We start from the raw sequence: 57,671 nt of genomic DNA, 5'->3' as shown, positions 1-57,671 counted from the left end.
CGCTCTAAATCGTGAAATTCAAAAACTTCCTCATGATTTTTATCGGAATTACATTCAACAAATAAATGCTGTACAACCTGAAGATATTCTTCGAGTAGCTCAAAAATATTTTTTAGCAGATAATTGTTTAATTGTTATTGTAGGCAATGGAAATGAAATAAAACAGGAGCTTTTTAACACCCAATACAAAGTAAAAGAATTTGATAGTAATTGCAATCTATTAAGTTCTGATTATTCCTAAAACCTAAATTTCGCGTGAGATTCGAAGTGAACATCTGATCAGTAAGTCTATTTATCATCTAAATGATCGTAAAAATAGTATTTACTTTTCCATTTCAAATAGATTGTTGGTCTTTCCTTAAGTAAACACAACGAATTCGAGTCTCATTGAATACAAAAGCAGGTTTTGGATCTTAAATGATCATTTTTCAATTTGTTATAGAAAAAGTAACTTTGCTTGATTAAAAAAATTAAAAATTATGATTCTTACTGATACCCATACCCATTTATATTCATCTCAATTTGCCGACGATCGTTCTGAAAGCATTCAAAGAGCAATAGCCCTCGGAGTTAATCGTTTTTTTATTCCTGCCATTGATTCTAGCTATTTACAAAAAATGTATGATCTAGAAAAAGAATATCCTGAAAATGTTTTTCTAATGATGGGACTGCATCCTTGTTATGTAAAACCCGAAAGCTATGAACAAGAATTAGCCCTAGTAGAAGAAGAGTTAACCAAAAGAAAATTTTATGCAATTGGTGAAATTGGCATTGATTTATACTGGGACAAATCAACTTTAGAAATTCAAAAGAAAGTCTTTAGACACCAAATACAATTAGCAAAGAAACACAAGCTTCCTATTAACATTCATTGTCGTGATGCGTTTGATGAAATATTTGAAGTATTAGAATTAGAAAAAGGAAGCGAACTTTTTGGCATTTTTCATTGTTTTACAGGAACTTATGAACAAGCATTAAAAGCTATCAACTATGGTTTAAAATTAGGTATTGGGGGAGTAGTTACTTTTAAAAACGGACAAATTGATCAGTTTTTAAATCAAATTGATCTTCAACATATAGTATTAGAAACGGACGCTCCTTATCTAGCTCCTACACCTCATAGAGGAAAAAGAAATGAAAGCGGATATATTACATTAGTTGCACAAAAATTAGCTGCAATTTATAATTGTACTCTTGAAGAAATAGCCTCTATAACAACTCAAAATTCTAAGGAAATATTTGGTATTTAACATTTTAAGATACAAAAGAAAATATAAAATAGGATAACTATTCGGTTTTTAGTATTTCTTTATTCAAATTTGTTTATTTTTTTGTTCATTTGTATTAGAAAATTGAATTTGCAATGCCAAAATTTGATGCTATAAGACCGTATTATGATGCTGAAGTAAATCAGGCATTACGAAACGCGGCAAATCATCCTATTATAAAAGAAATCATGAATTTTGCTTTTCCAAATGTAGAAGACAACATTTGGAAAGAGCAGTTGTTACGAACACATTCAATTCGTGATTTCCAATGTAATTTTTTATACCAAGCTATAAAAAAAATAGTTGAAAAGAGTTCAGATGGGCTGAGTACTTCTGGATTTGAAAAATTAGAACCTAATACTTCTTATCTTTTCATATCTAACCATCGTGATATCATACTTGATACTTCTTTACTTAATCTTTCCTTATTTGACCATGGTCTTGTCATGACGGCATCGGCAATAGGCGACAATTTAGTTAAAAAAGATTTTTTACGCTCATTATCACGTTTAAATCGCAATTTTATTGTTCAAAGAGGATTGCCTCCTAGAGAGCTTCTACAAAGCTCACAATTAATGTCTGAATATATAAGACATTTGTTATTACGCGAAAACCGGTCCGTTTGGATAGCACAAAGAGAAGGGAGAACTAAAGACGGACATGATGCCACCCAAACAGGCGTATTAAAAATGTTAGCCATGGCTGCTGGCGAACAAAACGTTTTAGAATATTTTAAACAAATTAAAATCGTTCCCGTTTCTATTTCTTACGAATACGACCCAACCGATGCTCTAAAGATGCCACAACTAATGGCAGAGGCTAATAACGAAATATATCAAAAAAGTTCTAATGAGGACTTTAATAACATTCTAAGGGGTATCATAGGTCAAAAAAAACACATTCATATTCATATAGGCAACATACTCGATTCTGAACTAGATCGTATTCAATCTGAAAATTCAAATAGCAATAAACAAATTCAAGAAGTTGTTAAAACCATAGATGCCTCTATCCTTCAATCGTATCATTTGTGGCCTACGAACTATATTGCTTATGATTTACTTTTTAAATCCAAACAATTTGAATCAAAATATAGCCCACAAGAGAAATCTCTTTTTGAAAGACGTTTAGAAATGCGTATTGATAGTAAGAATCAAAAAATGATGGAAAACTTCTTGGCTATGTATGCTAATCCAGTGGTTAATAAATTAAAGTATGAGCAGAATCTCTAAACCCAGCATATTACTAATTTATACTGGAGGTACTATTGGCATGGTAAAAGATGCCGAAACAGGCGCATTAAAAGCCTTTAACTTTAATAAATTACTAAAAAACATACCTGAATTAAAACTATTAGATTGTAATATAGCCACCATTTCCTTTGAAAACCCTATAGATTCTTCAAATATGAATGTAGAAGGATGGGTAAAAATAGCTCAAATTATAGAAACCCATTATAATCAGTATGAGGGTTTTGTGGTTTTGCATGGCTCAGATACTATGTCCTATTCTGCTTCTGCTCTTAGCTTCATGTTAGAAAACTTAGGGAAACCTGTAATTTTTACAGGCTCACAATTACCTATAGGCGATTTAAGAACCGATGCAAAGGAAAATTTAATAACCGCCATCCAAATTGCTTCTTTGCAAGAAAAGGAAAAACCTATTATATCAGAAGTCTGCTTGTATTTTGAATACAAACTCTATAGAGGTAATCGTACTACAAAAATAAGCGCAGAGCACTTTAATGCCTTTATCTCACCAAACTTCCCTTTTTTGGCTGAGTCTGGAGTTCACTTAAAAGTTAATGAAGAATACCTTCTAAAAAAAAATCCAAACAACAAACTACAGGTTAACACTCAATTTGACACCCATGTTGCCATCGTAAAGATGTTTCCTGGTATATCAGAATCCGTTATTAATGCTATTCTATCAATCCCTCACCTCAAAGGCATTGTATTGGAAACCTACGGATCAGGCAACGCACCTACTTTGGATTGGTTTATTAATTTATTGGATCAAGCTATACAAAAAGGAATTCACATTGTTAATGTAACCCAATGTTCAGGTGGTAGTGTTAGTATGGGACATTATGAAGTAAGTTCACAACTAAAACAAATAGGCGTAATTTCGGGAAAAGATATAACTACAGAAGCTGCCATAACAAAATTAATGTTTTTATTAGGTCAAAATATTGGATTTTCCATTTTTAAAACTATCTTTGAGTCGCCTATTCGAGGTGAAATGGAATAGCAAAACTAGAGAGGTGTCCGAGTGGTTGAAGGAGCAAGCCTGGAAAGTTTGTATGTGGGTAACTGCATCGAGGGTTCGAATCCCTTCCTCTCTGCTAGAAAGTTAAAAACCCCTTATTTTACTAGGCTTTAGAAGAGAAAACAATAAAGCCTTGTGTCAAATTTGAGTCAACAATTTTACGGTGTTAAAAAATCATTTTTAGTGCTGTAAAAAAACGAAAAAAATTGAAAACTCGATAAATCAAGTAAAGGTTACGGCTTTTATAGACTACAAACCTGCCGAACTAAAAGTAAACAAAGAATGGATTATCGTTTATTATTCTAAAAATCCCACTCATAAGAAACTTGAACGTCAAAGAGTAAAGTACCTATTTTAAAAGACAAAACCGAACGCTTACGTCATGCTAAAAAAATAGTACTCGAAATAAATAAAAAACTAGTGAATGGATGGTCTCCTTACCTCTCTGCTAATTAATTTTTAACATTTTAATTGGTTTAATAAAATTGTATTACCATTTGTAGCGAATCCCTAAAACAAAGTATTTTTAAATTAATCTTTTTACCACTTACTAGGAAAAACTCTAAAAGTATTAAATAATCCAAAAACAAAAAACCAAGAAAGACTTAACACAAGAGATTGTTTTTACTAACACAAAAGTTTTAGGCATCCTCGCAAACTATAAACGCTATAATCAGCAACAAGAAAACTTATAAATATTAAAAAGGTAAATATTCCTTATTCCTCTCTTTTTAGGTTGTATTTAACTAAAACAACAAACAAATTCTATCATGATCTAAATTTTAAGAATTTGTACCCTTTTTTTATTTTCATACATTTTGTTGGCTCACATAAAAAATATGGGGAGTAATTGTAAATTGCGACAAAAAAAGTAAATGGATTTTTCGATACTTTCTGCTTTTCTACCCGAAGAATTATTATGTCATTTTGATATTGTTGATTTTATAGAATTAGGAGATATTCAAACAAAAAAGGATTGCTTTTATATCTATCTTGATGAAAAGAACATTATTCCCGAAGGTTTCATTTCAGAGGAATATGAGTCAAAAGGCTTTTGTGAGCGTACTTTGATACAAGATTTTCCAATACGAGGAAAGGCTGTTTATTTAGGTATCAGAAGACGTAGGTGGCGAAATACAGTAGATAAGTCAGAAATTAAAAGCGATTATTCTTTTATTGCAGAAGGTTCCAAATTAACTGTTGAACTTTCGGATTTTTTAAAAGGTACAGGTAGAGACCCGAGAAGATACGATAAGTAACATTGCCAGTTATTATGGCATTAAAGCTGATTTACTGCGAAGACATTACAAAAAAAGAATCAGTGGTTTTACAAGTTGGAAACAGTTAGAACATGCCGAAAATTATCTGATTTACCCCGAAAATATTGGGGAGAATTTAAGTATTGATGAAGTAAGTTTGTCAAAAGGTGAACTTTATACTTTTGTAACCAATAAACAAGGAAGAGGCAAAAAGAAATCCTTAGTGGCGGTTATAAAAGGCACCAAAAGTCAGGACATTATTGATGTGGTTACTAAAATTCCACTTTCGCATAGAAAACAAGTAAAATCGATAACACTTGATATGGCAAACAATATGCAATCAGCATCAAGAATGTGTTTTCCTGAAAGTTACCTTGTCACAGACCGTTTCCATGTGGTAAAGTTGGTAATGGAAGCTCTCCAGCATTTAAGGATAAAATATCGCTGGGAGGAGATTGAAAAAGAGAATCAAGCTATCAAAAAAGCAAAGGAGCAAGCAATAAAATACATTCCAATAACTTTTGAAAACCAAGACACACCCAAACAACTATTGGCTCGATGTCGTTATATCATTGCCAAGAAACCCAACCAATGGACAGAAACCCAAAAAGTGCGAGCCCAAATATTGTTCCAACATTATCCTCTAATACATCAGGCATATAAACACACCCAAGAGTTTAGAAATATTTATGAATACACCTCAAAAGAAGAGGCTAAACAAAAAATATTGAATTGGATATCCAAAACCAAAGAATTAAAAATGACTGTCTTTAATACCGTTGCCAATAGTTTAAATTATCATTTGGAAACAATTGCAAACTTCTTCGTAAAAAGACATACAAACGCAAATGCTGAATCCTTTAACTCAAAAATAAAACTCTTTAGAGCTAATCAAAGAGGTGTGGTGGATACTAAATTCTTCCTCTTTAGAATGGAGAAACTTTTTGCTTAATCCCCAAAAAATTAATCTGAGCCATTTTGTTTCTGGATACATTCAATAAAAACGAACAAGGTTATCCTAAAAAGGACAACCTTGTTGTATTACTCTAAATTTTCATTTAGAATAAGAAAAAAAAAAATTAACTAGAATCTAAATAAATCAATTATTCTCCTAAGTAAAATCTTACTATTAAGGTGTTCCCAATTTAAATTGATAAATACCTCATTTTAGAGTAAAATCTGCACAAAAATATTATATGCAGATTTTAAAAAATTAACTATTTAAAATTCTTTATATTAGTTTATAACACTATTTCCTTTACCAGTAATCGTGAAATTAACATACGGTGCAGCTTTTGATTCAATAGTTCCTCTAATTCGAATATTATCTTGTATTTTTTCTATAGAAGGTCTCGTGCTATTGTAATTTAACTCTGTTTCTGTTATTTCTCTAAAATTAACTAAAACATTATTCGTTCTACCTGATTCAACGGGCGCATAGGTACCGAAACTTATTGTTTTATTATCAAATAAATATGAAATTTGGTTATATGTACCTTTTGAAGTACCATATTGATTAACAGCTAATAAATATCCATATCTTCCTGCTGGAATAGAAGTAGGTGGTAAGTTTGAAAAAGTACTACCAGACCAAGGAGTATAATTTTTTAATAGAATTTCTCTATCTGTGTTATTAAATATAATAATCTTAGCACAACTATTATAACCATATTCCGTTTTTAAGTCTTCAACTCTTTTTTTAGCTTCATCAAGCGTTTTTGCTGTATATACAGTTTCTTCACATTCTGAATAATTTGATATTCCATTAACGTTAATAGTCGCATCAAGGTTTGATTCAATATTTACAGCTGTGTATTCTATTGGGTATCCTGGATTATCTTTAGAAACATCTGCTCCATTCACCACAAAATCTCTTACTTTTTCAAAATTTCCTGCAAATGCTGAAAATGCTGCATCTAATCCACCAGAAGCACTACCTCCTAACTGTTTTGCATATACTTTTGTATTTTGTAATGTAGTAGAATATTTTAATTTTTGATCAACTGTTATACTTGCAGCTGGATTTTTATAAGCAAAATTTAAAGCTTGTTCCATATCAAAAGAACTTTCATCGGATTCGTAAACTAAAGTATATAATCTACCATAGGTTACAGATGATATATAGGCAGCTGGATTTCTTTCTCCTATATATTTATCAAATTCAGATCTCGGATACTCTTTTTTTATCCAACCAAAATCCCCTTGAAGTCCTGGTTTTGCAGATACTGATACGTTAAAGAATTTTTGTTTAAGCGTAACGGCATAATAAGTCTTGTTCTTTTTAAAGCTTAGCCCCAAACTCGCTGACAAACCTACAGCAGGCCCTGTATAACCAACACCTAAAGCTACTTGTAATTGTTTACTATCATACGTTCTTTGAATTTCAACAGCATAATTAGCAGGAAACTTAGTTCCTGATGTATAATATGAGTTTAATATTTTTTCTAAAGCATCTTGTACTTTACCTGCTGTTGGATTTTCTACCTCCTTACTTGATGATTTTGATTCACTAGATGAAAAAGCATCTACCTTCACCTCAATAGTATTTCTTCCTTTTGGATCAATAGGAATAGATGCTAAGTTTCCTGAAACAATAGTCCCACCTTGCACAATATTTCCTGGCCACAATAAATGAGTCGCTGCTCCTAATTTTGAAAAATTATCAAATGTTTTATTATAAGTTTCTTCAATCGTTTTACAACTCGCAGATCCTACTTGATCTGGTGGTGACGAAAGAATTCTTCTACTAATCTGTAATTCTGATTTAGGACCATCATGAATGCTTTCTTGTTTTAGATTTTTTCCATCCTTATCTGATTCATTCGCTGCAACATCTTCTTTATTACAACTTAGAACCGACAATTGCATTAATGCAAGCAATGTCCACTTGGCATTTAGTTTTAAAAAATTCATATATTTATTTATTTGTAATTATTCTACCTTATTTTCGTTACGTTTTATTTTTTTACAAAGATAATATTTTTTAATATAAAACATGTTTTTATAACATAATTAAGCTTTTTTTAACAATCGTCTTCTTTTAACAATAACAAATAGTTTAAAAAATATAAAATGCCATTTGTAAACAAAAAACATAATAAAACTATTTGTTATAAATAAAACCTTTTGTTTATATAATTGCAATATTACAACTTGCAATTACATTATTTAACCATGCATGATATAAAAAACAAATTATTGAATAATTAAAAACAATCATTTAAAGAGGTAGAAATTCAAAAACATTTATTACACCATTTAAATTTTAAAAATACTGTAAAAAGCTTTTATATAAAACTCATAGCCTGTTATTGATTTAATTAATTCATTCTCAGCTGTTTTGATCAATTCTTCCATTTTTTGATTTAATTCGGCTAGAGTATTATAAATTTTCATTGCAATTTTATCTTTCATCCATTGCCAGATTTTTTCAGCAGGGTTGAGTTCTGGACAATATGGAGGAATTGGTAACAGAAATATGTTCTGAGGAATTATTACATCTTTTGTGGAATGAAATGCTGCATTATCAATTATTATAATCTTTAATTCTGTTGGTTTGTGATTACTAAAATCTTCCAAATATTTTATAAATAATTCTTTACAAACACTCTGTGTTGTCATACAAAAACTCTCACCTGTTATGGGGGAAAAACTTCCCCAAAGCCAATTATAAAGATAACTGTGCTTATAGGTACCAATGGCTTTTATTCCTTTTGCCGTAATAACTCTTTTTTGTTTTGTGATCAACCCCAAGCGACTTTCATCTTGAAAATATAAGTTTACAGATTTAAAATTATTTTTATTAAGAATAATTCTACATTCTTCAAGCTTATTTACAAGGTTTTTTAAAAAACGCTTCCGCGTTTTCATCCTTTTTGTAATGGGATTTTCTTGCTATTTTTAACTTTGATTGATGTTTTCGTCTACAATGAGCGTATAAAGCTCCATAGTTAACCGTTTCGTTCAGTTCTGCTTCAAGTAATTTTAATAATTCTATATAAGATGTAATTGTTGTTTTTGGATCAGTCAATTTCTGCTCAATAGACTTAGCCATTTTATCTGATATTTGCTTAGTATTGTTTCCTCCACTTCTAACACATAACATTTCAGAAATACCTTTTTTTAAATAGTCTTGAACCCAAACTCTTACTGTCTTTTCCGTTCTCCCGAGCTTCTTAGCGATATCACTATAATAAACATATTTCCCTTTCTTAATTAGAATCAAAGTCTTTACTCGGTCTTTCTTCAAAGAGCCTGATGTCTTTACTAGTAATTTTTCTAAAAAATCAAGATCTTCATTTATTATTATTTGAATTTTCTTTGGCATACCTGAAATTATAAATTATTCTAGTAAAATTAAAATGATATAAACCTCAGTTTTATCAGTACAAAAAATTCAGAAAACGAATAGAAACTTTATTCTCTCAATTATGCGACCAATTCATGATAAGAAGAAATTACGCTAAGTCTTTCCAAGGATTTAAAACAAGAATTCTTTCGAAAATAACAACACTAACAACTATACAATATTTAAACAGATTCGTATTCAATAGAAATATCAATAATTTAAAAATTAATCTAATTCAATAATGCACTACGGATTAAATTATAATTTGTAGCACTATTTTATCTAAAGTCTATACAATGGGTATATAGTCATTTTAAATTTATAAAGAATAAAGAAAACCAATCTTTTCCCTAAAATTTCTTTACTTTATAACATTTAGCTAACAGTAAAACCAGAAACCGTTTGATACATTTATATTATAAGACATAAAAGAAGTATAATTAAGAGATTTCAATATGTAAACTATTTTCCCGAAATTATATAGTATGTCTTTAAAACTATAAATCTTTAATTCTAAAAAACAACTTGAATCAATCAAAAAAGTTCGAATCATTTTCAAATGCAGTACCTATTACAACCATATCTGCACCCGCTTGATACACTTCTTTAATTGCTTCTTTTGATCGAATTCCTCCTCCAACAATGATTGGTATTCTAAGACTTTTTGAGATTTTACGAATCATTTCTAATGGTACTTTTTCTAACGCTCCACTTCCTGCTTCTAGATACATAAGTTTGTTTCCTAAATACTCGCCTGCTTTAGCTGTTTTATAAGCTAAATTAATATCGTTTCTCTCTATAGGTTTTGTTTTACTTACTCGTTCAACGGCTGTTTCTTTCCCCCCATTTACTAAAATGTAACCTGTAGGAATAATTTCTAAATTCGAGTTTTCGAGCAAATCTATGGCATTAACATGATGTTCTATTAAATACTCGGGGTTACGTCCTGAAAGCAAGCTTAAAAACAATACACCGTCTGCTTCATGTGAAATTTGCGAAGGGTGTCCTGGAAAAATCAATATAGGTAAGTTACATTCTTTTTTTAATTCTATGATTAATTCATCTATAATCCAGTTTTTAACAATACTTCCTCCTATAAAAATATGAGTAGCTGGAGATTCATTAATTTTTTTTACTAGTCTATTAATATTGGACAGTTCTATTTTATCTGGATCGATTAAAATAGCTAATAACTTGTGTTTTCTCTTTTTTGCATTAAAAATAGACTCATAAACCGTAATTGACATCATTAATTAATTTAACTCTGTAAATTTAATCTTTTTTATTAAAACTAATATTTTACGAATATTACCATTATAATTCTATAGAAGAAGTCACAAAAAACAAGCAATATCTTTCATTAATTTCATTCTCAGGATCTATAAGCACAAACTAACATATAATCCTCTATAGAACAAAAATCAATATCAAAATCTTCAATTAAATTTTTAAAACGCAATTGCGCTTTACAATGATTGTCATGTAAGTTAAACACTTCTTCAAAAATATGATCAGGAAAACTAATGCCTACTTCATTTTTTATTTTAAATATAGATTCTTTTATTCCCCAAATAACAATCGCTTTTTGCATTTGTTCCTTTACTGAAAGATTTTCGATATGCTTCATATTCATATAACGAGGAGCTATACGAAGAACTTTTTCTTTTATCTTCTCTAAATCTATCCCTACGGGTTCATTGCTTAATGCCAGTGCTGAAAATTCTCCAGAATGAGAAATACTTACTTCTACTGCTGACTTATTCTTTTCTGATTTAAGTATAGGTTTACCACTAACATCATAATATAAATCATGATCTGTATAACCACAATATTGCAATAGCATTCGAACGCCTAAAAAACTTTTTCGGTGATTTTCAGAACTCATTTTTTCAAGTCGAGCAAGGGACTGATCTTTTAGCAATACGTTTTCAAATAATTGATTGTAAGTTTCTGTGGTTTTCCAAAGATATATGGTAGTGTCTTTTGAAAAATGTATTTCTTTATAAAAAGGCATCTTGAATCTTATTAATTCCTAAAATTTGTTTAATTCATTTGAAAATAGATAATACAACTTCAAATTTTACTTTTAACAGTAGCACAAACAATAGAAAATGGATTTAAAAACATAAAATGTATTGATAATTAAATAGTTACAGTAAAAAAACAATTATTAATTTATACAAATCTGTTGGCAAATCAAAAACTAATCCGTAATTTTGCATCCGATTTATAAAATTTAATATTTAAAAACAAATATACTAAATAGATGAGTACTACAACAATTCCGTATGTACCTTATAAAGTTAAAGACATTTCTTTAGCAGAATGGGGAAGAAAAGAGATTCAATTAGCAGAAGCTGAAATGCCTGGTCTAATGGCTATCCGTGCTGAATATGGGCCGAGTCAACCCTTGAAAGGTGCTCGTATTGCAGGCTGTCTACACATGACTATTCAAACAGCTGTATTAATTGAAACTTTAGTAGCTCTAGGTGCTGAAGTAACTTGGTCTTCTTGTAACATTTTCTCTACACAAGATCATGCAGCAGCAGCAATTGCAGCAGCAGGTATTCCAGTATATGCTTGGAAAGGTATGAATGCAGAAGAATTTGACTGGTGTATTGAACAAACTTTATTCTTTGGTGAAGAAAGACAACCATTAAATATGATTCTTGATGATGGTGGTGACTTGACAAACATGGTATTTGATAAATATACTGAATTAGTTGAAGGAATCAAAGGTTTATCAGAAGAAACAACAACAGGTGTTCATCGTTTATACGAAAGAATGAAAAACGGTACGTTATACATGCCTGCTATCAACGTAAATGACTCTGTTACAAAATCTAAATTTGATAACAAATACGGTTGTAAAGAAAGTGCAGTAGACGCTGTTCGTCGTGCAACAGATGTAATGTTAGCAGGTAAGAGAGTAGTTGTTTGCGGTTATGGAGACGTAGGTAAAGGTACAGCAGCTTCTTTCCGTGGTGCTGGTTCTATCGTTACCGTTACCGAAATTGACCCTATTTGTGCTTTACAAGCAGCTATGGATGGTTATGAAGTTAAAAAGTTAGACACTGTTATAGGTAATGCAGATATCGTGATTACTACAACTGGCAATAAAGACATTGTAGTAAGTCGTCATTTTGAAGCTATGAAAGACAAAACTATCGTTTGTAACATTGGTCACTTTGACAATGAAATAGACATGGCATGGTTAAACGCTAACCACGGTGCTACAAAACAAGAAGTAAAACCTCAAGTAGATATTTACAACGTAAACGGTAAAGAAATTATCATCTTAGCTGAAGGTCGTTTAGTAAACTTAGGTTGTGCTACAGGTCACCCATCATTTGTAATGAGTAACTCGTTCTCTAACCAAACGTTAGCACAAATTGAGTTATGGACTAACAGTACAGCTTACAAAAATGAAGTATATATGTTACCAAAACATTTAGATGAAAAAGTGGCTGCTTTACATTTAACGAAATTAGGTGTTGAATTAGAAACTTTATCTGAAGAACAAGCTGCTTATATTGGTGTAGAAGTTAAAGGTCCTTTTAAACCTGAATACTATCGTTACTAATTAATTGATAAGATGATACTATCGACTTATATTAAAGTCTATTTTATTAGCTTATTAAAAAATATAAGATAAACTGTATAAGTATAAAGAGGCTGTCCAAAAAGTAATAAATTAACATTATGTGATTTCTCCCTTTGGTCGAAATGACAAGATTGCGAACTTTTTGGACAGTCTCTTTTTTAGAATATCTTCTATATTTTTACAATTTCTCAACTTTTAGTACCCTCAGTCATAATTTTTATTTTGAGTTTTTGTTCATAATAAAATTCCTTAACCTTCTGGTTTTCATAAATTCTATTTTTTATCAAAAAATACTCCTTTCTTTTCGAATATCAGGCATACATTCCTTCTTTTCGGATATAAACCCCATAAACTATACCGCTTCCTATACCAGAATTCAAATTTTACAGCTGTATTATACCCCATGTTTTCTACCAATACAGAAAAAGAAATGATAAACGATTTTATTCAATTATTGTATTTCTTAAAAAACAGTATTTTTCAAAAATATAACACAATATTCTTTCCTTTTTCTAATCCATTTTTCATTAGTTTTGCTAGAGAAGAATTTATATTTTACGGATTAATTAAGTCTAATCGACATTTTTCAAATTGTTTTTTAAAAAAACAAAAAAGCTTATAAAAAATATGATTAATGAAATACTTGCACAATACCAAAACATTCCAAACTGGCAAATTGCACTAGAAACTATTGCTTTTATTTTCGGAATTTTAAGTGTATGGTTTGCTAAAAAGGAAAATTACTTGGTTTATCCTACTGGAATTATTGCAACTACTATAACCGTTTATATTATGTATAAAGCCAAGTATATGGCCGACATGAGTATTAATATTTATTACACCTTCATCAGTATTTACGGTTGGCACAAATGGGTTCAGCCCAACCTGAATAAAAACAATACATCAAAAATCACAAGAACTAATAAAAAAGAAAAACTAATTGGATTTATAATGTTCTTATTAACAGGTATTATTTGTATTGGTATTTATACTATTTTTAAAGTCAAAATATATACAAATAATTGGATTGATATTTTCACTACTTGTATTTTTTTTACAGCTATGTGGTTTATGGCATTAAAAAAAATTGAAAGTTGGAGTTTATGGATTCTTGGAGATTTTCTTATCATCCCCATCCTTTGGTCCCGAGAACTTTATATCTTTGCCCTCCAATATATTATTTTCACAATTTTAGCTATATTCGCCTATTTAGAATGGAAGAAAATCTTAAACAAAGAAAAAGCAACATCCTCAGAATAACCACTTACGGACCCGAGAGCACTGGAAAAACCACATTAGCACGTGATTTAGCTAGATATTTTAACACCACTTGGATAGTAGAATATGCAAGAGATTTTCTTTTAGAAATTCTTGGTAAAGAAGGGCGTACTTGTGAAGAAAAGGATTTATTACCTATTGCTATTGGTCAAATTGCTATTGAAAATGAAGCTCTAAAAAAAGCTCATAGATTTTTATTCTGTGATACAAATGCACTCGTTACTAAAGTCTACTCAGACATTTATTACAATCAATGCTCTCCAGAATTAGAAGAAGCTGCTAATTTACACCACTACGACCTCTATTTCTTAACAGATAAGGACATACCATGGGAACCCGATGATTTGAGAGATAGTGCTGAATACCGAGATTCTTCCTTTGAGATATTTAAAAAAAATTTAATTCAATACAACAAACCCTTTGTTTTAATCAGTGGTAATAAGGAAGAACGCTTAAAAAAGGCAACCCAAATTGTAACCGATCTAGAAAAAGCCTTAAATGCAGGACTTACAAACCATGAATTTGTAGAACTCTACAACCAAAACAAAAACATTGATTTAATCATCAAACAAATTCATTCCTTAAAAAAAGGAATTGTTAAAACAACATTAGAAGCTCCCGCTACAATTGGAAATGGGATTATAAAACTAGACACACAAGAGCTAAATTATTATATCAATTATTTTGATGTCAATAAAACCGATAAAACATTAGAAAAATTCATTCCTGCTTCAGGTGCCGCAACTAGAATGTTTAAATTTTTAAATGATTTTATACTCGATTTTAACCCTGAGGAGGAAACCATAAACGGTTATATTAATAGAACGAACAATACTGCTTTAGAAACATTTATTGCAGGTATTGAAAAATTTCCTTTTTATCACCAAGTTGTTTCCAAACTAGTTCTACAAAATAATCAATACAAAAAGTTATCTACTTCTAGTAAAAATTATTTATTTATTAAAACAATACTGGAGGATCCTGATTTTAATTTTCTGAACAAACCAAAAGCAGTATTACCTTTTCATAAATACGAAGAGAAGATTATCACACCTATTGAAGAACATTTCAAAGAATCGAATCAATACGCTTCCTGTAGTAACGGAAATATCCACTTCACCATCTCAATTGAACATGAAACACTATTTTCTGAATTAATTAAACAGTTACCTAATGAATTAAAAGAAAATTTACGCATAAGTTTTTCTTATCAAGATCCTTCTACTGATTCTATTGCACTAACAAAAAATAATAAAATATTAAAAAATGCAAAAGGAAATTTTATATTTCGTCCAGGAGGACATGGTGCTCTACTCTACAATTTAAATCAAAGAGAAGCTGATATCCTTTTCATTAAAAACATTGATAATGTATCTCGAAATCATTCAGAAATTATAACAAAATACAAAAAAGCTTTAGCTGGCATTCTACTAGAAATCCGCAGTGAAAGTCACAACTACTTAAAAGAACTTAATAAAAATAAATACAACAATATTTTAATACAAGAAATTAAAAACTTTATTCAAGAGAAACTTTCTATCATTATTAATCCCGATTTTGATGAATACAAAGAAGAAAGTCAAATCAAAATTTTAAAACATTTCTTAAACAGACCTATACGCGTATGTGGAATGGTTAAAAATGAAAATGAACCAGGAGGCGGCCCTTTTTGGATAAAAGACAAAAAAGGAAACTCAACGCTACAAATCGTTGAATCTGCCCAAATTGATTTAGAAAATGACGAACAAAAATCTATTTTTAAATCCGCCACTCATTTTAATCCTGTGGATATTGTTTGCTCTATAAAAGACTATCAAGGCAATAAGTTCAATCTATTAGACTTTACAGATCCTAACACGGGGTTTGTAGTCAAAAAAAACAAAGACGGAATTCAATACAAATCATACGAATTACCTGGATTATGGAATGGCAGTATGGCCAATTGGATTACCCTTTTTGTAGAAGTTCCTCTTGATACTTTTACTCCTGTAAAAACGATTAATGACCTTTTAAAACCTGCACATCAACCAGAAAATTTATAATGGTTAAAAAACTTACTACAGCCCACATCCCGTGGGCTTTTTGCTTTATAATTCTATCCTCTTTTAAATTGTATGACAAACTCTAATCTTAAAAAAAACATTCCCATTCTTCTAATCTTCGTTTTTTTTCTAGGAACAGAGTTTCTAAATTAATATCCTCTTTTTGTCCCAGATTATGCGTTAGACTTTATAATGAAGATCAAAAGACAAAGAAGATAAAAAAGTCATTATTTATACTATGTAATACATTTCTAATCCCTAATCCAAGCTTAAACAATCTATATTTACAATAACCGTATTATAGTATAACAAACGTGATTCGTTTCCTTTATTTCTTAAAAGCGTTCAAAGCATTTTTTGTAAAATCAGATAAAACTAATTTTCCAGAAACAGCTGCACGATCATACAATAATTCATCCCAGTGACTTGTCCCTTCCCATAAGACTTTCTTAAATTCCAGCAAAGCTTCTGGATTATAGCCCGCTAATTGTTTTACAAATTCACCCAATGCCTGATCCATAGTTTCTACATCTTCAAACAACTTAGAATACAATTTATGTTGAAATCCCCACTCTGCACTTTTCCATTCTGTAGGTGAAAGCGTCATTTCGGCCATAGCTGATTTGCCTATTTTTCTTGAAACAGCTGGTTCTATTACAAAAGGGCCTATACCTATAGCTATTTCCGATAATTTTATAGCTGCATTATGGGTAGCAAAAGTATAATCGCAAGCAGACACAAGACCTACTCCTCCTCCAACTGTTTTACCTTGAACTCTTCCTATAATTATTTTTTCGCATTTTCTCATAGCATTGATAACATTTGCAAATCCACTAAAAAAAGTTTTCCCTGTTTCTAAATCATTTACTTCTAGTAATTCATCAAAAGAAGCTCCTGCACAAAAAGCCCCTATTCCTTCGCTTTGTAAAACAACTACCGCAACTTCTTTGTTTTCGCTAATTGCATAAATTTCTTCTGCTAATGATTTTAATTGTTCGCTTGGAAATGAATTACTAGCAGGATGTGAAAAAGTAATTCTTGCAATTTTGTCTTTTATAAGGGTATTAATGGCTCCTTTCATATTTTAATTTTTTATTTATTACAATTCAAATAGTCTTTTTTAATTATTAACAAGGCACTAACAAATTCCACTTTCACAAGTAATTTACTTCTAATTTTGTTACAGAGGAAACTATCCGAAAAGGTCACAATCTTATTGATTTCGACCTAAGGAAGGTTCAAACGAAGTGAACAGGCGAAAAAACCGCACAATCTTAATCATGTGAGTTCTCCTGTCGTCAAAGCGACACAGTAAACGTTGAGTTTTGACTTTTCAGACACCCTTATTTTCTTTTAAAAAAAAATCCCGATTTTATCGGGATTTAAGAATATACATATAAAAATTATTTTCCTTTATTTACTTCGGCTACATATTTCTCAAGTGCCATCGTCATAGAAGGCACTCCTGGTGCTGGTGCCATGATATCTATACGCAAACCATGATCAATAGCTTCTTTTTGGGTTGTGCTTCCAAATACCGCTATACGTGTGTCGTTTTGTTTAAAATCAGGAAAATTTTTAAACAATGACTGAATACCTGTTGGACTAAAAAAGGCTAATACATCGTAATATACATCTTTTAGATCCGATAGATCACTCATTACTGTTCTGTAAAAGGTACCTGGAGTCCAATCTAATTTTAAATTATTTAAAGTTTGAGGCACATCTGCATTTAGTTTATCAGACGCAGGTAGCAAAAATTTTTCATCTTTATACTTTTTAAAAAAAGAAGACATATCTGCAAAATCCTTTTGCCCTACATAAATCTTTCTTTTTCTGTAAACCACATACTTCTGCAAGTAATAAGCAACTGCCTCCGACTGACAAAAATAACGTAAATCTTCAGGAACCTTATAACGCATTTCCTCTGCCACTCTAAAAAAATGATCAACAGAATTCTTACTAGTTAAGATAATCGCTGTATAATTATTCAAATCAATTTTTTGAGCGCGAACCTCTTTAGCGGGCACTCCTTCTACATGAATAAAGGGTCTAAAATCAACTTTTATTTTATGTTTATTTTGTAAATCAAAATAAGGCGAGTTCTCAACTTTTGGCTCGGGTTGCGATACTAAAATCGTTTTCACTTTCATAGTCAAAAAATGTTGTTTTTGTACAATTATGCTTTTACCTATTTGTAATGTAATAATACATAAAAAAATACGGTGCAATTTCCAGGGCGCAAATATACAAAATAAAATAAAACAACTTCCTTAAAAGTAAGTTTTGATAATTTCGCAATGACACAAGATAAGTTACTGCATTTATTATTAAAATTATAACTAAAACTCCAAGAATAACATAGTGATTCATTAAATTAGTATAATATAATACCATATCTACAGGCAGCAATAAAATCCCCAAATAAGTCCTATAACTCACTTTAAAAAGATTAAACTGCTCCACAAATAACTCTGTATCAAATGAAGTGGCTATAATTTTTTCTATTAAATATTTTGACAAAACAAAAAAAGTCAAAAAGGTAATAATTTGAATAAAGCTTATCCAATTCGTTTTTGTGGTATATCCATAATAGGATAAAACTAATTGAATAAAAAAGGAAAACGATATTAACTGAACAAAGAACAATAATATTGTAAACCAAGTCATTAGGTTACTCGGATCCTTATAAATTTTTATGTATTTGTTATTATATACTAACTTAACAAAATCAGTAAAGCGTTTTTCAAAAACGGCCTTAGTAATCGTTACCACCCCTATAGTTGCAATAAAAACTATAGTAATCCAATTTTTACTCTCTACAATTCGAGGAATTAACTCATAGTTATTCATAATACAAAATTACAAAATTTTCATTCCCTTTATCGAATTATAAATAATTTAGGAGTCACATAATTTAAAAAGATTATTTTTGCAGCACAATTTAATAAACTTATGCAGGACTCCATCGTTATCATACCTACTTACAACGAAATAGAAAATATTGATGCCATTATTAGGGCTGTTTTTGCTCTACCTAAAAAATTTGATATTTTAATTGTCGATGATAACTCACCTGATGGCACTGCAGATCGGGTAATTGAATTACAAAAAGAATACCCCGAAGCATTACACCTTGAAAAAAGGCAGGGAAAGGCAGGATTAGGAACGGCTTATGTACATGGTTTTAAATGGGCTATACAACATCATTATGACTATATTTTTGAAATGGATGCTGATTTTTCACACAACCCTAATGACCTCATAAAACTTTACGAAGCTTGTAAAACACAAAATGCGGGTATGTCTATTGGTTCTCGATATATCACGGGAGTAAATGTAGTGAATTGGCCTTTAAACCGTGTTTTACTATCGTATTTTGCTTCTGTCTACGTCCGATGGATTACTGGAATGCAGATTCAAGATGCCACCGCTGGTTTTATATGCTACCAACGTCAAGTATTAGAAAAAATAAATCTGAACCAATTAAAGTTTACGGGATATGCTTTTCAGATAGAAATGAAATACAGAACTTTTGCTAATCATTTTAAAATTATTGAAGTCCCTATTATTTTTACGGATCGCACAAAGGGCGAATCTAAGATGAGTGGTGCTATCATACGAGAAGCTATTTTTGGTGTGATCCTGTTACGAGTTCGCAGAATGTTTAATCTACTATAAAAACTCAATATATTATGAAAACTATTTTAATTAAAAACGCTCAGATAGTAAATGAAGGCCATATTTTTAAAGGAGATGTTTTAATTGAAAACGAGTTTATCATAGACATCGCTGAGCACATTACTCCCTTAGAAGAATTTCAGGTCATTGATGCTCAAAACAACTATTTAATTCCTGGAGCTATAGATGATCAAGTACATTTTCGTGAACCTGGTCTAACCCACAAAGGAACCATAGCATCTGAATCCAAGGCCGCTGTAGCAGGAGGCATAACCAGTTTTATGGAACAACCTAATACTGTACCTAATGCGGTAACACAAGAATTGTTAGAACAAAAATACGAAATAGCCTCTAAAACTTCTTACGCTAATTACTCCTTTATGATGGGAGCTACTAATGATAATTTAGAGGAAGTACTCAAAACCAATCCGCGCAATGTAGCTGCTATTAAAATCTTCTTAGGCTCTTCCACAGGCAATATGTTAGTAGATCGTGAAGAAGTACTCGAAAAAATATTTAGCCATACGAATATGGTTATTTGTGTGCATTGTGAAGACGAAACAACCATTCAGAATAATTTAGCTGATTATAAACAAAAATATGGCGATAATATCCCTATGGAGTACCACCATTTAATAAGAAGCAAAGAAGCTTGTTATATTTCTTCTTCTAAAGCTATAGAATTAGCTAAAAAAACAGGTGCCCGTTTGCATATTTTTCATCTTTCTACAGCTAAAGAAACAGATTTACTAGACAATTCCGTTCCGTTAGAAAATAAAAAAATAACAGCCGAAGTATGTGTACACCACCTATGGTTTACCAATAAAGATTACACAGATAAAGGCACACTAATTAAATGGAATCCTGCCGTAAAAACAGAAACAGACAAAAACGCATTGTGGGAAGCCTTATTAGACAACCGCATTGACGTTATTGCCACAGATCATGCGCCTCATACACAAGAAGAAAAACAAAACCCTTACACAAGCGCTCCTTCAGGTGGTCCTCTTGTACAACATGCTGTAGTAGCATTATTTGAAGCTTTTCATCAAGGTAAAATTTCTATTGAACGAATTGTTGAAAAAATGGCTCATAATCCAGCTAAATTATTTCAGATAGATCGTCGTGGTTTTATCAAAAAAGGATATTATGCTGATTTAGCCATTGTCAATACAAACTCTCCTTGGACAGTTTCTAAAGACAATATTCTATACCAATGCGGTTGGTCTCCTTTTGAAAATTACACTTTTAAATCAAAAATTACACATACTTTTGTAAATGGTAATTTGGTATACGAAAACAATCAAATTAAAAATCTTCAACAAGGGATGCGATTAGAATTTAACCGATAAATAATACTTATAATATGAACAAAATAGCTTGCTTTTTCTTAATTATCTTTTTTTTATCTTGCCAAAATGCTCCTATTAAGGAACCCAATAATCTTATAGATGAAGCAACTATGGAAAAAATACTATACGATTTGGCATTAATCCAAGCTATTAAAGGTCATGATGCCAAATTGCTACCAAAGAATCAGATTGATCCTCAAAAATATGTTTACAAAAAATACCATATAGACAGCTTACAACTTGTAAATAGCAATAAATACTATTCTTCTGATATTGTAAACTACAAAAAAATGTATGATCATGTCATAGAAAAAATCAAAACAGAAAAAATCAAAACAGAAAAACTACGACAAACCGAATTAAAAAAAGAAAAACTAAAAAAAGAAGAATCATCTAGGTAGAATTATTAAAAAAACCTATTATACTTTTTTATGTCCCTACTAAACATAGAGTTCACACGATCTGCATATAGTTGAGCAAAATTAACCCCAACCATCATAGAAAAATGTATTTTAACTAAATTTAATTAATTTATTTTTAAATAATCTTGTACGGTTATAAACTCAACATTAATTGCCTTCTTAACTTTTGAATGATCATAATAATCCATAGTTTGCAAAGTACGTATCATATCTTTAGATAAAACTCTAGTTTTACCAAATAATCCTAAGAACCAATCGAGAACATACGCTAATTTTAAAACTCCTGATTTTATCAAAATAGTTGGCTTTTTAACTCGTAATTTATCCGCTATAAGACTTGTTACTTCTTGGTACGAGATTGTTTGAGCAACCACTATAAAACGCTGACCTGAGATAGTACTTTCCATTAATTTTTTCATAATACAAACCACATCATTTACTGATACAAAACCAGTACCTCCATTTGTATAAAAAGGAATTTGAGAAGCCACTTTATTATATATATCCCCACTTCCTTCTCTCCAAAACAAAGGCCCTAAAACAACCCCTGGATTAACAATTACTACTGGTAATCCTTCTTGATAGGCACGCCATACCTCCATTTCTGCTCCATATTTAGAAATAGCGTAATCACTATGTGGTAACTCTGGATTCCATTCCGTTTCTTCTGTTATTTTATCTTCATACTCTTTTAGATCACCTAAAGCAGCAATAGAACTTACATAACATAACTTTTGAACTCCAAAATCAACAGACAAATTAACTACATTAGCAGTTCCTTCAATATTTACTCTTCTTAAATTTTCTTCTTGTTTGGGATCAAAAGATATTAAAGCGGCACAATGATAAACTTGGGTAACACCTTGAAAAGCCAATTCTAAAGAAGATAGATCTAGTATATCTCCTAGAATCCAATTTATTTTATCAAACTGATCTTTTTTATGATGGTACTCAAATACTTTTTTTACTCGCTCTTTGTTTTTTTCTGTACGAAATAAAGCCTTTACCTTCTCTCCTGAATCAATTAAGTTCAAAATTAAGTGTGAACCTACCAATCCTGTTGCTCCTGTAACTAAAATCATGGTTCAAATATAAAAAAGATTAAAATTATATCATCTAATTTAACTATAGTAAAACTCATTTATGTTAATTCATAAATAGCCATAAGTCTTTTGAACCTAGAAACTTTGTAATGAAGATAAAAAGAGCAAAGAAGAAAAAATACACATTTTTTTTTCGCAGATATAGTTTTGCTACATTAAGGACAAAAAATGAAGGATTTTTTTAGAGTCAACGTTATTTTCATCTATAATAAATTACAATGTATAATCTGAATTTAATTTGTTTTGACAACAAACACTAACGATATTAAAAAAGCAAGCAGAACAACTTTCTGAAAAAAAATTCGCACACATCTAAAAAACACCAAAAATTCATTGCCTCCCCTATAGTGTTGGAGTAAACAACCTAAACATTAACACTTCTTTTTAGAATACCCTGAGCTTATTAAAAATCTGATATAGGAGTTCTAAAATCTAAAAACTAAAAACTTATCTTTGCAAAAATTTTTTGAATAATGAAAAACATAATTGCTGAATTACAATGGCGTGGACTGGTACACGATATGATGCCAGGAACAGAAGAACAATTGTTAAAAGAAAGCACGGCAACATATATAGGGTTTGATCCAACATCTGACTCGCTGCATATAGGAAGTTTAGTTCCTATTATTTTGTTAGTTCACCTTCGAAACTTTGGACACAAACCTTTTGCTTTAGTAGGAGGTGCTACCGGAATGATTGGAGATCCTTCAGGAAAAAGCAATGAACGTAATTTATTAGATGAGGAAAGTCTTTCTAAAAATGTAGAAGGTATTAAGACTGTTTTATCAAAATTTCTTGATTTTGATGCTACCGATCATAATGCACCTGTACTAGTAAACAACTATGATTGGATGAAAACATTTTCTTTCATAGATTTTGCTCGAAATGTAGGAAAACGAATTACCGTTAACTATATGATGGCTAAAGATTCTGTAAAAAAACGCCTTTCAGGCGAAGCAGGCGATGGCATGTCGTTTACAGAATTTACCTACCAATTAATTCAAGGATACGATTTTTACCACTTACACAAAACATACGGATGTAAACTACAAATGGGGGGTAGCGACCAATGGGGGAACATTACCACTGGTACTGAGTTAGTTCGTAGAATGAATGTAGATACCGAAGAAGAAGGTGCTAAAGCGTATGCCTTAACTTGCCCTTTAATTACTAAGGCAGATGGATCAAAATTTGGTAAAACAGAAAGTGGTAACGTATGGTTAACAGCCGATAAAACCTCTGTATATAAATTTTACCAATTTTGGTTAAACACTACAGACATAGACGCGGAAAAATACATCAAAATATTTACTTTCTTAGATAAAGAGGTAATAGACACGCTAATTGAAGAACACCGTCAGGCACCTCATTTAAGAGTTTTACAACGCAAATTAGCAGAGGAAGTAACAACTTTTGTTCATAGCAAAAAAGATTTAGAAAAAGCCGTTGCCGCTTCTCATATTCTTTTTGGGAATTCTACTTCTGAGGATTTAAAAAATGTAGACTCAAAAACTTTTTTAGAAGCATTTGAGGGAGTCCCCCAAGCAACCATTTCAAGAGAAGCTATCGAGGAAGGAATCAATATTGTAGATGTACTTAACGCTAAAACAAGTTTTTTAAAATCAAATGGTGAAGCACGTAGAGCATTAACTGAAAATTCTATCTCTGTTAACAGAGAAAAAGTAAACGAAGAATTTATTCTTCAAACAAAAGATCTCATCAACAATGAATTCGTATTACTTCAAAGAGGTAAAAAAAACTATTTTGTTATAAAAATTAACTAAAAATATAATTTAACACAAAAAACCGCTTTAAACAAGCGGTTTTTTTTATTTAAAAAAAACCAGTATTTATAAGCATTTCAGCAATTAATTATACTTTACTTATTTTAAACTGTTTTTTTAATTCATTTTGTTACAAATTATTTTATTTTATTGAAAAAATATAAATATATTCGCAGCCATTATTAACACCAACCAACCAACAAAATGAAAAAGAAGCTACTTTCAATTGCCTTAATGGCAACGGGGGTCCTATTGGCTCAAGATGGCTTATGGAAACGTGCAAACGCCAATCAAAAGAATCTACTAGAAAGCAAAATTCAACTTCCTGAAAAAAATTTATTTGATTTAAATGTCGATTTAATCAAAGAGCAATTAGCAAAATCACCTAATCGATTTAGTCGTTCTACTTCAGCAACAATTATATCACTTCCTAACTCTGAAGGCAATTTAGAAAATTTTAGAGTTTATGAAAATTCTAATATGGATCCTGCTTTGCAAGCTAAATATCCTCAAATCCGATCCTATATAGGAATAGGCATTGACAATCCAACTTCAACTGCCTATTTTAGTATATCTCCTTTAGGATTTAAGTCTATGACATTAAACGCTGGAAAATCAGCCTCTTTTATTGAACCCTATTCAAAAGATCTAAAAACTTATTCTGTGTATAAAAAAGCAGATAAAAAACAAAATTTAAGTTCTTTTGAATGCAAGATACTTGACAAGATAGAGCCTAACCTAAAAACTACGGCTACAAATTTGCGTCCTAATGCGGATGATGCTACCTTAAGAACTTTTCGATTGGCACTATCCGTAACAGGAGAATATACGACTTATTTTGGAGGAACTAGAGCACAAGCATTGGCTGCTATGAATGCAACAATGACCCGTATAAATGGCGTATTTGAAAAAGATTTCAATATTCGAATGAATTTAATTGCTAACAATGATGTCCTTATCTATACCAATGCCTCTACAGATCCCTATTCAGCAGCATCCACAGGCACAAACGGTGCTTGGAATACGGAATTACAAAACAACCTAACTAATACTATTGGCAATGCTGCTTACGACGTAGGTCATCTTTTTGGAGCTTCAGGCGGTGGTGGCAATGCCGGTTGTATTGGTTGCATTTGTGTAGATGATACTTCTAGCAAAACTGATAAAAATAAAGGCTCTGGTTATACTTCCCCTTCTAACGGTATCCCTGCTGGTGATACTTTTGACATTGACTATGTTGCTCATGAGTTAGGGCATCAATTTGGTGCTAACCACACACATTCTTATAGCAGTGAAAGAACAGGAGCTAATATGGAGCCTGGTTCTGGATCTACAATTATGGGATACGCAGGTATTACTCCTCAAGATGTACAACGAAATTCAGATGCCTATTTTCATGCCTATAGCATTCAACAAGTAACAAATAACATAAAAAATAAGGCTTGTTCTGTAAATACTGCAACTGGCAACGCTATACCTACTGCAAATGCAGGTTTAGACTTTACGATTCCTAAAAGCACTCCGTTTATACTTACAGGAACAGGTACTGATGCTGATGGAGATGCTTTAACCTATATTTGGGAACAATTTGATAATGCTACTTCAACACAAACTGGAACAAGCTCTGCTGCTAGTGCTACCAAACCTTCTGGTCCTATATTTAGATCATATAACCCAACGAATTCTCCTTCGAGGTATTTTCCTCAAATGGCTTCAGTTCTAACAGGATCAACCACTACTCAAGGTATGGATATTTTAGTAGAAGCCTTACCATCTGTTGCAAGAACCATTAACTTCCGCTTTACCGTTCGCGACAATAGAGCTGGTGGTTCTGCTAATAATTCCGATGACATGATTGTTACAGTAAATGGAACCGCAGGTCCTTTTGCTATTACATCACAAGGAATTGCTACATCTTACACAGGAGGCACTTCTCAATTAATAACTTGGAATGTAGCAGGTACTACTGCAAATGGCGTTAACTGCTCTAATGTGGATATTTTATGGTCAACAAATAACGGTGCAACTTGGACAACTTTATTAGCTGGAACTCCTAATGATGGAACAGAAAGTATAACTATTCCTAATACCCCTACTCCTACAGGTAGAATTATGGTAAAAGGTTCTAATCATATCTTTTTTGATATTAATAATGCTAATATTACTGTAACTGCGGGTTCATCTGATACAATACCCCCAACAGCTCCTGCCTTAAGCGCATCTGGTACAACAACTTCTTCTACTAACTTGTCTTGGAGTGGTGCTTCTGATAATGTAGGAATTACAGGATATGACGTGTATTCAGGAACCACCTTATTAGGTTCCATCACATCCACAACTTATAATGTAACAGGCTTAACACCTTCTACAACCTATTCTTTTACAGTTAAAGCTAAAGATGCAGCTGGTAATATTTCTATTGCAAGTAATATTATTAGTGTAACAACTTTAACTCCTGTAGTTGATACAGTTGCTCCAACATCTCCAGTCTTAAGTGCATCTGGTACAACATCTAATTCAACTAACTTATCTTGGAGTGGCGCTTCTGACAATGTAGGAATTACAGGATATAATGTGTATTCAGGAACCACCTTATTAGGCTCCATCACATCCACAACTTATAATGTAACAGGCTTAGCACCTTCTACAACCTATTCTTTTACAGTTAAAGCTAAAGATGCAGCTGGTAATATTTCTATTGCAAGCAATGTTGTCAATGCAACTACACTATCTAATACACTCAATTATTGCACATCAAAAGGCAATAGTACTGCTGATGAAAAAATAGGAAAAGTTGTAATTGGAACAATCAATAATACTTCTACTAGCACTGTTGGTTATGAAAACTTTACAACGCTATCTACTTCAGCAGTAAGAGGTTCAACTCAAACGATAACAATTACCCCATCATGGAAATCGACTGCTTATCCTGAAGGTTATTCTCTTTTTATTGATTATAACCAGGATGGTGATTTTACAGATTCAGGTGAAAGTGTTTGGACTAAAGCTCCTTCTACTACAACCTCTGTTTCTGGTACATTTACAATTCCAACCACTGCAACTTTAGGAGCAACAAGAATGAGAATTTCTATGAAATACAATGGAATTCCTACTTCATGTGAAACTTTTTCTTATGGCCAAGTAGAAGACTATACAATGAATATTACTTCTACTGCAAAAGAAAATGAAAAGAATGAAAATGGTATTTCAAATTTTGAAATTACCGTATTCCCTATTCCATCTTCTGAAACACTTACAATTAAAGGTGTTTCTGAAATGGCAACTTATAAAGTATACAACTTAGTTGGACAAACCGTTTTAGAAGGAAAAATAAACAATGAACAAATCAATGTAACCAATTGTAAAGCTGGAAGCTACATATTAGAAGTTTCTGACTCACATTCAACTGTTACTAAACGCTTTATCAAAGAATAACTTTGATAATTAACCCAACCCCCAACCAAAAAGCTATCTCCTAGAGGTAGCTTTTTTTGTAAATAAAATCATTATTTTAGCAAAAAAGATCAAAAATGAAAAAACTAGCGCTATTAAGCGTAACGCTTATGAGTATTAATTCTGGAATCGCACAAAACACCATGACTCCCGATTTGTTGTGGAAATTGGGTCGTGTAACACCTCTTGGAGTATCAAAAGACGGAAAAAATATTATTTATAAAGTAGCTACCCCATCTATTGAGGAAAACAAATCTATTAGTAAATTTTATACCATTCCTATTACAGGTGGTAATGCCAATGAAATTAAAGAGTACACAGAATTGATAAAAAACAAGAACATTTCTCCTGATGGAATGTACTTACTTTCTGACAAAGAAGTTAAAATAACTCCTGTATTAGGAAAAGATTTTTACCCAGAATTATCTCTATCAGAGGCTCAAGTGTACGACGGTCTTGATTATCGTCATTGGGATACCTGGAGAGACGGCACATACAATCATGTCTTCTTTGGCGGAGTACCTGCGCCTAATGTTCGTTTGGCTCCACCTATAGACATTATGGAAGGAGAACCTTACGATGCTCCACAAAAACCATTTGGAGGGGATGAAGATTATATTTGGTCTCCTGATAGTAAAAACATCATCTATGTCTGTAAAAAAAAGACTGGAACGGCTTATGCAACTAGTACGAACACTAATTTATATCAATATAATATTGAAACTAAACAAACTGTAAATCTTACGCCTAATAATCTGGGTTATGATACACACCCTGATTTTTCGCCAAACGGTGATCTTACTTGGTTACAAATGAAACAGGATGGTTACGAGGCTGATAAAAATGATATTATTGTAAAACATAAAGGAATTGAAATAAACCTAACTGCTAACTGGGATGGAACAGTAGAGAGTTTTAAATGGAGTAAAGATGGTAAAAAAGTCTATTTTATTGCTCCTATAGATGGCACAAAACAATTGTTTGAAGTAAACTTCCCTGGATTAACCAAAATAGCTATTGGAGTTAAACAAATTACTAATGGTGATTTTGACGTAACACAAATTATAGATTCTACACCTGATCAAATTCTTTTGATGAGAAATGACATCAATCATGCGTCTGAAATTTATTCTTATCATTTAAAAAACAAATCTTGGAATCAAATAACTCATGTTAATACAGAAATCTATAATAATTTAAATTTATGTAAAACAGAGAGACGTTACGTAACCACTACAGATGGTAAAAAAATGTTGGTTTGGGTTATACTTCCACCAAACTTTGATTCTACAAAAAAATACCCTACTCTATTATACTGCCAAGGAGGACCACAAAGTGCCCTAACTCAATATTATTCTTTCCGTTGGAATTTTCAAACAATTGCATCACAAGGCTATATAGTAGTTGCTCCAAACCGTAGAGGAATGCCTGGTCATGGTGTAAAATGGAATGAACAAATTAGCAAAGATTGGGGTGGTCAAGTAATGGATGATTATTTATCAGCTATTGACGATATAGCTAAAGAATCCTATGTAGACCAAACGCGATTAGGTGCCGTAGGCGCAAGCTATGGTGGGTATTCTGTATTTTATTTAGCGGGAATTCACAACAATCGTTTTAAAACATTTATTTCACACTGTGGGATTTTTAATACCCAAAGTATGTATGGAACTACAGAAGAAGTATTCTTTACCAACTGGGATTCAGGAGGTCCTTATTGGGAAAAAAATAACATTGTTGCACAAAAAACGTATACTGATTTTAACCCTATCCATTTGATTAATAACTGGAACACTCCTATTCTTATTATACAAGGAGGGAAAGATTATAGAGTTCCACTAGGACAAGGTCAAGAAGCTTTTCAAGCAGCTCAATTAAAAGGAATAAAAAGTCGTTTTTTACATTTTCCAGAAGAAAACCACTGGGTTTTAAAACCACAAAACGCATTGGTATGGCAACGCGAATTTTTTAAATGGCTCAAAGAAACACTATAAAAATAAAAGCGGTAGCCCCTCAAACAAGGCTACCGCTTTTTAACTTTATTATACTACGTATAATTATTCTACTGTAACTGATTTAGCTAAGTTTCTTGGCTGATCTACATTACAATCTCTTAGTACTGCTATATGGTATGACAATAACTGTAAAGGAATAGTTGTTAATAATGGTGATAAAGCGTCTGAACATTCTGGAATTTCAATAACGTGATCCGCTAAAGAGCGCACTTGTTCATCTCCTTTAGTCACTACAGCAATTATTTTACCACTACGGGATTTAATTTCTTGGATATTACTTACCACTTTATCATAGTGTCCTTGTTTAGGTGCAATAACAATTACAGGCATGTGTTCATCTATCAATGCGATAGGACCATGTTTCATTTCCGCTGCTGGATAGCCCTCAGCATGTATATAAGAAATTTCTTTTAGTTTTAAAGCACCTTCTAAAGCCACTGGAAAATTGTACCCTCTACCTAAGTACAAACAATTGGTAGCTTCTTTATAAACCTCCGCTATTTCTCTTGAAACCTCATTCGTTAACAACGCTTCTTCTACTTTTTCTGGCATTGCCTCTAATTCAGATAAATAACGATGGTAATCTGATTTTGACAAACTTCCTTTTGCCTTAGCTAAGCGTAAAGCAATCATGGTTAAAACCGTAATTTGCGTAGTAAATGCTTTTGTGGAAGCTACCCCAATTTCTGGTCCTGCATGCGTATAAGCTCCAGCGTGAGATTCTCTAGAAATAGAAGATCCAACTACGTTACAAACACCAAATACAAAAGCTCCTTTTTCTTTTGCCAACTTGATAGCTGCTAAAGTATCTGCTGTTTCTCCTGATTGAGAGATTGCAATTACGACATCTTTATCACTAATGATAGGATTTCTATAACGGAACTCAGAAGCATATTCTACTTCTACTGGAATGCGAGCAAACTCTTCAAAAATATATTCTGCTACTAAGCCTGCGTGCCAAGAAGTACCACAAGCAACAATTAGAATTCTATTTGCATTCGTAAACTTTTCTAGGTTGTCTTCCACCCCAGCCATTTTAATAATTCCTTCATTAGAGTGCAAACGTCCTCTATAAGTATCTTTTATTACGCTAGGTTGTTCGTAAATTTCTTTTAACATGAAATGATCATAGCCTCCTTTTTCAATCTGTTCCAAGTTCATTTTTAATTCTTGAACATAAGGATGTACTAATGAATCATCTTTAATTTTTCTTACTTTCAATCCTTTTTTCAAACGGATAATTGCCATTTCTTCGTCTTCTAAATAGATTGCGTTAGAAGTATACTCAATAAAAGGAGAAGCATCTGAAGCTATAAAAAATTCGTTTTCAGCAACTCCAATAGCTAAAGGGCTACCCAATCTAGCCACTACTATTTCATTGGGTTTTTTCTTATCAAAAACACAAATCGCATAGGCTCCGACTACTTGATTTAAAGCAATTTGTACGGCTTTCCCTAATTTTATGTTTTCTTGTTTTTGTACTTCTTCTATCAGATTAACTAATACTTCCGTATCCGTATCTGAATGAAAAACATAGCCTCTATTAATTAATTCTTTTTTTAAAGGTTCATAATTTTCAATAATTCCATTATGAACAATAACTAAGTCTCCAGAGTTAGAAGTATGAGGATGTGAGTTTACATCATTTGGAACCCCGTGTGTAGCCCAACGTGTATGACCAATCCCGATAGTACCATTTAATGATATTTGTGTTTTAGATTTTTCTTCTAAATCAGAAACTTTTCCTTTAGTTTTAGATAGTTTTAGGTCTTCGCCATCATACAGTACCAAACCCGCACTGTCATAACCTCTATATTCTAATCTTTTTAACCCTTTTACTACAATAGGATAAGCTTCTCTATATCCTATATATCCTACGATTCCACACATATTAATTTCGTTTAGTATAGCTTATTTTAAATTGAACTCTATTCTCTCCTTGCATTCCTCCTAAAACGACTCCTAAAGGACTTATTACTGTAGTTGAAGGAATACTTTTTAAAATATTTGTTGTGTTTTTTAATGCACTTATAGCCGATAATCCTTGTGCCTCAGGAGTAATATAAATACTTTCGGCAACAGCAAGCCCCAACCTTACATTTGTATACGTACCTGTCTTATCATTTATAATCTGGTTAATATGATCTGTTAAACGAATACGGTACATGTATTTGCCATTTACTTTTTGTAATATACCCCCATGAACATATTTATCCTTTTTAGGAAAATTAGTTAATTTAGTAATATCATTTGTATAATCTAACAATGATCTTGTTTTTTCTGCATTAAACAAGTATAAACGCATTGGATTAAGGTAATAAAATGACTTATTACTACTGCTTAGCGAGTTTACAAAATTTGGATCTACAGTAAAATACAAACTAGCATCATTAACCAATGCTCCTTTATTTTTCAAATCATCAATTAAAGCTTGGTCTATTTTAATTTCTGCTATTGATCCTTGACCTCCTTTTAAGAATAAGTTATCTGTTGGTACATCTGACGAAAGAGCACTTGAGTAAGCCGCTGACTTACTATGTTTTAACACATTTAAAGTATTACCCGTCATTTTCAATACTAAGGTTTTCATTTCTTTTCCCTTATTATCAGCTTTATCTTGCTTGTAATGTATCGTTACATCTCCTTTCTTAAAATCTAATCCCATCATCACCTCTCCGTTTCCAGACGCTCTAAATGTCAATCCTCTATAATAATCCACAAAGGCACTATTACTTATTAAATGTCTTGAATCAGCCTTTATAATACTATTTTCAAAATGAGATTTATCTAAATGTAAACGCATACGGGGAGAAAGACGTTCTGCTATATTCTCTGGATTATATTTTATAGGTAATAATTTTTGTGTTAGTTCATCTACTTTTGGTTTTTCAAACTCCGCTTGGTTGGGTTTGAAATTAGTGTTTTCATTTGAATTAACAGCATTATTTAATTTTTCTCCAACTACTACGTTTAATATACTTTCTTGATCGGAATAATATTTTGCGTTTTTAGTAATATCATTCACATCATAACTATTCAAAGCAAAATTATTTCGAAAGACTTCTAAATTAAAAGTGGGTAATTTATCCGACTTAAAATCTGTATAATAATCTTTTGTATTAGTATAAATAGAATCTAATCTATAAATACCTCTACCATTAGTATTGGTACTTAATTTAGTACTAAAATAAGGCACCGAAAGTACCACACTATCCACCTCAATACCCGTTCCAAATACAGGTTCTGCGGTTTCTAATTGTAATTGCGTAACAAAAGAAGCGGTTGTTTCTCCAAAATAATCACTTTTCAACAATCCTAAATGATTTATAGGAAGATTATTAGACTGAACTGGACCTAGATCTAGATCATTAATAGTTACACTACTTGACTTATCTTCACCTCCTAAAAAAGCAAATGTTTCATCCCCTACTAAATCAGCGCCTAGCGTATTATAATCTTGATCACAAGATAAGAAAAAAACTGAAAATAAAAATATTGAAAGTTTCTCAAAAGTTTTGAATCTCATTGTATTAACTTAATATTTGAGTTTTATAAAATTCGGTATAAGCCTCAGCAAATACATCTTTAGGTGCGAAAGGTAAAAAAGGTTTTTTAGAAGCTTCTATAAATTTTGTTAAAGTTAAGGATATTTCTTCTGACCCCATTACTACACCGTCTGAATGGTTGATAGCTACCATCATTAAGTTTTCATACGTTGGATTATCCAATTCTTGAATCGCCTCTTTTGGCACCCCATCAAATTGAATTTTTTTTGAAATTTGAGCGTCTAATATCCCTTCATAGCCCTCCTGAAAAATAGATGTAACTATTTTTGTTTCTGAAAATAACGCATCATCTTTATAATAATGCTTCATATAAATAGGCAATAAAGAGGCCATCCATCCTTGAACATGGATAATATCTGGAACCCAATTTAATTTTTTTACTGTTTCAATTACTCCTTTTGCAAAAAAAATAGCGCGCTCATCATTATCTTCAAACAACACGCCTTCTTCATCCGTAAAAGTAGACTTGCGTTTAAAATATTCATCATTATCTATAAAGTATACCTGAATACGTTCTTTGGGTATAGAAGCAACTTTTATAATCAGAGGCATATCGACATCATTTACCACTAAATTCATTCCTGAAAGTCGAATTACTTCATGTAATTGATGCCTTCTTTCATTTACATTTCCATAACGTGGCATAAAAATTCTAATCTGCCCACCCTGGTCGTTAATCATTTTCGGCAAATCAAATGACATCAAAGAGACCTCATTTTCAGGCAAATAGGGCACTAATTCGGATGACACATACAATATCCTTTTATCCTCCATCTTTACTTTACTGTTTTGTTTATTGGACACAAATCCACGCAAAATTACAAATTTTTACGGAGATAACGACTAAAATAGTAATTTTGCACTTATTTTAAGAATTTTATATGCCTTTATTTACCCAAAAAAGCGAATTAAAAAGACATTTAGATACTTTTTTAGATCCAAAAAAGACAATTGGTTTTGTTCCTACTATGGGAGCTTTACACCAAGGACACTTGTCGTTAATAGAAGAAGCTTTAACAGATAACGATCTTGCAGTTGTGAGTATTTTCGTAAATCCAACCCAATTTAACAACCAGGAAGATCTTGACAAATATCCACGAACGCTAGAAGAGGACTTAAGCAAAATTAACACTGTTCATTCTAACGTTATAGTTTATGCCCCAAATATTGAGGATATATATGAAGGCAATACGGTATCAACTCATTTTGAGTATGATGGCTTAGAGTTTGAAATGGAAGGCAAGCACAGGCCTGGTCATTTTGACGGTGTTGGGACTATTGTCAAAAAATTATTTGAAATCATCAATCCTACAAATGCTTATTTTGGAGAAAAAGATTTCCAACAATTACAAATTGTTAAAAAATTAGTCAAAAACTACAACATTCCTGTCAACATTGTGGGTTGTGCTATTTATCGAGAAGCGAATGGACTGGCAATGAGTTCAAGAAATCAGCGTTTATCTCCACAACAAAAAACAGAAGCCTCCTTTATTTTTAAAACGCTAACTACTGTCAAAAACAATTTCCATAATCAATCCCCTGAAAGTTTAACAAAATGGGTTCAAGAGGAATTTTCAAAACAATCCTTATTTGATTTAGAATACTTTGAAATAGCAGAAGAAGAAACTTTAAAAACCTGCACAGAAAAATTACCGAACAAGATTTATCGCGCTTTTATAGCTGTTTTTGTAAACAATATACGTTTAATTGATAACATTTCATTAAAATAATATAATTTTGTACCATGCGAATTGAAGTTGTAAAATCAAAAATCCACCGAGTTAAAGTAACGGGTGCCGATTTGAATTATATCGGAAGTATAACTATTGACGAAGTCTTAATGGAAGCCGCAAATATTTTTGAAGGTGAAAAAGTATCTATTGTTAATGTTAACAATGGAGAACGCTTAGAAACTTATGCCATCAAAGGCCCTAAAAACAGTGGTGAAATTACATTAAATGGTCCTGCTGCACGCAAAGTACACCAAGGAGATATTATTATTATTATTTCGTATGGAAGCATAGAAATCAGTGAAGCCAAAAACTTCAAACCTTCTATTGTATTCCCTAATGAAGAAAACAATTCATTACAATAACGTGAGTAGTAAGTTACGCTCTTACGCCAGTTTGATTATTCCATTACTATTAGGTGCTGGACTGACTTACTATACGTATAATTCTTTTACAGAAAGGCAAATTGCTCAAATGAAATTGTATTTTACCACAGCCAACTATAGCTTTGTTACAATTTCTTTATTTATTGCCATTTTAGGCTGCCTATTCAGAGCTTATCGGTGGAAATATGCACTACAAGAAATAGGCGTACAACCCAATTTTAAGCTTAATTTCTTAGCTGTTTGTATAGGCTATTTTGTAAATTTAACAATACCACGATCTGGCGAATTTTCTAGAGCACTACTGCTAAAAAAATACCAAGATGTTCCTTTTGACAAAGCTTTTGGAACGATCATAGCAGAACGAATTGTTGATCTAATTTTTCTTTTATTATTTGTATTTAGTGCCTTAGTACTAGAAATAGATACGCTAAAAAGTTTTTTGCTCACCTATATTCCTATAGAAAAACTAATCCTACTTTTAATTATCGGTTTAATAGCAGGAATAAGTTTTATACTTATTTATAGCTTTTCTAATTGGAAGTATATCCTACTTTTTAAGTCAAAAATAGCAGGTTTAAAAGAAGGGATTTTCAGTTTATTATATATGCCTAATAAATGGAATTACTTGTTTTTTACATTCTTAATATGGTTTTCGTACGTATTAATGTTTTATATCACAGTATTTGCACTAGAAGCGACTAGCTCTATTAATTTTGGAACGATACTTGTGGCTTTTGTCATAGGAGGATTAACTATGTCATTTACCAACGGAGGATTTGGCTTTTTCCCCGTTTTAATAGCAAAAATTTTAGTATTGTATAAAATTCCTATAGAAGCAGGAAACGCTTTTGGGTGGATTGTTTGGACCTCTCAGCTTTTAATTACAATTCTTTTGGGTATCTTTTCATTTTCTGTTTTACCAATCGTTACTAAAAAAAAATAATTTAGTAACTTGCTTCACCAACTTAATAGATATTTACTATAAGATCTAGCCACCAATATCTATTTACATAAGTAAATAGAAAGATTTAATTAAACAAGGTTCCTATAGATGATTCTATTATAAATAAACTCACACATATATGAAAAATTTTATATGGGCACTTGCCTTCTTTTGCTCGTTATCTTTGTTTTCTCAAACAACTGTAGACCATTTTTTTTCAACAAAACTTAACACAAAAAGAGACATTATAGTTAAACTACCTGCTTCTTACGGATCTAATCCAAAACGCACTTATCCTATGATATTAGTCCTTGATGCTGAGTTTTTATTTACTTCTTTTGAAAGTACTTTACAATATGGTAATTATTGGGATGATCTACCAGAAGTAATATTAGTTGGAATTAATCAAAACAAAAACAATGAACGTTATGATGATTCACAATTTGATCCAGCAGAAGGTTTACCAACAAAGAAGGGTGCTGATTTTTTTGAATTTATAGGCACTGAACTTTTACCTCATTTAGAAAAAAAATACCGATTAGCCCCTTTTCGTATAATTGCAGGTATGGATGTTACTGCTGGTTTTTTAAATGCATTTTTATATAAAGAAAACCCTTTGTTCGACGGTTATATTTCTATAAGTCCTGAACTTGCAAACGGAATGGAAGGAATCGTAGCACAAAGACTATCAGAAACTAAAAAACCTCTTTTTTACTATCAAGCTACTTCTGATGGGGACTTGAAAAAATTTCAAAAAAACATTAAAATATTAGATCAAAACATACAAACCATCAAAAATGACTTCTTAAATTATAAGTTTGATGACTTCAAAAAATTAGCTCATTACGGAATAGCTCCTAATGCTGTCCCAAGTGCTCTTTATCAATTTTTTGAAATATACCAACCTATTACCGCTATGGAATATCAAGATAAAATCAGTCCTTTAAAAGAAGGTTTTGTAGATTATCTTAACAAAAAATATGAGGCAATAGAAAAATCATTAGGACTAAAAACGAACATACGTTTTAACGATATGAGGGCTATTGAAACCGCTATTAAGAAAAATGAAGCTTGGTATGAATACGAACTTTTGGCTCAGATTTCAGGTCAACAATATGAAAAAACTATGTTGTATGAGTACCACATGGGGATGTATTGGGAAAAAAGAGGGGAAATAAAAAAAGCCTTAAAATTTTATCAAGATTCTTTTAATAAAACAGAGATTGGAGACATTACCAAGGACTTCATGATGAATAAAGCGGAAGAACTTAAAACTAAACTTCCTAAAAAGAATAAAATGAAAGGGGGTAAAGCAAAAGATCAAAAAACAGAAGAAAACATTTTAGAAACGCCTTCTGAAACCTCAACAGAACCACTAAAAGAAGAAAATAAAAAAGAGAATTAATACCCAATGGCCAAAATAAAAACCTCTTTTTTTTGTCAAAGCTGCGGCAGTCAGTTTGCTAAATGGCAAGGACAGTGTACCTCTTGTAAAGAATGGAATACTCTAGTTGAAGAAATAGTTCAAAAAGAAGAAAAAGTGACTTGGAAAACCGAGTCTCCTACTCATAAAAGAGCTCCAAAGCCCCTTTTAGTTCATGAAATTGATTCTACGGAAGAAATCCGAATGAACACAACTGATGGAGAATTAAACCGCGTTTTAGGTGGCGGATTAGTTCCAGGTTCACTAACCTTATTAGGAGGTGAACCTGGCATTGGAAAGAGTACTTTATTGCTTCAAATATCTCTTAAGTTACCTTATAAAACGCTATATGTTTCAGGTGAAGAAAGCCAGAAACAAATAAAAATGCGAGCAGAACGAATTACTACCAAAAATGATAACTGTTATATATTAACAGAAACCAAAACTCAAAACATTTTTAGACAAATTGAAACGATTGAACCCGATGTGGTTATAATAGATTCCATACAAACTTTACAAACGGATTATATAGAATCCTCAGCAGGCAGTATTTCTCAAATTAAAGAATGTACGGCAGAGCTTATTAAATTTGCTAAAGAAACCAATACCCCTGTCATTCTAATTGGTCATATAACAAAGGATGGCACCATTGCAGGACCAAAGATCTTAGAACACATGGTAGATACCGTATTGCAGTTTGAAGGAGATCGAAATCATATTTATCGCATTTTACGATCGCTCAAAAACCGTTTTGGTTCTACATCCGAATTGGGTATTTATGAAATGCTTGGATCAGGACTTAGAGAGGTTAGTAATCCTTCTGAAATACTAATATCTCATAAGGATGAAGAATTATCAGGCACCGCTATAGCCACAACCATGGAAGGTATGCGCCCTCTAATGATTGAAATACAAGCACTCGTTTCTACAGCCGTATATGGAACACCTCAAAGAAGCACTACGGGTTATAATGCCAAAAGACTCAATATGATACTTGCTGTTTTAGAAAAAAGAGCAGGCTTCCGATTAGGGTCTAAAGACGTTTTTTTAAATATTACAGGCGGGATTACAGTAGATGATCCAGCCATTGACCTAGCAGTTGTGGCCGCCATACTTTCTTCTAACGAAGATATTCCCGTAGGAAAAGATATGTGTTTTGCAGGCGAAGTAGGATTATCAGGAGAAATACGCCCCGTTAATAGAATTGATCAACGAATACAAGAAGCGGAAAAACTTGGTTTTTCAACCATATTTGTATCTAAATATAGCAAAATATCATTGAAAAATCATCAAATAACAGTAAAACTAGTTGCCAAAATTGAAGATGTAATCAGTGAATTATTTGGATAAACAAAAAACCTATGAAATCATTGAGTGAAATCCTCCAAACTGTACAAACTTATCATGAATTAGGCGAAACTATAGCTGCTGCCGAATACGTTATTAAAACATTTGATATTATACATCCTAATTTTGGAGGATTTGAGCTCAGAGAGAAAGCAGCTCCTAAATTTATATTAATGACAACAGAAGGTGAATTTGGAAAACCTCAAAAAATACGCATTCCTGAAAATACTTTTGAATTTGAATTCAAACTTATGCTCAATCTGATAACACATGAAATGATACATGTAGGGCAAAAAGCCCCCCATAACTTAGTCTGGGATAAAAACGAAAGAGAATGGCAAGCCTATTATGAAATGATTTTTCACAAAACCTACCCCCAAATACCCAGTCCAGCAAACAACCAACAACTTTTTTTTGCCAACAAAGCAATAGAATATTATAACCGTATGGAAAAAGAAGGCTCTCTTCAAAAAAAATATGCAGCACAAAAAAAAGAAATAGAAAATTTTATAGCTTCATTACCCCAATAACTTGATTTATGAAAACAAAAAAACAATGGCTATTTTTATTTATTAAAATATTACCTGTTCTACTTATCCTGTTCATAGGAATCCTGTATTTTTTCCGTGATACCTTATTAGAACAAGCTATTCTAAAAACTCAAAACAAACTCAAAACGGATTATGAAACAACTTTTCAAATAGGTAAAGCTTCTTTTACAGGTACCTCTAGCGTTATCTTAGAAGATATTCAAATACTTCCTTTGAATAAAGACACTTTAGTATCTGTTAAAAAGATTGAAACGGAAATCAGTCTTTTTAAAATTATCACAGGAGATTTACAACTCCAAAATTTAAAAATTGAAAAAGGTTTTATTCAGTTAGTAAAAAACGAAAAAGGAACCAATTTTAGTGCCTTTCTAAAAAAAGACAAATCGGAAGAAACAAATACTGGAAAGCGAAATTATGCACAACTTGCTAATCGTATTTTAACCAAAATACTAAATCTTATCCCTACTCAAATGCGTTTACAAAATTTAGCCCTTCGCATACAAGATATGGATAAAAAGCTAACTTTTCAAATGCAGGATCTTTCTTTAGAAGGTGAAAAACTAAACACTCAAATACAAATTACAACAGATCATTTTTCTCAAAAATGGAATCTACAAGGATATGCTAATGCTCGCAAAAAACAAATGGATTTATTAATTCAATCAGCCGATACAACTCAAATAACACTTCCTTATTTACAGGAAAAGTGGGGAGTCAAAACAGGTTTTGATAAAATTCGATTAAAAGTGGATCAAATTGATATGAATTTTGGAGAATTAACCATTAATGGATTAGCCTCTATAAACAACCTAACCATTAATCATCCTAAAATAGCCTCTAAAGATGTAGTTGTTAAAGAAGCTGAGTTTGATTATCAATTTGTATTAGGAAGTAATTTTATTTCACTCAGTCAAAACTCGTTAGCCAGACTTAATAAAATAAAGGTAAAGCCTTATTTAGAGTACAATACAGCCGAAGATACACTTTATAAACTCAAATTAGATTTAGAAAAAATCAAAGCCCAAGACTTTATCACCTCACTACCTACTGGTCTATTTAGCCATTTTGAAGGAATGCAAGCCCATGGTGACTTTGATTATCATTTAAACTTTCAAGTAAATAGTAATAAACCACATCAATTAATTTTTGATAGTAAATTAAATAAAAACAACCTGCAAATTCTAAAGTATGGACAGGCTAATTTAGAAAAATTAAATTCTGAATTTGAATACAGAGCGATTGAAAATGGAGTCCCTCAACGCCCCATTTGGATAGGGAATACGAATCCTCACTACACCCCTTTTGATTCTATTCCTTCTTATCTAAAAAATGCTGTCTTAACAAGTGAAGATCCCTCTTTTTTTAGACACCGAGGATTTATTACTGAAGCTTTTAAACAATCTATTACTAAGAATATACGTACTAAACGTTTTGCAAGAGGTGCCAGTACGATAAGTATGCAATTAGTAAAAAATGTTTTTTTAACTCGCGAAAAAACATTATCTCGAAAATTAGAAGAAATATTATTAGTTTATATTTTAGAGAACAATCAAATTACTTCTAAACAAAGAATGCTAGAAGTCTATTTTAATATCATAGAATGGGGACCTAATATTTATGGAGTAAGTGAGGCAGCCGAATTTTATTTTCAGAAAAAGCCGCAACAGTTAAGCTTAAACGAGTGTTTGTTTCTAGCTTCTATAGTTCCTAAACCTAAAAAGTTTATGTATCAATTTAATGAAATGGGAAAACAAAAATCAGGTACTGAAAAACATCAAAGATTCATAAAAAATCTAATGTTAAAAAGAGGTTTAATCACTCCTGATGATACCATTGGGCAATCCGTTCCTATATATATATCAGGAAAAGCAAGAAATTTATTACGTATTAAAATACCAAAAGACACAACTCGTTTGGATAGTTTGACAATTATTGAAAAAAAGATTTTTCAATAGTTTTTTATTTAATTTTCAAGCTTTTGCACTAAATTGTACTCTTATAAAGTATAAACTTTCATATTATGCAAAAGATTCTTATAAAATTCATTTTATTGACCTCTGTTTTTGCTTGGGCACAAAATCCTATTTTTACCCAAGCAAAAACAAAAGAAGCAACGGTTTATTTCAATTCAGCTGAAATAATACAACAAGCTAATATTCCTTTAACCAATGGTACTCATGAGGTCGTGGTTAAAAACGTAGCGAATTATTTAAATGAAAATTCAATTCAAATAAGCACCCCATCTCACGTTACGATTCTATCTATACAATTTACTAATGATTATATTTCGGAGTACGATACAAACGAAAGTTCTCCTGAAATAAAAAGAGTAAAAGATAGTATCTCATTACTCAAAAAAGAGCTAAATAAAGTAACAAATATTCGAGTTTCAGAACAAAAAACAATTGAGCTTTTAGATAAAAACCAACAAGTTTTTGGTCAAAATTCAGGTTTGAGTGTTCTAGAACTTTCCAAAATGGTTGAGTATTACAAATTAAAACGAACCGAAACTAGTAACACCATTAATATTCTTGAAGAAAGAGAAAAAAAGTTACTCGAACGATTGAATCATTTGAATACTAAACTTGAAACCAACAATTTAAAAAACGAAAAAACCACAACAGGTAAATTGGTTTTACAACTTATGAATACTTCAGCGGGAAATATTCCTCTAGAAATTTCATATATAACACCCAATGCTAGTTGGATTCCTTTTTATGATCTTCGTACAGAAAATATAAAAGATAATATTAACTTGATTTACAAAGCACAAGTTTATCAAAGTACTGGACTTGATTGGAAAAAAATAAAACTCACATTATCTTCTGGAAATCCCAATCAAAATAATCAGGCTCCGATCCTAAATAGCTGGTTTCTTACCTATGGATATCCTAGTTATGGATCCCAACAAAAAAAAGGAGTCATGAATCAATTACAAAGTCGAGTAGCTGGGGGGCAAATAAATACAATAGAAGCGGAATCAGCTCTAGCCGCTCCTTCTTCTATAAGCAATTACACAAATATTGTAGAAAATCAATTACAGACTTCTTTTGAAATAGACATTCCGTATGACATTTTATCTAATGGTAAAGCTCATAGTGTTTCGCTAAAAGATTTTAAAATACCTGCTTCGTTTAAATACTATGCTGCACCAAAAATAGAAAAAGAAGCCTTTTTAATGGCTGAAATAAAAGATTATACAAAATACAACCTGTTAGCAGGCGAGGCAAATATTATTTTCGAAGGTTTATATGTCGGAAAAACTTTTATTAATCCGAATCAAACATCAGATACACTTAACCTAAGTATGGGACGAGACAAAAAGGTATCTATTAAAAGAGAAAAAGTAATGGATCTATCAGGTGTACGCTTTTTATCTTCTAAAAAAGAACAAACATTTACCTATGATATTGTCATTAAAAACAATAAAAAAGAAACTATTTACATGCTTCTAAAAGATCAATACCCTCTTTCAACTGACAAAGAAATAGAAATTGAACTTACAGAAAAAAATGGAGCAAAAGTAAATCCAGAAACAGGAATTTTAACATGGGATCTTCAATTAAAACCTAACGAAATTCAAAAAATACGAATACGTTATATTGTTAAATATCCTAAAGATAAGATAATAAGTAATTTATAATTTTGTAAAAAGGCTATCCCAAATACTATAACGCTTTTATTGAGTCAAAAAAATAGAATAAATCTTTTTTAATTGATACTTTAAATACTTTTTTGGGATAGCCTTAATGATTTATACACCCTTTTTATGGTGCTGGATTAGGATGTAATTCTTGTATTTTATTAACCTCTTTTATTACCTCATCAGTAAGTCGAACCTCAAAAGCATTGATATTCTCTTCTAATTGATCTAATGAAGTTGCTCCTATTATGGTAGAAGTTACAAAAGGTTGATGATGTACAAAGGCTATAGATAACTCTGTTAAAGTAAGTCCTAAGCTATGGGCCAATTCTTGGTATTTAGGGGTTACCTTATAACAGTTTTCGTTAGTATAACGAATAAAGTTAGGAAATTTTCCCATCCTTGAATCGGCAGGAGTCCCATCTAAATATTTACCTGTAAGGAATCCAAAGGCTAATGGTGAATAAGCTAGTAAAGCTAAATTTTCACGCATACAAATTTCTGAAAGTCCTACTTCAAAAAGCCTATTTAATAAGGAATAAGGATTTTGTATACTGGCTATTCTAGGCAAATTATGTTTTTCTGCTTCTATAAGATAACGCATAACTCCCCAAGGGTTTTCATTAGAAACACCTATGCTTCTAATTTTTCCCTCTTTTATCAAACCATCAAAAATGGTTAATATCTCAAAAATAGAGTCTTTCCATTGGTCATCAATTTCGGTCATACCTCTTTTACCAAACATATTCATAACTCTTTCTGGCCAGTGCATTTGGTAAAGGTCTATATAATCTGTTTGCAAATTTTTTAAGCTTAAATCAACTGCTTCATGCAAACTTTTTTTTGAAAAATCTAATGGTTGACGAATATAATCTAACCCTCTGTTAGGCCCTGCAATCTTAGTTGCTAAAATAACTTGATCACGCTTCCCTTTTTTTTTGAACCAACTTCCAATATAACGTTCTGTATTGCCAAATAGCTGTGCATTTCCTCCTATTGGGTACATTTCGGCAGTATCAAAAAAATTAATTCCTCTTTCAAAAGCATAATCCATTTGAATATGTGCCTCTGATTCTGAATTTTGATTCCCAAAAGTCATTGTTCCTAAACAAATATCACTCACTTCTAATTCAGTGTGAGGCAATTTGATATATTTCATCTATGAAATTTTTAATTTATTTAACCTAAAAGGTGTGTTATAAAATTTAAAAGGTTATCTTTTTAATAAAAATAACCTTTATTCAAAGTTTTAGTTACAACTCGTCTAATGCTTTTGTCAACTCATCTAACTTAGGAGTCAAGATGATTTCAATACGACGATTTTTAGCTTTACCCTCTGTCGATTCATTTGACACTAATGGACTGTATTCACTACGTCCAGCAGCTGTTAAGTTTTCTTTTTTAATCTTTGGATTAGCCGATAATAAATTTACGATAGCTGTAGCGCGTTTGGTAGATAAATCCCAGTTGTTTTCAACTCCTCCTCCTAATGTTCCTGTTATTTTATCATTATCAGTATGTCCTTCTATTAAGATTGAAATATCTGGATTATCAGCTAAAACTTTTGAGACTAAATCAACTGCTTTTTTACCGTCTGTTCCTACTGTCCAGCTTCCTGATTCAAATAATAATTTATTTTCCATAGAAACATAGACTTTTCCGTCTTTTTGATGAATCACGAGTCCTTTACCTTCAAAAGCTTTTAAAGATTTAGCTAATGTTTCTCTTAATTTTTTCATAGAAGCTTCTTTAGCTGCTACTAAATTTTCAAGTTCTGTTACACGATCTGAACGATCCTTAAATTCTTTACTTAATTTATCCAAACGGGCTTTTTCAGCAGCAAGGGCTTTTTCTTTTGCTTCTAATTGTGCTAATAATTCTCGGTTTTTGTCCATATTTGCTTTCAAAGCATCATCGCTATTTTTTTCTAAAGCATTATACGAATTTTGTAGCGTAGCCAAATTATTGGAAGTAGCACTATAATCAGCTGCTAACTTATCACGTTCTGCTTTTATTTTTTCCAGTTCAGACTTTACTTTTGCTAAATCTAGATTGGCCTGACTTTTACCAGATTTAAGTAACTCATTTTCATCGGCTAAAGCATTGCGTTCTTTTTTTAGTTCAGCAAACTTATTTTCTAAATCAGTATATATTTTCTTGGAAACACAAGAGGAAGTACTTAAGGCTAACAAAAGTAATCCTATAGAAGTTCTTTTTATCATAATTTAAAACATTTGGGGTTATTAAAATTCTACACACACGGGGCAATGATCAGAATGTTTCGCTTCTGGCAAAATATAGGCTCTTTTCATTTTATTTTGCAAGGGTTCATGCACCAAGCAATAATCAATTCGCCAGCCTTTATTATTAGCACGTGCATTGGCACGATAACTCCACCAGCTGTAATGATGCGGATCCGTATTAAAAAAACGGAAACTATCTATAAATCCTGATTTTATAAATTTATCCAACCATGCTCGTTCTTCAGGTAAAAAACCAGAAACTTTTGCATTTCTTATCGGATCATGTATGTCAATGGCTTCATGACAAATATTATAATCACCACAAATTATAAGATTGGGTACTTCTTTTTTTAGCTGATTTATATAGTTATAAAAATCATCCATATACATAAACTTGTGTTCTAATCTATCTATATTAGTGCCCGAAGGTAAATATAGGCTCATAACAGAACAATCATCAAAATCCAATCTTAGATTTCGTCCTTCCTTATCCATGTGTTCGATACCCGTTCCGTACACAACTTTTTTAGGTTCTATTTTAGAAAGAATAGCCACTCCGCTATATCCTTTTTTTTCTGCAGGAAAATAATATTGATACGGATAACCTGCTAATTCAATGTCCATCACGGGTATTTGATCTTGAGTAGCTTTTATTTCTTGCAAACAAATAACATCAGGATTTGCTGCTTGTAGCCACTCTAAAAAACCTTTTGTAATGGCGGCACGAATACCATTTACGTTGTATGATATAACTTTCATCAAAACGAATTAATAAATTAAACCTAAACGACTGATTATAAATACTATTAATGTAATTAGCTATAGTATAATTGATTTTTTCAAAAGTATAGAATATTTTAGGAGTCTCGCCTTTTTTTTTAAACAATTAACAAACATTTGAATATCAAACAAATCAGAGGATATTTAATAAAAAAATAAATGATTCATTGTTAAACCATTACATATTATATGACTTTTGCTATATTTGCAACTTGCATTAATCGTAAATATAAATGGGTTTAGTCACTGCCAAAGAAGTTGCCAAAGCAATTAAAACTGATAATTATGGTCCTATTGGGACCTTTTCGGGTTGGTTGTTAATGAAAGCACTTCAGATATCAACATTAAATAAAATTTATGACAGGAATAAACATCTATCGGATGTTGAGTTCTTGAATGCAATTTTGGATGAATTCCAAATTAAGTTTGAGATTCCTGAAGAGGATCTAAAAAGACTACCTAAAGGAGGCTCTTATATCACCATTTCTAACCACCCATTAGGCGGTATAGATGGTATATTACTTCTAAAATTAATGCTTGAACGCGAGCCTAATTTTAAAATCATCGCTAATTTCTTATTACATCGTATAGAGCCATTAAAACCGTATATCATGCCTGTGAATCCTTTTGAAAACCATAAGGATGCTAAATCAAGTGTAATTGGTTTAAAAGAAACTTTTCGTCATTTAAGCGATGGAAAACCTTTGGGTATGTTTCCTGCTGGTGAAGTTTCTACTTACAAAGATGGAAAACTCATAGTAGACAAAGAATGGGAAGAAGGAGCTATTAAAGTTATTAGAAAAGCACAAGTTCCTGTGGTACCTATTTATTTTCATGCTAAAAACAGTAAATTATTTTATTTCTTATCGAAACTAAGTAGCACTTTACGAACTGCAAAACTTCCTTCCGAACTACTTACTCAAAAAGATCGTGTAATAAAAGTTCGTATAGGAAAACCAATTTCAGTAGCAGAACAAAATGAATATACAACTTTAGAAGACTATACGGATTTTTTACGCAAAAAAACATATATGTTAGCGAATGCTTTTGCCGAAGAAAAAAAGCTTTTTGAAGCACCTATTCTAAAACCTACTTCAAAACCCGCAAAAGCAATTGTAACAGGAGCTAATCAAGAAAAAATGATTGAAGAAGTAGCCAAACTTAGAAAAAAAGAGGCTCGATTGCTCCAAAGTAAAAATTATGAAGTATTCTTAACAGAAGCTAGTGAAATCCCTAATATCTTACATGAAATAGGTCGTTTACGAGAAATTACCTTTAGAGCCGTTGGTGAAGGCACTAACGAATCCATTGACTTAGACGAGTTTGACAACTACTACCACCACATGTTTTTATGGGATGATGATACCAAACAAATTGCAGGTGCTTACCGTATGGGATTAGGATCTAGGATTTTTGCTAAATACGGAATAAACGGTTTCTATTTACAAAACCTTTTCCGTTTTGAACCCGAACTGTACGATATGATGAGCAAATCCATCGAAATGGGTCGTGCCTTTATATGTAGTGAATATCAGCAAAAACCAATGCCTTTATTCTTATTATGGAAAGGTATTGTACACACTACACTAAGACATCCTGAACATAAGTTCTTAATAGGTGGAGTAAGTATTAGTAATCAGTTTTCAGAATTTTCAAAATCATTAATGATTGAATTCATGAAATCTAATTTTTACGATCCTTATATTGCTCAATATATTCATCCTAAAAAAGAATACAAGGTAAAATTAAAAGATGCTGATAAGGATTTTGTATTTAACGAAGCAGAATCTGATTTGAATAAATTTGATAAAATCATAGACGAAGTAGAACCTGGTAATTTACGTTTACCTGTTCTAATCAAAAAATACATCAAACAAAATGCTCGAGTAGTTGCCTTTAATGTAGATCCTTTGTTCAACAATGCTATTGATGGACTAATGTACATCCGAATTGCTGACTTACCAGAAAGTACTGTAAAACCAGTAATGGAAGAATTTCAAGCAGAATTAGAAAGAAAATTGAATGATGAACTACAATCTAAATAAGATTGTAGTTCTTTTCACACAAAACACAAACACTCACTATATTTTTCTATTTATCATTTTTTATTTATATTTGTTTAAACCAAAACATTTAAAATGCACAATTTCATACAAAAATTTCACTCAGGATGGGCTTATGTAGCCTTAGCTTTATTAGTTTTTGCTATTATTAATAGTTTTTTAGGTAATTCCTCTAATAGAGAATTTACAGCTAAAGACAGAAAAATTGCTTTATTTGGTTTAATTGGTACCCATATTCAATTTTTAGTAGGAATTATTTTATACTTTGTTTCTCCAATGGGGTTATCAGGTTTTAATATGAAAGAAGCTGCTTTAAGACTTACTTCTATGGAGCATCCTTTAATAAATCTAATTGCTATAGCATGTGTAACCATTGGATGGTCAAAACATAAAAAAATGGAAACAAGTCATGATAAATTCAAAAAAATAGCTATTTTATACAGTATTGGACTTATCCTAATTCTATCTCGTATACCATGGTCATCTTGGTTATCATAAAAAAACAGTAAGCCCTTTTAATGGGCTTATTTTTTTATACTATTACACAAAATGATTAAAAGAAAAAATTATGATCAACCGTATTTTAATGGGTGTTTCTACACTACTAGCTATACTTTTAACATCAAAATTTTCATTTAAAAAATTTGATTCAAACAGTTTTGAACCTATTAAAATCATTCCTGACACGATCAAAAAAGATTCTTTATCCCCTATTTTAGACAGTTTATCCGTAGAGGAAGGGCTTTACAATTACAAGCTTTACAAAAGCAAAGGACACGCCTCTTATTATGCCAATCGTTTTAACGGGAGGAGAACCGCTAGTGGCGAGCGTTTTTACAATCACAAATTAACTGCTGCCCACCGCAAACTACCATTTGGAACAAGAGTTAGGGTAACTAATTTAAAAAATGGTCGCAAAATAATCGTAAAGATAAATGACCGTGGTCCTCATATTCGCAATCGTGAAATAGACCTATCTCACAAAGCCTTTCATCATTTAGCTAAAGGAAAAGGAGGAGGAGAAATGCCTGTAAAAATTGAAATAGCTCTAAGAAAAGAAAAAAATTAAACTTTTATATCCCATTCGTTATAAGGGTGTCTGCTTAAATAGGCATTGTAAAAACGCATATCTGAGGTAACTTCTAAACCTAGCCATGAGGGCCTATCAAAAAACTCATTTTCTGTCTGCAGCTCTATTTCTGCTAAAAAAAGGCCTTGATTTAAACCTAAAAAAACATCTACTTCAAAGAGGTGTTTTCCAAAAGGAACTTCATAACGTATTTTTTCAACAATTCCCTTTTCACAAAGAGGCAAAAGCAGTTCAGCTTCGTTCAAAGAAATTTCTTTTTCCCATTCTAGTCTAGAAGTTCCAGTGGCATTACTAGCTCCTTTTATGGTAATATATCCTTTTTCGTCTTTTATTCGTACCCTAACTGTCCGCTCAGGAACTGAACTCAAATAACCTTGTACAATTCTATTATTAGACTTGCTTTCTTCCAAAAATTGATTATTTGTAACTAAAAATTTACGTTCTATCTCAATCATAAGATTTTTTTAAATACCCTAACGAAGATACTCTAAGTTTTTTAAATCGATTAACTTTTGATAAAACATTAGTAATTTTGCAATATGGAAAGCCCTATTCGCAAAATAATTCATATAGACATGGATGCCTTTTATGCGTCTGTTGAACAAATGGATCATCCTGAACTAATAGGCCTCCCTATAGCTGTGGGAGGCAGTGAAATTAGAGGCGTTGTATCCGCTGCTAGTTATGAAGCTAGAAAATTTGGCGTACGAAGTGCTATGACTGGCATACAAGCTAAACGCTTATGTCCTGAGTTAATTTTTGTAAAACCTCGTTTTGAGCGATATAGAGAGATTTCTCTGAAAATTAGAAAAATATTTTATGAGTATACTGATCTAGTAGAACCTCTATCTTTAGATGAGGCTTATTTAGATGTAACTCAAAACAAAAAAAACAATCCTAGCGCAACTCTTATAGCTTCTGAAATCAGACAACGTATAGTAGATGAAGTTGGTTTGACCGCTTCAGCAGGGATTTCTATCAATAAATTTGTAGCTAAAATAGCATCTGATTACAACAAACCAAATGGTCAAAAAACGATTCACCCCGATGATGTAACTCTTTTTTTGGAAAGTTTAGATATTAAAAAATTTTATGGTATTGGAAAGGTAACTACCGAAAAGATGTATCAATTAGGAATTTATACGGGTCAAGATCTAAAATCTAAAACAATAGAATATCTAGAGGAACATTTTGGAAAAAGTGGTACTCATTATTATCATCTGGTTAGAGGAATTTCTAACAGTCCTGTAAAACCCAATCGAGCCTCTAAATCTGTTGCAGCAGAACACACTTTTTATACCAATTTAACCTCTGAAATTTTTATGGAGGAAAAATTAGAACGTATTGCTGATGAATTAGCTAAAAGACTCCAAAAACATAAATTATCGGGTAAAACCGTAACACTTAAAATAAAATATTCTGATTTTAGCCAGCAAACAAGAAGTAAAACGCTTCCTTATTTTGTTGCCGATAGAAATGTATTGTTAGAGGTAGCTAAAGAACTTCTTTATCAAGATCGTATGAAAGATTCTGTTCGTTTATTAGGTATTTCTCTCTCTAATTTAAATACAGAAATAAAAAAAACCGTAGTGGTTCAACTACGGTTTGAATTTTAATATTTTTTATTCCTATTCTATTTCAGAAATTCTCAATGTATTTACCATTCCTTTTGCTACAACAGGCATGGCTGCTAAGTTTACCAAAATATCTCCTGGGCTTACAAATCCTTTTTCTACAGCTATTTTATTAATATCATCTATTGTATCATCTGTACTTACAAATTTATCATACATAAAAGCACGAACTCCCCACAATAAGTTTAACTGTGTTAAGATACGAGGATTGGATGTAAACACTAAAACATGGGCATTAGGTCTCCATGCAGAAACCTGAAAGGCTGTATAACCACTATTCGTTAGTGTCGTAATAGCTTTAGCCCCTATGTCACCAGCCAAAATAGCCGCGTGATAACAAATATGTTTTGTTACAAAGCGATTGGTTTTTACTTGCGGTTGTTTTTGAGGCACATGAATTAGTGGTGAATCTTCGACAGCCTCAATAATTTGTGTCATTTTTTCAATTACTTGTATTGGATAATTCCCTACTGAGGTTTCACCTGATAGCATCACTGCATCTGCCCCATCCATTACTGAATTAGCAACATCATTTACCTCAGCACGAGTGGGTGTAAGACTGGTAATCATGGTTTCCATCATTTGAGTTGCTACAATGACAGGAATGCGAGCCAATTTGGCGCGGTTAATTAATTTTTTTTGAATTAATGGAACTTCATGTGCTGGCATTTCTACCCCTAAATCCCCACGAGCTACCATAAAACCATCACAATGAGCCACTAACTTATCTAGGTTTTCAATTGCTTCTGGTTTTTCTATCTTGGCAATAACAGGAATCTTATGATCCGAATGTTGTTCTATTAATTCCTTAAGATCTTTAAGATCTTCTGGCGTTCGTACAAAAGATAATGCAATCCAATCTACTTTACTTTCAATTGCAAATAAAGCATCGCGAATATCTTTTTCGGTAAGAGCGGGCAATGATACTTTAGTATTGGGTAAATTAACTCCTTTTTTAGATTTTAATGGTCCTCCTTGAATGACCTTACAAACAACCCTGCTCGTCTCAACATTGCTTGACACCGCTTCAAAAATCAGTTTTCCATCATCTAATAAAATACGTTCTCCTGGGTTCACATCTTTAGGAAATGATTTATAGGTCATATATATATTATCAGGAGTTCCTGGTACATCTTCTACGGTTTGAAAAGTAACTAAATCTCCTTCATTTACTACTACATCTTCCTTCATTACTCCTACACGTAATTTAGGCCCTTGTAAATCAGCTAATATGGCGGTTGTATAGCCATACTCTTCGTTTAATTCTCGAATAATACGAATACGCTCTGCAACATCTGCATAGTCCGCATGGGAAAAATTGATACGAAATACATCAGCACCAGCATCCATCATCTTTTTAATCATTTCTTTAGAACTACAGGCTGGGCCTAGAGTTGCTACTATCTTTGTTTTTTTTTGTGTACGCATTCTTAAAATATCAAATTATTTTTAGATTTAATTTCATTTGGGTTTACTTCATAAACTGTAGAAATCAAATCAATTTTATTCAACTTATAAATTATTTCTCTTAACTCTATTTGTTCATCATGTTCTATTTTTAATACAAAGTCCACTTTCTTTAAATCGGTTACCAAATTTACTTGAGTTGTAATACTATTTTCTTGAAACAATGAATTTCCGATATTTGAAGAAGGAAATTCTATTTCTTGTTTATTTTGTATTAAATCCCACGTCATCATTGCTTCATCGTCTTCGTATGTGAATCTTGAAAAAGTAGCTAGTTGTTTATTGATTTCAACTGGAATTTCATTATTATTTTTAGAAAGTAAAATCCCTAAATTTTGATTGATCTTATATGCCAATCGATAATCTTCTAAAGTAGTATGAATAGCAAGTAGATCATAATCTACTTGATCAAAATCCCCAAGATGAATTTGATGTTTAAGTTTAGTCATACTATTCAACATTAAAAACAAAGGTAAATCTTTTTTAAAAAAGCATTAATATTTATCTTTAAAAATAATCGACAAAAGACAAATTAGAGGAGACAAAATACACTTTTTGTGTTTTAATTATCTACTTATATTCTGCTTTTTATTAGTAGTAATTTATAAATCTGTTTTTTAACCGTTTCATTCTTTTCTAAGTTTTACGTCGATTGTTCAAAACTATATTTATGTTATTTAACCTATTATAATTTTGATTTAAAAACAAATTCCTGTGTGATTGTTTTTCTAATTTTAAATTTTCTGAAATTGCAAGTCAGCTATAATTCTATTTATTCTTTTTGTAAAGAACAAACAATAAAAGTCTTTTTTGTTTTTATTTAAAGCCTTTTACAGAAAGTAAAATTCGCTTTAACTCTATGTCTTATGCTAAATTTACAACTTTTTTTAAAACTAAATTCATTTATAATCCTTTTTATGATAAGTTTATAACTTTTTTAACGAATACCTTTCGTTTTTCTTTCTTAAAAATATATTTAAAGCCTATTTTAACCCAAATATGCGTTATACCCTTTGTAGATAAAGAAGAAAAGGGCAAAGAAGGTAAAATATACGGATTTTTTATCGCAGCTATAGTTTTACATTGAGAACTAAAAATTGAGTTTTTTTTAGATTCAAAGTCGTTTTTATCTGTAATAAATTTCTAATGCGTAATCTGGGTTTAAAAATTATCAATGTTCTTCCTAAAAACTTTCTTTTTATTTATTTTTATCAGATTCTATCTACTAAAGAGAATACCACAGATCAAACAAACGTCTATTAGAGTAACTAAAGGGTTGATAGTGCTTCTTCAATTGTGTCGTATATTTTTTTTAACTGTTGATCTGTTATGATATAAGGAGGCAAAATATAAACGACATTTCCGACAGGACGGAGTATAATTCCTTTGTCTATAAAAAAGTTATATAACTTATTACGAATACCTCCGTAATATGAAATTTCTTCATTTGTTCCAATTTCTAAAGCAAAAATCACTCCTATTACTCGAGAAGTTTTAACCTTTGGATGCGAATTAATTTTTGTTTGAAAACTTAAATGTTGATGATGAATTCTATCAATATTTTTTTGTGTTTCGTCTTTCTGTAGTAATTCAATACTAGCTAAAGCTGCCGCACAACCTGTTGGATTAGCTGTAAAAGTATGTCCGTGAAAAAAAGCATGATTAACCGATTCGTTTTTAAAACCATTAAAAACAAAATCGGTAAAAGAAGTAATGGCCATAGGAATCGTGCCTCCTGTTAAGGCTTTGGATAAGCACATCATGTCTGGATTTTGTTTTAGATAGTTACAAGCAAAAAGTCGTCCCGTTTTACCAAATCCAGTCATTACTTCATCGGCTATGGTAAAAACCGAATGAAATTTACAAATAGCAATCAACTCATCTAAAACAGTTGGCTCATACATTACCATACCTGCTGCCCCTAAAACTAAAGGCTCAAAAATAAATGCGGCTACTTGATTTTCTTTTAAGGCTTTTTGAAGCGCTTCTTTTGATGTTTCTTCTTTTCCTTTTATTGGAACAGGAATTCGGATAACGTTGATTAATGAATCTTGAAAAGCTTCTGTAAACAAACCAATTCCACTTACTGCCATGGCTCCAAAGGTATCTCCATGAAAAGCCTCTTCAAAAGCTATGATTGTATCTTTTTTTATTCCTTTATTAAAAAAGTATTGAAATGAAGCTTTTATAGCTACCTCAACAGCTGTTGATCCATTATCTGAATAAAAGAATTTTTTTTGGTTAGATGGTAATATTTCAACTAATTTTTCTGCTAGTTCTACTGCTCTATTATGTGTAAAACCGCCAAATAAAACGTGTTCTAAAGTAGTTAACTGATTATAAATAGCTTGTGCAATAAATTCATTTGAATGGCCAAAAGGATTTACCCACCATGAGGCAATAGCATCTACATATTCTTTGTTTTTTTCATCCCATAATAAAGCTCCTTTCCCTCTAACGATAGCAGGTAGGATACCCGTTGTTTGATGTTGTGTATAAGGATGCCAATTGTATAATTGGTCTTTTTCAGATAAGGTCATAAAACTGTTTTTTTAACTAAAGGGAATTGAGTATTTATTAATTTTTTCAAAGGTTTTAAAGTTCCAACAGGTTTTCTCTAAATTTATCAGCATAATACGAGATCACGTTTTCGTCAAAATAAGGTTCGTTATCTATACGTCCTATACTTTTTATCCCTGATTTATTAAGAATGATACTTTCTGTTGAAGTATTTTCATCGCCTGAAAAAATAATTCCTGCAACTTTTATCTTTCTATTTCTAAGCAATTCTAAAGTCAGCAGGGTATGATTAATACTTCCTAGATAGTGTCTAGAAACGACTACTACTTTATAATCGGGTTGGATAAGATCTATGACACAGTCTGTTTCGTTTAAGGGAACTAAAATTCCTCCAGCTCCTTCAATTACTAAATGATTATTAGTTATAGGCTCTACAACTTTTTTTAAATCTATCGTAAGATTGTCGATTGTTGCCGCAAGATGTGGACTCGCGGGGGTATTTAATGCGTAAGCATTAGGATGAATGGTTAGTTTGGTATTTTTTACTCTTGTTTTTATTTTATGGCTATCTGAGTTTTCTAAATCTCCTGCTTGAATAGGTTTCCAATAATCTGCTTCTAAAGCCTCTGTAATAATGGCTGATGCAATTGTTTTACCTACATCTGTTCCTATACCTGTAACAAAAATTTTCATTGTATACGATTCTAAATTTTCTACAAAAATAAGGAAAAGAGCTCTTTTTAGTTTCTTTTACTCTTATTCTTTATAGTTTTCAATAGGATTAAGAAATTAAGAAAAATTTATACAGTGTTTTGTAGAATGTCTTTAAAATGTAGCACAGCAACTGTTCTAAATCTAAATTCTGCATTAAACCTAGATTACGCATTAGAAGAAATTTATTACAGAAAAAATGCCTTTGAATTTAAAAAGATGATTGTTTTTCAAATTCAATGTAGTAAAACTACATCTGGGGAAAATTTTCTGTATCTTTTTTGCCTTTTTTATCCTCATGAAAAAGTTTAACGCATAATCTGGGTTAAACTCAATTAAGTGAGCTAACAAGACCCATCTACTTCCCTTGGGTTTTCTTCACAACAACGTCTGGTACGGAATAATATGGTTTTTTAAAAATTATCGTAACGATAGTAATAGAAAACGAAAATAAAAAATTGCGTGTTTATTAAAAAACAAATAGATTAGAGATGATTCAAAGAATTGTAGCTTCTTTAAAAGCAACTACTTAGTAAATAGAATTTGTTTATTGAATATTTCTTTTAAAATAATTCAAGAAGCCATTCGAAAAGTAATTATTTTACATTTAGTTATCCCTTCTCCTAGTTGTTGAAGTACGATTTCTGTAGCATGTAATTTTTCCTTCTGGTTGAAGCGACAAATTGTATTCTTTTTGGGTGGCTCCTTGAATTATAAGCTGGAGGTGTATTGTGTGTGTGTTTAGACGCTAGAATACTCTTTTAATTAAAAACCATAATTAAACCCTAAACCAAATACTTCTCTGATTTGAAAAGCTCCAACTGCATTATCGTCATAAATAGCCTGAAATGCTAAATTGGTAGAGATATATTTATTAACTTTCATTACTAAATTTGCTTGATAGTCTATATCTACATTTCGTGGTTTATCTAAATAATTAGAATATAGATTTAAGATATTTTCCCAAGTAACATTATCCATTAGTTTAAACTTATAATATCCTTGTAATCCGGCACCAAACTCAAAGCGGGTAGACTTACCTTGTTCAACTCCAAAAGAGCTTCCTTTTTCGGTAAAATGTGAATGAACTATTACTAAACGAGTAGTTGCAGGAGCTATATTTAATTTAAAATTTTCATGTTTTTTCCACATCATACCAGGACCTAACTGTAAATAGGCTGGAGAGAAGAAATGTGATATTTTAGTTCCATTTGTATCAAAACCAGAATCCATTTGTGTTTTAAACTCTAAGAAAACAGAATAGAACCAATATCCTTTGGCTCTTTTTCCTAGTACGGAATTATAAAGTAATCGGTCGTCTGACTTACGGACATCGGCATCTTTTTGTTTTGTTAGTCCATAAGCGGCTATGACTTTATTGTCCCAAATTAAGTCTTTTGCTTTGTAATTAAAGTCATAATTAATATTTATATTACCCGCAACGTTTGAGGTTCCACCACCACGCCATTTATCATTAAATGCTGATTGGTTAAATAAAAAATTAAAATTACCTCCTCTTTTCCAACCCACATTGGTAGTGTCTTGCGCTTTTTTTTCAGTTTCAGAAGTTCTTTTTATTAATTCTCCCTCAGTTGTTTGTGCATTAAGCAAAGTTTGACAGATTAAAAAAGCCAAACATAAAAGTGATTTTTTCATAATGTAAATTTTTATTTAGTTCTCTTAAAAATCGGAACCGC

At 31.5% G+C, this 57,671-nt stretch carries 49 protein-coding genes, 1 tRNA gene and 1 pseudogene (2 of these 51 cut by a window edge); 29 read left to right on the top strand and 22 right to left on the bottom strand.

The genetic code is table 11. The features are described from left to right. From HUE53_RS09035 to HUE53_RS09005, 7 genes are all read left to right on the top strand, one after another. Window positions 1-241, top strand: the final stretch of a protein-coding gene (locus HUE53_RS09035) for a M16 family metallopeptidase (protein ID WP_065213788.1). Its footprint begins 1,124 nt before the window's first position; only the last 241 of its 1,365 coding nucleotides appear in the window; its start codon lies off the left edge, out of view; its stop codon occupies window positions 239-241. A 238-nt stretch (window positions 242-479) separates the two neighbouring features. After that, the gene (locus tag HUE53_RS09030; protein WP_014165152.1) at window positions 480-1,250 is read left to right on the top strand and encodes a TatD family hydrolase; all 771 of its coding nucleotides are present in this window, start codon (window positions 480-482) and stop codon (window positions 1,248-1,250) included. Between the two features lie 113 nt (window positions 1,251-1,363). Continuing rightward, on the top strand, window positions 1,364-2,500 hold the full coding sequence (locus tag HUE53_RS09025) for a 1-acyl-sn-glycerol-3-phosphate acyltransferase (protein ID WP_065213789.1): 1,137 nt from the start codon (window positions 1,364-1,366) through the stop codon (window positions 2,498-2,500). Next, entirely contained in the window at window positions 2,484-3,518 is a 1,035-nt protein-coding gene (locus tag HUE53_RS09020; protein WP_065213790.1) for an asparaginase, read from the top strand. Before HUE53_RS09025 ends, HUE53_RS09020 begins: the two co-directional genes overlap by 17 nt. 7 nt (window positions 3,519-3,525) lie before the next feature. Continuing rightward, window positions 3,526-3,612: transfer RNA gene (locus HUE53_RS09015), tRNA-Ser, on the top strand. A gap of 799 nt (window positions 3,613-4,411) precedes the next feature. Next, entirely contained in the window at window positions 4,412-4,795 is a 384-nt protein-coding gene (locus HUE53_RS09010) for an ISAon1 family transposase N-terminal region protein (RefSeq protein WP_014165862.1), read from the top strand. Further along, window positions 4,788-5,747 (top strand): ISAon1 family transposase, encoded by a 960-nt coding sequence (locus tag HUE53_RS09005; RefSeq protein ID WP_454951481.1) that lies wholly within the window; start codon window positions 4,788-4,790, stop codon window positions 5,745-5,747. The genes HUE53_RS09010 and HUE53_RS09005 overlap by 8 nt, the downstream gene beginning before the upstream one ends. 284 nt (window positions 5,748-6,031) lie before the next feature. Here the strand turns inward: HUE53_RS09005 and HUE53_RS09000 are convergent, their stop codons facing one another. The 3 genes from HUE53_RS09000 to HUE53_RS08990 all read right to left on the bottom strand — a co-directional run bounded on the left by HUE53_RS09000 (window position 6,032) and on the right by HUE53_RS08990 (window position 9,122). Next, window positions 6,032-7,708: a thiol-activated cytolysin family protein gene (locus HUE53_RS09000; protein ID WP_065213791.1), complete on the bottom strand. Its 1,677-nt coding sequence runs from the start codon at window positions 7,706-7,708 to the stop codon at window positions 6,032-6,034. A gap of 345 nt (window positions 7,709-8,053) precedes the next feature. Continuing rightward, window positions 8,054-8,665 (bottom strand): IS630 family transposase, encoded by a 612-nt coding sequence (locus HUE53_RS08995; protein ID WP_192188426.1) that lies wholly within the window; start codon window positions 8,663-8,665, stop codon window positions 8,054-8,056. After that, entirely contained in the window at window positions 8,625-9,122 is a 498-nt protein-coding gene (locus HUE53_RS08990; RefSeq protein ID WP_107317589.1) for a helix-turn-helix domain-containing protein, read from the bottom strand. The genes HUE53_RS08995 and HUE53_RS08990 overlap by 41 nt, the downstream gene beginning before the upstream one ends. A gap of 38 nt (window positions 9,123-9,160) precedes the next feature. On the opposite strand from HUE53_RS08990, the pseudogene HUE53_RS08985 reads away from it, so the two are divergent. Then, a pseudogene (locus HUE53_RS08985) lies at window positions 9,161-9,385 on the top strand (IS982 family transposase); the annotation flags it as partial. Window positions 9,386-9,673: 288 nt separating this feature from the next. On the opposite strand, the gene HUE53_RS08980 reads toward HUE53_RS08985, so the two are convergent. Then, complete coding sequence (locus tag HUE53_RS08980; RefSeq protein WP_014166749.1) at window positions 9,674-10,390, bottom strand: geranylgeranylglyceryl/heptaprenylglyceryl phosphate synthase; 717 nt, start codon at window positions 10,388-10,390, stop codon at window positions 9,674-9,676. Between the two features lie 125 nt (window positions 10,391-10,515). After that, on the bottom strand, window positions 10,516-11,157 hold the full coding sequence (locus HUE53_RS08975; RefSeq protein ID WP_065213792.1) for a 4'-phosphopantetheinyl transferase family protein: 642 nt from the start codon (window positions 11,155-11,157) through the stop codon (window positions 10,516-10,518). Window positions 11,158-11,409: 252 nt separating this feature from the next. On the opposite strand from HUE53_RS08975, the gene ahcY reads away from it, so the two are divergent. From ahcY to HUE53_RS08960, 3 genes are all read left to right on the top strand, one after another. Continuing rightward, window positions 11,410-12,726, top strand: coding sequence for an adenosylhomocysteinase (gene ahcY / locus HUE53_RS08970; RefSeq protein ID WP_014166747.1), 1,317 nt, complete (start codon window positions 11,410-11,412; stop codon window positions 12,724-12,726). Between the two features lie 648 nt (window positions 12,727-13,374). Beyond that, window positions 13,375-14,007: a nicotinamide riboside transporter PnuC gene (pnuC, locus tag HUE53_RS08965; RefSeq protein WP_192188425.1), complete on the top strand. Its 633-nt coding sequence runs from the start codon at window positions 13,375-13,377 to the stop codon at window positions 14,005-14,007. Beyond that, a complete protein-coding gene (locus HUE53_RS08960) occupies window positions 13,962-16,067 on the top strand; it encodes a DUF4301 family protein (RefSeq protein WP_077225472.1) in 2,106 nt (701 codons plus the stop codon). Before pnuC ends, HUE53_RS08960 begins: the two co-directional genes overlap by 46 nt. 328 nt (window positions 16,068-16,395) lie before the next feature. On the opposite strand, the gene HUE53_RS08955 is transcribed toward HUE53_RS08960, so the two are convergent. The 3 genes from HUE53_RS08955 to HUE53_RS08945 form a co-directional block, all read right to left on the bottom strand. After that, complete coding sequence (locus HUE53_RS08955) at window positions 16,396-17,148, bottom strand: enoyl-CoA hydratase/isomerase family protein (protein ID WP_014166743.1); 753 nt, start codon at window positions 17,146-17,148, stop codon at window positions 16,396-16,398. 322 nt (window positions 17,149-17,470) lie between these two features. Further along, the gene (locus tag HUE53_RS08950) at window positions 17,471-18,220 is read right to left on the bottom strand and encodes a uroporphyrinogen-III synthase (protein ID WP_014166742.1); all 750 of its coding nucleotides are present in this window, start codon (window positions 18,218-18,220) and stop codon (window positions 17,471-17,473) included. A 34-nt stretch (window positions 18,221-18,254) separates the two neighbouring features. Further along, window positions 18,255-18,920 (bottom strand): DUF4271 domain-containing protein, encoded by a 666-nt coding sequence (locus HUE53_RS08945; RefSeq protein ID WP_014166741.1) that lies wholly within the window; start codon window positions 18,918-18,920, stop codon window positions 18,255-18,257. A gap of 102 nt (window positions 18,921-19,022) precedes the next feature. On the opposite strand from HUE53_RS08945, the gene HUE53_RS08940 reads away from it, so the two are divergent. The 3 genes from HUE53_RS08940 to HUE53_RS08930 are packed head-to-tail and all read left to right on the top strand — an operon-like array spanning window position 19,023 to window position 21,501. After that, complete coding sequence (locus HUE53_RS08940) at window positions 19,023-19,748, top strand: polyprenol monophosphomannose synthase (protein WP_014166740.1); 726 nt, start codon at window positions 19,023-19,025, stop codon at window positions 19,746-19,748. Window positions 19,749-19,762: 14 nt separating this feature from the next. Continuing rightward, window positions 19,763-21,100 (top strand): dihydroorotase, encoded by a 1,338-nt coding sequence (locus tag HUE53_RS08935; protein ID WP_014166739.1) that lies wholly within the window; start codon window positions 19,763-19,765, stop codon window positions 21,098-21,100. Window positions 21,101-21,114: 14 nt separating this feature from the next. Then, entirely contained in the window at window positions 21,115-21,501 is a 387-nt protein-coding gene (locus tag HUE53_RS08930) for a DUF4296 domain-containing protein (protein WP_014166738.1), read from the top strand. Window positions 21,502-21,626: 125 nt separating this feature from the next. Here HUE53_RS08930 and HUE53_RS08925 read toward each other — a convergent pair whose 3' ends face one another. Next, window positions 21,627-22,604 (bottom strand): NAD-dependent epimerase/dehydratase family protein, encoded by a 978-nt coding sequence (locus tag HUE53_RS08925; RefSeq protein WP_014166737.1) that lies wholly within the window; start codon window positions 22,602-22,604, stop codon window positions 21,627-21,629. A 494-nt stretch (window positions 22,605-23,098) separates the two neighbouring features. Here HUE53_RS08925 and tyrS point away from each other — a divergent pair, with 494 nt between their 5' ends. From tyrS to HUE53_RS08910, 3 genes are all read left to right on the top strand, one after another. Next, a complete protein-coding gene (tyrS, locus tag HUE53_RS08920; RefSeq protein WP_138425286.1) occupies window positions 23,099-24,409 on the top strand; it encodes a tyrosine--tRNA ligase in 1,311 nt (436 codons plus the stop codon). Window positions 24,410-24,613: 204 nt separating this feature from the next. Further along, window positions 24,614-27,844: a reprolysin-like metallopeptidase gene (locus HUE53_RS08915; RefSeq protein ID WP_192188424.1), complete on the top strand. Its 3,231-nt coding sequence runs from the start codon at window positions 24,614-24,616 to the stop codon at window positions 27,842-27,844. A gap of 95 nt (window positions 27,845-27,939) precedes the next feature. Beyond that, entirely contained in the window at window positions 27,940-29,856 is a 1,917-nt protein-coding gene (locus tag HUE53_RS08910) for a S9 family peptidase (RefSeq protein WP_014166734.1), read from the top strand. Between the two features lie 63 nt (window positions 29,857-29,919). Here the strand turns inward: HUE53_RS08910 and glmS are convergent, their stop codons facing one another. The 3 genes from glmS to HUE53_RS08895 are packed head-to-tail and all read right to left on the bottom strand — an operon-like array spanning window position 29,920 to window position 34,217. Next, window positions 29,920-31,767 (bottom strand): glutamine--fructose-6-phosphate transaminase (isomerizing), encoded by a 1,848-nt coding sequence (gene glmS, locus HUE53_RS08905; RefSeq protein ID WP_014166733.1) that lies wholly within the window; start codon window positions 31,765-31,767, stop codon window positions 29,920-29,922. 1 nt (window position 31,768) lies between these two features. Next, window positions 31,769-33,403 (bottom strand): DUF4270 domain-containing protein, encoded by a 1,635-nt coding sequence (locus tag HUE53_RS08900; RefSeq protein WP_014166732.1) that lies wholly within the window; start codon window positions 33,401-33,403, stop codon window positions 31,769-31,771. 4 nt (window positions 33,404-33,407) lie between these two features. Then, window positions 33,408-34,217: a glycogen/starch synthase gene (locus HUE53_RS08895; protein WP_014166731.1), complete on the bottom strand. Its 810-nt coding sequence runs from the start codon at window positions 34,215-34,217 to the stop codon at window positions 33,408-33,410. A 107-nt stretch (window positions 34,218-34,324) separates the two neighbouring features. On the opposite strand from HUE53_RS08895, the gene panC reads away from it, so the two are divergent. From panC to HUE53_RS08855, 8 genes are all read left to right on the top strand, one after another. Beyond that, window positions 34,325-35,173, top strand: coding sequence for a pantoate--beta-alanine ligase (gene panC / locus HUE53_RS08890; RefSeq protein ID WP_077225477.1), 849 nt, complete (start codon window positions 34,325-34,327; stop codon window positions 35,171-35,173). 14 nt (window positions 35,174-35,187) lie between these two features. Beyond that, window positions 35,188-35,538 (top strand): aspartate 1-decarboxylase, encoded by a 351-nt coding sequence (gene panD / locus HUE53_RS08885; protein ID WP_014166729.1) that lies wholly within the window; start codon window positions 35,188-35,190, stop codon window positions 35,536-35,538. Further along, on the top strand, window positions 35,513-36,502 hold the full coding sequence (locus HUE53_RS08880; protein WP_014166728.1) for a lysylphosphatidylglycerol synthase transmembrane domain-containing protein: 990 nt from the start codon (window positions 35,513-35,515) through the stop codon (window positions 36,500-36,502). Before panD ends, HUE53_RS08880 begins: the two co-directional genes overlap by 26 nt. A 139-nt stretch (window positions 36,503-36,641) precedes the next feature. Continuing rightward, complete coding sequence (locus HUE53_RS08875) at window positions 36,642-37,907, top strand: alpha/beta hydrolase (RefSeq protein ID WP_014166727.1); 1,266 nt, start codon at window positions 36,642-36,644, stop codon at window positions 37,905-37,907. 6 nt (window positions 37,908-37,913) lie between these two features. Beyond that, window positions 37,914-39,275 (top strand): DNA repair protein RadA, encoded by a 1,362-nt coding sequence (gene radA, locus HUE53_RS08870; RefSeq protein ID WP_014166726.1) that lies wholly within the window; start codon window positions 37,914-37,916, stop codon window positions 39,273-39,275. 11 nt (window positions 39,276-39,286) lie between these two features. After that, the gene (locus HUE53_RS08865) at window positions 39,287-39,802 is read left to right on the top strand and encodes a hypothetical protein (protein ID WP_065213804.1); all 516 of its coding nucleotides are present in this window, start codon (window positions 39,287-39,289) and stop codon (window positions 39,800-39,802) included. Between the two features lie 8 nt (window positions 39,803-39,810). Further along, on the top strand, window positions 39,811-41,778 hold the full coding sequence (locus tag HUE53_RS08860) for a transglycosylase domain-containing protein (RefSeq protein ID WP_065213805.1): 1,968 nt from the start codon (window positions 39,811-39,813) through the stop codon (window positions 41,776-41,778). A gap of 65 nt (window positions 41,779-41,843) precedes the next feature. Beyond that, window positions 41,844-43,466: a DUF4139 domain-containing protein gene (locus HUE53_RS08855; protein ID WP_014166723.1), complete on the top strand. Its 1,623-nt coding sequence runs from the start codon at window positions 41,844-41,846 to the stop codon at window positions 43,464-43,466. A gap of 124 nt (window positions 43,467-43,590) precedes the next feature. Here HUE53_RS08855 and HUE53_RS08850 read toward each other — a convergent pair whose 3' ends face one another. From HUE53_RS08850 to HUE53_RS08840, 3 genes are all read right to left on the bottom strand, one after another. Further along, window positions 43,591-44,625, bottom strand: coding sequence for an aldo/keto reductase (locus tag HUE53_RS08850; RefSeq protein WP_014166722.1), 1,035 nt, complete (start codon window positions 44,623-44,625; stop codon window positions 43,591-43,593). 94 nt (window positions 44,626-44,719) lie between these two features. After that, a complete protein-coding gene (locus HUE53_RS08845) occupies window positions 44,720-45,688 on the bottom strand; it encodes an OmpA family protein (RefSeq protein ID WP_014166721.1) in 969 nt (322 codons plus the stop codon). 21 nt (window positions 45,689-45,709) lie between these two features. Continuing rightward, complete coding sequence (locus HUE53_RS08840) at window positions 45,710-46,468, bottom strand: exodeoxyribonuclease III (RefSeq protein ID WP_065213806.1); 759 nt, start codon at window positions 46,466-46,468, stop codon at window positions 45,710-45,712. 254 nt (window positions 46,469-46,722) lie between these two features. Between HUE53_RS08840 and HUE53_RS08835 the strand changes: the two genes are divergently transcribed. The 3 genes from HUE53_RS08835 to HUE53_RS08825 all read left to right on the top strand — a co-directional run bounded on the left by HUE53_RS08835 (window position 46,723) and on the right by HUE53_RS08825 (window position 49,621). Next, window positions 46,723-48,534, top strand: a complete 1,812-nt coding sequence (locus HUE53_RS08835; RefSeq protein WP_065213807.1) for a GNAT family N-acyltransferase — start codon at window positions 46,723-46,725, stop codon at window positions 48,532-48,534. Window positions 48,535-48,627: 93 nt separating this feature from the next. Further along, the gene (locus HUE53_RS08830) at window positions 48,628-49,050 is read left to right on the top strand and encodes a hypothetical protein (protein ID WP_014166718.1); all 423 of its coding nucleotides are present in this window, start codon (window positions 48,628-48,630) and stop codon (window positions 49,048-49,050) included. Window positions 49,051-49,120: 70 nt separating this feature from the next. Further along, on the top strand, window positions 49,121-49,621 hold the full coding sequence (locus tag HUE53_RS08825) for a septal ring lytic transglycosylase RlpA family protein (protein WP_014166717.1): 501 nt from the start codon (window positions 49,121-49,123) through the stop codon (window positions 49,619-49,621). On the opposite strand, the gene HUE53_RS08820 is transcribed toward HUE53_RS08825, so the two are convergent. Further along, window positions 49,618-50,097, bottom strand: a complete 480-nt coding sequence (locus HUE53_RS08820; RefSeq protein WP_014166716.1) for a CYTH domain-containing protein — start codon at window positions 50,095-50,097, stop codon at window positions 49,618-49,620. The genes HUE53_RS08825 and HUE53_RS08820 overlap by 4 nt on opposite strands. A gap of 84 nt (window positions 50,098-50,181) precedes the next feature. Here HUE53_RS08820 and dinB point away from each other — a divergent pair, with 84 nt between their 5' ends. Beyond that, on the top strand, window positions 50,182-51,258 hold the full coding sequence (gene dinB, locus HUE53_RS08815) for a DNA polymerase IV (RefSeq protein WP_014166715.1): 1,077 nt from the start codon (window positions 50,182-50,184) through the stop codon (window positions 51,256-51,258). Between the two features lie 12 nt (window positions 51,259-51,270). Here the strand turns inward: dinB and pyk are convergent, their stop codons facing one another. From pyk to HUE53_RS08785, 6 genes are all read right to left on the bottom strand, one after another. Next, on the bottom strand, window positions 51,271-52,704 hold the full coding sequence (gene pyk / locus HUE53_RS08810) for a pyruvate kinase (RefSeq protein ID WP_065213808.1): 1,434 nt from the start codon (window positions 52,702-52,704) through the stop codon (window positions 51,271-51,273). Window positions 52,705-52,706: 2 nt separating this feature from the next. Further along, window positions 52,707-53,192 carry an IPExxxVDY family protein gene (locus HUE53_RS08805; RefSeq protein ID WP_014166713.1) on the bottom strand — a complete coding sequence of 162 codons (486 nt, stop codon included), beginning with the start codon at window positions 53,190-53,192 and terminating at the stop codon, window positions 52,707-52,709. Between the two features lie 819 nt (window positions 53,193-54,011). Next, on the bottom strand, window positions 54,012-55,283 hold the full coding sequence (gene bioA / locus HUE53_RS08800; RefSeq protein WP_014166711.1) for an adenosylmethionine--8-amino-7-oxononanoate transaminase: 1,272 nt from the start codon (window positions 55,281-55,283) through the stop codon (window positions 54,012-54,014). Between the two features lie 55 nt (window positions 55,284-55,338). Further along, a complete protein-coding gene (gene bioD / locus HUE53_RS08795; RefSeq protein WP_014166710.1) occupies window positions 55,339-55,956 on the bottom strand; it encodes a dethiobiotin synthase in 618 nt (205 codons plus the stop codon). A gap of 783 nt (window positions 55,957-56,739) precedes the next feature. After that, window positions 56,740-57,630: a DUF3078 domain-containing protein gene (locus HUE53_RS08790; protein ID WP_065213809.1), complete on the bottom strand. Its 891-nt coding sequence runs from the start codon at window positions 57,628-57,630 to the stop codon at window positions 56,740-56,742. A gap of 11 nt (window positions 57,631-57,641) precedes the next feature. Continuing rightward, window positions 57,642-57,671, bottom strand: the 3' portion of a protein-coding gene (locus HUE53_RS08785; protein WP_014166707.1) for a DUF2480 family protein. It continues 477 nt past the right edge of the window; 30 of the gene's 507 nt are visible here — the last part of the coding sequence; its start codon lies off the right edge, out of view; the stop codon is at window positions 57,642-57,644.

The sequence above is a fragment of the Flavobacterium columnare genome (assembly GCF_014844295.1).
Classification (GTDB): domain Bacteria; phylum Bacteroidota; class Bacteroidia; order Flavobacteriales; family Flavobacteriaceae; genus Flavobacterium; species Flavobacterium columnare.
The sequence above is the reverse complement of the archived record's forward strand: the minus strand, read 5'-3'. Positions and strand labels throughout refer to the sequence as shown.

Bases quoted from the DNA above. Each gene is read 5' to 3' on its own strand.
- HUE53_RS09030 (WP_014165152.1), top strand. From the start codon at position 480: ATGATTCTTACTGATACCCATACCCATTTATATTCATCTCAATTTGCC.
- HUE53_RS09025 (WP_065213789.1), top strand. From the start codon at position 1,364: ATGCCAAAATTTGATGCTATAAGACCGTATTATGATGCTGAAGTAAAT.
- HUE53_RS09020 (WP_065213790.1), top strand. From the start codon at position 2,484: ATGAGCAGAATCTCTAAACCCAGCATATTACTAATTTATACTGGAGGT.
- HUE53_RS09010 (WP_014165862.1), top strand. From the start codon at position 4,412: ATGGATTTTTCGATACTTTCTGCTTTTCTACCCGAAGAATTATTATGT.
- HUE53_RS09000 (WP_065213791.1), bottom strand. From the start codon at position 7,708: ATGAATTTTTTAAAACTAAATGCCAAGTGGACATTGCTTGCATTAATG.
- HUE53_RS08995 (WP_192188426.1), bottom strand. From the start codon at position 8,665: ATGAAAACGCGGAAGCGTTTTTTAAAAAACCTTGTAAATAAGCTTGAA.
- HUE53_RS08990 (WP_107317589.1), bottom strand. From the start codon at position 9,122: ATGCCAAAGAAAATTCAAATAATAATAAATGAAGATCTTGATTTTTTA.
- HUE53_RS08980 (WP_014166749.1), bottom strand. From the start codon at position 10,390: ATGTCAATTACGGTTTATGAGTCTATTTTTAATGCAAAAAAGAGAAAA.
- HUE53_RS08975 (WP_065213792.1), bottom strand. From the start codon at position 11,157: ATGCCTTTTTATAAAGAAATACATTTTTCAAAAGACACTACCATATAT.
- ahcY (WP_014166747.1), top strand. From the start codon at position 11,410: ATGAGTACTACAACAATTCCGTATGTACCTTATAAAGTTAAAGACATT.
- pnuC (WP_192188425.1), top strand. From the start codon at position 13,375: ATGATTAATGAAATACTTGCACAATACCAAAACATTCCAAACTGGCAA.
- HUE53_RS08960 (WP_077225472.1), top strand. From the start codon at position 13,962: ATGGAAGAAAATCTTAAACAAAGAAAAAGCAACATCCTCAGAATAACC.
- HUE53_RS08955 (WP_014166743.1), bottom strand. From the start codon at position 17,148: ATGAAAGGAGCCATTAATACCCTTATAAAAGACAAAATTGCAAGAATT.
- HUE53_RS08950 (WP_014166742.1), bottom strand. From the start codon at position 18,220: ATGAAAGTGAAAACGATTTTAGTATCGCAACCCGAGCCAAAAGTTGAG.
- HUE53_RS08945 (WP_014166741.1), bottom strand. From the start codon at position 18,920: ATGAATAACTATGAGTTAATTCCTCGAATTGTAGAGAGTAAAAATTGG.
- HUE53_RS08940 (WP_014166740.1), top strand. From the start codon at position 19,023: ATGCAGGACTCCATCGTTATCATACCTACTTACAACGAAATAGAAAAT.
- HUE53_RS08935 (WP_014166739.1), top strand. From the start codon at position 19,763: ATGAAAACTATTTTAATTAAAAACGCTCAGATAGTAAATGAAGGCCAT.
- HUE53_RS08930 (WP_014166738.1), top strand. From the start codon at position 21,115: ATGAACAAAATAGCTTGCTTTTTCTTAATTATCTTTTTTTTATCTTGC.
- HUE53_RS08925 (WP_014166737.1), bottom strand. From the start codon at position 22,604: ATGATTTTAGTTACAGGAGCAACAGGATTGGTAGGTTCACACTTAATT.
- tyrS (WP_138425286.1), top strand. From the start codon at position 23,099: ATGAAAAACATAATTGCTGAATTACAATGGCGTGGACTGGTACACGAT.
- HUE53_RS08915 (WP_192188424.1), top strand. From the start codon at position 24,614: ATGAAAAAGAAGCTACTTTCAATTGCCTTAATGGCAACGGGGGTCCTA.
- HUE53_RS08910 (WP_014166734.1), top strand. From the start codon at position 27,940: ATGAAAAAACTAGCGCTATTAAGCGTAACGCTTATGAGTATTAATTCT.
- glmS (WP_014166733.1), bottom strand. From the start codon at position 31,767: ATGTGTGGAATCGTAGGATATATAGGATATAGAGAAGCTTATCCTATT.
- HUE53_RS08900 (WP_014166732.1), bottom strand. From the start codon at position 33,403: ATGAGATTCAAAACTTTTGAGAAACTTTCAATATTTTTATTTTCAGTT.
- HUE53_RS08895 (WP_014166731.1), bottom strand. From the start codon at position 34,217: ATGGAGGATAAAAGGATATTGTATGTGTCATCCGAATTAGTGCCCTAT.
- panC (WP_077225477.1), top strand. From the start codon at position 34,325: ATGCCTTTATTTACCCAAAAAAGCGAATTAAAAAGACATTTAGATACT.
- panD (WP_014166729.1), top strand. From the start codon at position 35,188: ATGCGAATTGAAGTTGTAAAATCAAAAATCCACCGAGTTAAAGTAACG.
- HUE53_RS08880 (WP_014166728.1), top strand. From the start codon at position 35,513: ATGAAGAAAACAATTCATTACAATAACGTGAGTAGTAAGTTACGCTCT.
- HUE53_RS08875 (WP_014166727.1), top strand. From the start codon at position 36,642: ATGAAAAATTTTATATGGGCACTTGCCTTCTTTTGCTCGTTATCTTTG.
- radA (WP_014166726.1), top strand. From the start codon at position 37,914: ATGGCCAAAATAAAAACCTCTTTTTTTTGTCAAAGCTGCGGCAGTCAG.
- HUE53_RS08865 (WP_065213804.1), top strand. From the start codon at position 39,287: ATGAAATCATTGAGTGAAATCCTCCAAACTGTACAAACTTATCATGAA.
- HUE53_RS08860 (WP_065213805.1), top strand. From the start codon at position 39,811: ATGAAAACAAAAAAACAATGGCTATTTTTATTTATTAAAATATTACCT.
- HUE53_RS08855 (WP_014166723.1), top strand. From the start codon at position 41,844: ATGCAAAAGATTCTTATAAAATTCATTTTATTGACCTCTGTTTTTGCT.
- HUE53_RS08850 (WP_014166722.1), bottom strand. From the start codon at position 44,625: ATGAAATATATCAAATTGCCTCACACTGAATTAGAAGTGAGTGATATT.
- HUE53_RS08845 (WP_014166721.1), bottom strand. From the start codon at position 45,688: ATGATAAAAAGAACTTCTATAGGATTACTTTTGTTAGCCTTAAGTACT.
- HUE53_RS08840 (WP_065213806.1), bottom strand. From the start codon at position 46,468: ATGAAAGTTATATCATACAACGTAAATGGTATTCGTGCCGCCATTACA.
- HUE53_RS08835 (WP_065213807.1), top strand. From the start codon at position 46,723: ATGGGTTTAGTCACTGCCAAAGAAGTTGCCAAAGCAATTAAAACTGAT.
- HUE53_RS08830 (WP_014166718.1), top strand. From the start codon at position 48,628: ATGCACAATTTCATACAAAAATTTCACTCAGGATGGGCTTATGTAGCC.
- HUE53_RS08825 (WP_014166717.1), top strand. From the start codon at position 49,121: ATGATCAACCGTATTTTAATGGGTGTTTCTACACTACTAGCTATACTT.
- HUE53_RS08820 (WP_014166716.1), bottom strand. From the start codon at position 50,097: ATGATTGAGATAGAACGTAAATTTTTAGTTACAAATAATCAATTTTTG.
- dinB (WP_014166715.1), top strand. From the start codon at position 50,182: ATGGAAAGCCCTATTCGCAAAATAATTCATATAGACATGGATGCCTTT.
- pyk (WP_065213808.1), bottom strand. From the start codon at position 52,704: ATGCGTACACAAAAAAAAACAAAGATAGTAGCAACTCTAGGCCCAGCC.
- HUE53_RS08805 (WP_014166713.1), bottom strand. From the start codon at position 53,192: ATGACTAAACTTAAACATCAAATTCATCTTGGGGATTTTGATCAAGTA.
- bioA (WP_014166711.1), bottom strand. From the start codon at position 55,283: ATGACCTTATCTGAAAAAGACCAATTATACAATTGGCATCCTTATACA.
- bioD (WP_014166710.1), bottom strand. From the start codon at position 55,956: ATGAAAATTTTTGTTACAGGTATAGGAACAGATGTAGGTAAAACAATT.
- HUE53_RS08790 (WP_065213809.1), bottom strand. From the start codon at position 57,630: ATGAAAAAATCACTTTTATGTTTGGCTTTTTTAATCTGTCAAACTTTG.